This window comes from Pseudoduganella sp. jia 12, assembly GCF_055502675.1.
On record NZ_JBUXKP010000019.1, the window covers coordinates 1 to 57,671 of the forward strand.

The 57,671-nt window shown below is 66.6% G+C and carries 46 protein-coding genes and 1 rRNA gene (1 of these 47 running past the window's edge); 24 read left to right on the top strand and 23 right to left on the bottom strand.

Translation table 11 applies throughout. The annotated features are described in order from the left end of the window. The 9 genes from ACY65G_RS28735 to ACY65G_RS28775 all read right to left on the bottom strand — a co-directional run. A 16S ribosomal RNA gene (locus ACY65G_RS28735) occupies nt 1-180 on the bottom strand; the annotation flags it as partial. Nucleotides 181-588: 408 nt separating this feature from the next. Beyond that, nucleotides 589-1,326: a DNA-binding protein gene (locus tag ACY65G_RS28740; protein WP_465000702.1), complete on the bottom strand. Its 738-nt coding sequence runs from the start codon at nt 1,324-1,326 to the stop codon at nt 589-591. Between the two features lie 270 nt (nt 1,327-1,596). Next, nucleotides 1,597-2,184, bottom strand: coding sequence for a DUF2325 domain-containing protein (locus ACY65G_RS28745; protein WP_465000703.1), 588 nt, complete (start codon nt 2,182-2,184; stop codon nt 1,597-1,599). Between the two features lie 318 nt (nt 2,185-2,502). Continuing rightward, nucleotides 2,503-3,267, bottom strand: a complete 765-nt coding sequence (locus tag ACY65G_RS28750) for an SDR family NAD(P)-dependent oxidoreductase (RefSeq protein WP_465000704.1) — start codon at nt 3,265-3,267, stop codon at nt 2,503-2,505. Beyond that, nucleotides 3,260-4,564: an L-fucose:H+ symporter permease gene (gene fucP, locus ACY65G_RS28755; RefSeq protein ID WP_465000705.1), complete on the bottom strand. Its 1,305-nt coding sequence runs from the start codon at nt 4,562-4,564 to the stop codon at nt 3,260-3,262. Before fucP ends, ACY65G_RS28750 begins: the two co-directional genes overlap by 8 nt. A 110-nt stretch (nt 4,565-4,674) precedes the next feature. Then, nucleotides 4,675-5,553: a fumarylacetoacetate hydrolase family protein gene (locus ACY65G_RS28760; RefSeq protein ID WP_465000706.1), complete on the bottom strand. Its 879-nt coding sequence runs from the start codon at nt 5,551-5,553 to the stop codon at nt 4,675-4,677. 39 nt (nt 5,554-5,592) lie between these two features. Further along, the gene (locus tag ACY65G_RS28765; protein WP_465000707.1) at nt 5,593-6,618 is read right to left on the bottom strand and encodes an aldo/keto reductase; all 1,026 of its coding nucleotides are present in this window, start codon (nt 6,616-6,618) and stop codon (nt 5,593-5,595) included. Next, nucleotides 6,618-7,841 (bottom strand): UxaA family hydrolase, encoded by a 1,224-nt coding sequence (locus ACY65G_RS28770; RefSeq protein ID WP_465000708.1) that lies wholly within the window; start codon nt 7,839-7,841, stop codon nt 6,618-6,620. Before ACY65G_RS28770 ends, ACY65G_RS28765 begins: the two co-directional genes overlap by 1 nt. Nucleotide 7,842: 1 nt before the next feature. After that, nucleotides 7,843-8,178: a UxaA family hydrolase gene (locus tag ACY65G_RS28775; protein WP_465000709.1), complete on the bottom strand. Its 336-nt coding sequence runs from the start codon at nt 8,176-8,178 to the stop codon at nt 7,843-7,845. Between the two features lie 223 nt (nt 8,179-8,401). Between ACY65G_RS28775 and ACY65G_RS28780 the strand changes: the two genes are divergently transcribed. Then, nucleotides 8,402-9,406, top strand: coding sequence for a pectinesterase family protein (locus ACY65G_RS28780; protein ID WP_465000710.1), 1,005 nt, complete (start codon nt 8,402-8,404; stop codon nt 9,404-9,406). 143 nt (nt 9,407-9,549) lie between these two features. Next, on the top strand, nt 9,550-13,278 hold the full coding sequence (locus tag ACY65G_RS28785) for a TonB-dependent receptor (RefSeq protein WP_465000711.1): 3,729 nt from the start codon (nt 9,550-9,552) through the stop codon (nt 13,276-13,278). Nucleotides 13,279-13,539: 261 nt separating this feature from the next. Here the strand turns inward: ACY65G_RS28785 and ACY65G_RS28790 are convergent, their stop codons facing one another. After that, a complete protein-coding gene (locus ACY65G_RS28790) occupies nt 13,540-13,794 on the bottom strand; it encodes a hypothetical protein (RefSeq protein ID WP_465000712.1) in 255 nt (84 codons plus the stop codon). 25 nt (nt 13,795-13,819) lie between these two features. Here ACY65G_RS28790 and ACY65G_RS28795 point away from each other — a divergent pair, with 25 nt between their 5' ends. Further along, on the top strand, nt 13,820-14,914 hold the full coding sequence (locus ACY65G_RS28795) for a calcium:cation antiporter (protein ID WP_465000713.1): 1,095 nt from the start codon (nt 13,820-13,822) through the stop codon (nt 14,912-14,914). Here ACY65G_RS28795 and ACY65G_RS28800 read toward each other — a convergent pair. Further along, the gene (locus ACY65G_RS28800) at nt 14,887-15,315 is read right to left on the bottom strand and encodes a hypothetical protein (RefSeq protein WP_465000714.1); all 429 of its coding nucleotides are present in this window, start codon (nt 15,313-15,315) and stop codon (nt 14,887-14,889) included. The two genes, ACY65G_RS28795 and ACY65G_RS28800, sit on opposite strands and share 28 nt — an antisense overlap. 294 nt (nt 15,316-15,609) lie before the next feature. On the opposite strand from ACY65G_RS28800, the gene glf reads away from it, so the two are divergent. The 7 genes from glf to ACY65G_RS28835 all read left to right on the top strand — a co-directional run bounded on the left by glf (nt 15,610) and on the right by ACY65G_RS28835 (nt 24,094). Next, nucleotides 15,610-16,764 (top strand): UDP-galactopyranose mutase, encoded by a 1,155-nt coding sequence (glf, locus tag ACY65G_RS28805; protein WP_465000715.1) that lies wholly within the window; start codon nt 15,610-15,612, stop codon nt 16,762-16,764. A gap of 236 nt (nt 16,765-17,000) precedes the next feature. Then, on the top strand, nt 17,001-17,450 hold the full coding sequence (locus ACY65G_RS28810) for a MarR family winged helix-turn-helix transcriptional regulator (protein WP_465000716.1): 450 nt from the start codon (nt 17,001-17,003) through the stop codon (nt 17,448-17,450). Nucleotides 17,451-17,456: 6 nt separating this feature from the next. After that, the gene (locus tag ACY65G_RS28815; protein ID WP_465000717.1) at nt 17,457-19,487 is read left to right on the top strand and encodes an FUSC family protein; all 2,031 of its coding nucleotides are present in this window, start codon (nt 17,457-17,459) and stop codon (nt 19,485-19,487) included. Further along, nucleotides 19,484-19,693 (top strand): DUF1656 domain-containing protein, encoded by a 210-nt coding sequence (locus ACY65G_RS28820; RefSeq protein WP_465000718.1) that lies wholly within the window; start codon nt 19,484-19,486, stop codon nt 19,691-19,693. The genes ACY65G_RS28815 and ACY65G_RS28820 overlap by 4 nt, the downstream gene beginning before the upstream one ends. Further along, nucleotides 19,683-20,609, top strand: a complete 927-nt coding sequence (locus tag ACY65G_RS28825) for an efflux RND transporter periplasmic adaptor subunit (protein ID WP_465000719.1) — start codon at nt 19,683-19,685, stop codon at nt 20,607-20,609. The genes ACY65G_RS28820 and ACY65G_RS28825 overlap by 11 nt, the downstream gene beginning before the upstream one ends. A 10-nt stretch (nt 20,610-20,619) precedes the next feature. After that, complete coding sequence (locus ACY65G_RS28830; protein WP_465000720.1) at nt 20,620-22,056, top strand: efflux transporter outer membrane subunit; 1,437 nt, start codon at nt 20,620-20,622, stop codon at nt 22,054-22,056. A 613-nt stretch (nt 22,057-22,669) separates the two neighbouring features. Next, a complete protein-coding gene (locus tag ACY65G_RS28835; RefSeq protein WP_465000721.1) occupies nt 22,670-24,094 on the top strand; it encodes a hypothetical protein in 1,425 nt (474 codons plus the stop codon). 168 nt (nt 24,095-24,262) lie between these two features. On the opposite strand, the gene ACY65G_RS28840 is transcribed toward ACY65G_RS28835, so the two are convergent. The 5 genes from ACY65G_RS28840 to ACY65G_RS28860 all read right to left on the bottom strand — a co-directional run bounded on the left by ACY65G_RS28840 (nt 24,263) and on the right by ACY65G_RS28860 (nt 32,557). Continuing rightward, nucleotides 24,263-26,302 carry a PAS domain-containing sensor histidine kinase gene (locus tag ACY65G_RS28840; RefSeq protein ID WP_465000722.1) on the bottom strand — a complete coding sequence of 680 codons (2,040 nt, stop codon included), beginning with the start codon at nt 26,300-26,302 and terminating at the stop codon, nt 24,263-24,265. 290 nt (nt 26,303-26,592) lie between these two features. Continuing rightward, nucleotides 26,593-28,632: a TonB-dependent receptor domain-containing protein gene (locus tag ACY65G_RS28845; protein ID WP_465000723.1), complete on the bottom strand. Its 2,040-nt coding sequence runs from the start codon at nt 28,630-28,632 to the stop codon at nt 26,593-26,595. A 172-nt stretch (nt 28,633-28,804) separates the two neighbouring features. Then, complete coding sequence (locus ACY65G_RS28850; protein WP_465000724.1) at nt 28,805-30,451, bottom strand: amidohydrolase family protein; 1,647 nt, start codon at nt 30,449-30,451, stop codon at nt 28,805-28,807. A gap of 139 nt (nt 30,452-30,590) precedes the next feature. Then, nucleotides 30,591-31,430 (bottom strand): amidohydrolase family protein, encoded by an 840-nt coding sequence (locus ACY65G_RS28855; protein ID WP_465000725.1) that lies wholly within the window; start codon nt 31,428-31,430, stop codon nt 30,591-30,593. After that, nucleotides 31,427-32,557, bottom strand: a complete 1,131-nt coding sequence (locus tag ACY65G_RS28860; protein WP_465000726.1) for a mannitol dehydrogenase family protein — start codon at nt 32,555-32,557, stop codon at nt 31,427-31,429. The genes ACY65G_RS28855 and ACY65G_RS28860 overlap by 4 nt, the downstream gene beginning before the upstream one ends. Before the next feature lie 144 nt (nt 32,558-32,701). Here ACY65G_RS28860 and ACY65G_RS28865 point away from each other — a divergent pair, with 144 nt between their 5' ends. Genes ACY65G_RS28865 through ACY65G_RS28880 form a run of 4 tightly spaced genes read left to right on the top strand, consistent with a single transcriptional unit; the run spans nt 32,702 to nt 35,360 of the window. After that, on the top strand, nt 32,702-33,403 hold the full coding sequence (locus tag ACY65G_RS28865) for a dienelactone hydrolase family protein (protein ID WP_465000727.1): 702 nt from the start codon (nt 32,702-32,704) through the stop codon (nt 33,401-33,403). 46 nt (nt 33,404-33,449) lie between these two features. Continuing rightward, nucleotides 33,450-34,262, top strand: coding sequence for a hypothetical protein (locus tag ACY65G_RS28870; protein ID WP_465000728.1), 813 nt, complete (start codon nt 33,450-33,452; stop codon nt 34,260-34,262). Nucleotides 34,263-34,282: 20 nt separating this feature from the next. After that, entirely contained in the window at nt 34,283-34,837 is a 555-nt protein-coding gene (locus tag ACY65G_RS28875) for a cysteine hydrolase family protein (RefSeq protein ID WP_465000729.1), read from the top strand. A gap of 10 nt (nt 34,838-34,847) precedes the next feature. After that, nucleotides 34,848-35,360: a DUF2306 domain-containing protein gene (locus tag ACY65G_RS28880; protein WP_465000730.1), complete on the top strand. Its 513-nt coding sequence runs from the start codon at nt 34,848-34,850 to the stop codon at nt 35,358-35,360. Nucleotides 35,361-35,376: 16 nt separating this feature from the next. Here the strand turns inward: ACY65G_RS28880 and ACY65G_RS28885 are convergent, their stop codons facing one another. Both ACY65G_RS28885 and ACY65G_RS28890 read right to left on the bottom strand, forming a co-directional pair. Beyond that, on the bottom strand, nt 35,377-35,721 hold the full coding sequence (locus tag ACY65G_RS28885; RefSeq protein WP_465000731.1) for a winged helix-turn-helix domain-containing protein: 345 nt from the start codon (nt 35,719-35,721) through the stop codon (nt 35,377-35,379). 43 nt (nt 35,722-35,764) lie between these two features. Continuing rightward, complete coding sequence (locus ACY65G_RS28890; protein WP_465000732.1) at nt 35,765-37,207, bottom strand: catalase; 1,443 nt, start codon at nt 37,205-37,207, stop codon at nt 35,765-35,767. A gap of 228 nt (nt 37,208-37,435) precedes the next feature. On the opposite strand from ACY65G_RS28890, the gene ACY65G_RS28895 reads away from it, so the two are divergent. Continuing rightward, nucleotides 37,436-38,143 (top strand): SDR family oxidoreductase, encoded by a 708-nt coding sequence (locus tag ACY65G_RS28895; RefSeq protein WP_465000733.1) that lies wholly within the window; start codon nt 37,436-37,438, stop codon nt 38,141-38,143. A gap of 4 nt (nt 38,144-38,147) precedes the next feature. Here ACY65G_RS28895 and ACY65G_RS28900 read toward each other — a convergent pair whose 3' ends face one another. Next, the gene (locus ACY65G_RS28900) at nt 38,148-38,561 is read right to left on the bottom strand and encodes a winged helix-turn-helix domain-containing protein (RefSeq protein WP_465000734.1); all 414 of its coding nucleotides are present in this window, start codon (nt 38,559-38,561) and stop codon (nt 38,148-38,150) included. 204 nt (nt 38,562-38,765) lie between these two features. On the opposite strand from ACY65G_RS28900, the gene ACY65G_RS28905 reads away from it, so the two are divergent. Together ACY65G_RS28905 and ACY65G_RS28910 are read left to right on the top strand one after the other, a co-directional pair. Further along, nucleotides 38,766-41,855, top strand: a complete 3,090-nt coding sequence (locus tag ACY65G_RS28905; RefSeq protein WP_465000735.1) for a sensor histidine kinase — start codon at nt 38,766-38,768, stop codon at nt 41,853-41,855. Further along, the gene (locus ACY65G_RS28910; RefSeq protein ID WP_465000736.1) at nt 41,852-42,475 is read left to right on the top strand and encodes a response regulator; all 624 of its coding nucleotides are present in this window, start codon (nt 41,852-41,854) and stop codon (nt 42,473-42,475) included. Before ACY65G_RS28905 ends, ACY65G_RS28910 begins: the two co-directional genes overlap by 4 nt. A gap of 12 nt (nt 42,476-42,487) precedes the next feature. Here ACY65G_RS28910 and ACY65G_RS28915 read toward each other — a convergent pair whose 3' ends face one another. Then, nucleotides 42,488-43,663, bottom strand: a complete 1,176-nt coding sequence (locus ACY65G_RS28915) for a hypothetical protein (RefSeq protein WP_465000737.1) — start codon at nt 43,661-43,663, stop codon at nt 42,488-42,490. 244 nt (nt 43,664-43,907) lie between these two features. Between ACY65G_RS28915 and ACY65G_RS28920 the strand changes: the two genes are divergently transcribed. The 3 genes from ACY65G_RS28920 to ACY65G_RS28930 all read left to right on the top strand — a co-directional run bounded on the left by ACY65G_RS28920 (nt 43,908) and on the right by ACY65G_RS28930 (nt 47,193). After that, nucleotides 43,908-46,229, top strand: coding sequence for a DOMON domain-containing protein (locus tag ACY65G_RS28920; protein WP_465000738.1), 2,322 nt, complete (start codon nt 43,908-43,910; stop codon nt 46,227-46,229). Nucleotides 46,230-46,342: 113 nt separating this feature from the next. Further along, nucleotides 46,343-46,594: a hypothetical protein gene (locus ACY65G_RS28925; RefSeq protein WP_465000739.1), complete on the top strand. Its 252-nt coding sequence runs from the start codon at nt 46,343-46,345 to the stop codon at nt 46,592-46,594. A 101-nt stretch (nt 46,595-46,695) separates the two neighbouring features. Beyond that, nucleotides 46,696-47,193 (top strand): arsenate reductase ArsC, encoded by a 498-nt coding sequence (locus tag ACY65G_RS28930; RefSeq protein ID WP_465000740.1) that lies wholly within the window; start codon nt 46,696-46,698, stop codon nt 47,191-47,193. 125 nt (nt 47,194-47,318) lie between these two features. Here ACY65G_RS28930 and ACY65G_RS28935 read toward each other — a convergent pair whose 3' ends face one another. Beyond that, nucleotides 47,319-47,606: a hypothetical protein gene (locus ACY65G_RS28935; RefSeq protein WP_130184868.1), complete on the bottom strand. Its 288-nt coding sequence runs from the start codon at nt 47,604-47,606 to the stop codon at nt 47,319-47,321. A gap of 236 nt (nt 47,607-47,842) precedes the next feature. After that, nucleotides 47,843-48,811: a magnesium/cobalt transporter CorA gene (gene corA / locus ACY65G_RS28940; protein WP_465000741.1), complete on the bottom strand. Its 969-nt coding sequence runs from the start codon at nt 48,809-48,811 to the stop codon at nt 47,843-47,845. A 127-nt stretch (nt 48,812-48,938) separates the two neighbouring features. Between corA and ACY65G_RS28945 the strand changes: the two genes are divergently transcribed. The 4 genes from ACY65G_RS28945 (at nt 48,939) to ACY65G_RS28960 (ending at nt 56,366) form a co-directional block, all read left to right on the top strand. Then, nucleotides 48,939-49,907 (top strand): IS1595 family transposase, encoded by a 969-nt coding sequence (locus ACY65G_RS28945; RefSeq protein WP_465000742.1) that lies wholly within the window; start codon nt 48,939-48,941, stop codon nt 49,905-49,907. A gap of 468 nt (nt 49,908-50,375) precedes the next feature. After that, nucleotides 50,376-53,552 (top strand): TonB-dependent receptor, encoded by a 3,177-nt coding sequence (locus ACY65G_RS28950; RefSeq protein WP_465000743.1) that lies wholly within the window; start codon nt 50,376-50,378, stop codon nt 53,550-53,552. 102 nt (nt 53,553-53,654) lie between these two features. Then, entirely contained in the window at nt 53,655-55,322 is a 1,668-nt protein-coding gene (locus ACY65G_RS28955) for a glycoside hydrolase family 43 protein (RefSeq protein WP_465000744.1), read from the top strand. 12 nt (nt 55,323-55,334) lie between these two features. Then, nucleotides 55,335-56,366: a glycoside hydrolase family 43 protein gene (locus tag ACY65G_RS28960; RefSeq protein ID WP_465000745.1), complete on the top strand. Its 1,032-nt coding sequence runs from the start codon at nt 55,335-55,337 to the stop codon at nt 56,364-56,366. 16 nt (nt 56,367-56,382) lie between these two features. Here ACY65G_RS28960 and ACY65G_RS28965 read toward each other — a convergent pair whose 3' ends face one another. Beyond that, nucleotides 56,383-57,671 carry the 3' portion of a family 20 glycosylhydrolase gene (locus ACY65G_RS28965; protein ID WP_465000746.1) on the bottom strand. Its footprint extends 1,276 nt past the window's final position, so only the last 1,289 of its 2,565 coding nucleotides appear in the window; its start codon lies off the right edge, out of view; its stop codon occupies nt 56,383-56,385.

Sequence of the window (57,671 nt, forward strand, 5' to 3'; positions counted from 1 at the left end):
GATCGTATGCGGTATTAGCGTAACTTTCGCTACGTTATCCCCCACTCTTGGGCACGTTCCGATATATTACTCACCCGTTCGCCACTCGTCAGCGGAGCAAGCTCCCTGTTACCGTTCGACTTGCATGTGTAAAGCATGCCGCCAGCGTTCAATCTGAGCCAGGATCAAACTCTTCAGTTTAATCTCTGTTTTTCCGATACTGCTATCGGAGGTCACTCACTCAAATAACTGACGAATCATCCGAAGATGATTACGTTATTACTTGTGTAAGCGTTTGCTGCTATATTTTGAGCATTCCGGACCGAAATCCGGAGGCACATCGCATCAAACGCCCACACTTATCGACTGTTGATTGTTAAAGAATTCTTCGCTTTTTCAGCGGTGCTGCAACTCGGGATCAACCCGTAGACAAATCGTTGTGTTTGTCAGCAGCAGAGAGGCAAGATTATCGTTTGTTTCGTGCGAATCGTCAAGCTTCTTTTTGCTTCGCCTCAACTTGCTTGCTTCACTTTCGTGTCGGCGCGTTGCTGCGAGGGACAGGACTATAGCAAACGCCCTGCCCGTCGGCAAGCCTCTTTTTTGCGAATGTCAGGAACGGCGCGTGCGCAGGCCGTCGACCTCGGCGCGCAAGGCCGTGCGGTCGGCATTCAGCGACTCGAGCTGTGTCCGCAGCGCCTTCAGTTCGGAAGCATAGTTGTCGCGCGCCGTGACCGCGCCGACGAGCTCCATCTCGGCCGTGAGGCGGGCATCGGAGTCGGATGCGGCCGAGGCCACGCTGCGTTCCAGCTGGGCCCGCAAATCGACCAGTTGCCGGTCCTTGCCGTCGATTGCCAGCTGGTCCTTCGCCTTGCCGACCAGCGCATTGGTCGCCACTTCGCGTGCATCGCGTAATTCCACGGTCAGGCGTTCGATCTGTTCGGCGCGCTCGGCGGCCAATGCGTTCGCGGTCGAGAGCTGCGACAGCAACTCGTCCCGCTCCGCTTCCAGCATCTCTCCCGAGCGGGCCAATGCTTCCAGGTCGCTCTCGGCCTGCGCGAGCTTGTCCCGGTTGCCGGCGCCGGACTGCTCGGCGAATTGCCGCGCCCAGTCGGCCAGTGCGGCCACCAGCGGTTCGGGAATTTCGGCCTTTGGTGTTTCGGGTGACGGAATGTTGTCCGCACGCCATGCAGCAAGATGCTTGTGGATGGTGGATGGGGAGCCGCTACCCAGCGCGTCGCGTACGGCTTCGACCGTGACTGGGTTGCCATCGTCGTGCAGGGCACTGGCGGCCGCTGCGATCTCTTCGAATGTGGGTGTCTGGTCCTGCATGTCATCAGTCCGTTTCATGATGCGCGCAGCTTACTACAGATGCTTTTTTGCCGGCACGACCTTGGCTATACGGGGCCGCCGCTTACTCGCATGCGGATGGTGTTGTATTCACCATGCATGCTCTCAAGTGCTGATAAGTTGCGGGATACGCGCTGCTGGAATCGGCCGGAAAGCAACCGCCTTTCAATATTCATGGAGAACGAACCATGCGGCTCCGGCTTCTTGCCGTTGCTTTGTCGAGGTGACTGGCTGCCTCGCTCCGAAATCACCGGCATTGACCGGCTGACGTCAGCCCTGCTGCGACGCGACTAGCGCCGCTCCCTCGCCTTCCCCGGTCCGCTGGATGCGCACGATGTGCAGCGCATCGGCATTCTCGACCAGCACGCAGGCCTTGCCCGTGCGCTTGCAATGGTCCTGCACGCGCCAGTAGGCGCCGTGGCTCATGCAACCAGTCTGGCAGATCACCAGGTCGGCCGCGGCCAGATCGGCTTCGAGGGCGGCAAAGTCGTCGGCCATGGGCGCCGGCTGCTTGACCGGGCGTTCCAGCGCCATGCGCATGTCGCGCCACTGCAGTTCGTCCGAAAGTTCCCGCACGCGCGCCTGCAAGGCTGTCACCTGCTGCGCCAGTCTGTCACGCCGGGCAAGGCCCGGAATGGCCTGTTCCAGCGCGGCGCGATCCTCCTTCGCCCATGCGAGCGCGGTATCCCGCCGGATCAGCTCCCCGCGCAGCCGCATCGCCTCGGCATCGAGCCGCGCGATCTCGCGTGCTTGCTCCTGCAACAGTTCGGTGCAGCGCACCTGCACCGCGCCGTAGGCGCGCAGCAGTGCGGCATGCTCCTGAAGCAGCTGATCGAAATCTTCGGCGGTTATATACATCTGTGACCCTTTCTGAAACGCTGGCTTGAATGCCCCTACCATTTTAATTGCGAATGATTCTCATTACAATGATAGTCATTATGCAAGCAGTGTTTTAGGACACCCTTAACGCCGTCCTAGGGACCGCGCTCCACCAACGCCGTCATCGGATCGTGGTCATTCGACGTTGGCGCGCCAGCCGCGGGTTACGCAACGACCGGGGAAGAAGATTTCATAGGAGAATGAATTTATGGACGCCACATCGCGGCGACGGTTGCGCCAAGCGGATATGCACGCGAAAGAGGAGCGGCAGCGCAGCGGCGTACGGCCGCCACCCTGTCAGGAATTGAGCGTGATGAATCCGCCATCGATCGGATAATCCGTGCCGGTGATGAACGATGCCTCGTCGCTGCACAGGTACAGCGCCAGCGCCGCCACCTCGTCAGGCTGCGCCATCCGCCCGATCGGCTGCGTCTTCGACAGCTTGTCGAACATCTCCGCCTCGCGTCCCGGGTAGTTCCTGGCCAGGAAGCCATCGACGAACGGCGTATGCACGCGGCCCGGCGAGATCGAGTTGCAGCGGATGCCATCCTGGATGTAATCCTTCGCCACCGACAGCGTCATCGCCATCACCGCACCCTTGCCGGTCGAGTAGGCGAAACGGTCGGCCACGGCGACCCAGGCCGCGACGGACGCCATGTTCAGGATCACGCCGCCGCCGTTGGCGCGCAGTTGCGGGATGGCCGCGTGCAGGCAGTTGTAGACGCCTTTCACGTTCACGGCCATCACGCGGTCGAAATCGCCCTCCGCGGTGGTGTCGGCCTTGCCGACATGGGCGATGCCGGCATTGTTGACAAGGATGTCGAGCGGGCCGATGGCGGCAAAGGTGGCCAGCACGTCGGCCTGCGACGTCACGTTGCACGCGTGGACCGTGGCCGTGCCGCCGTCGCGGCGGATCTCGTGAGCCACCTCGCGGGCGGCATCCTCGCCGATGTCGAGCACGTGGACGGCGGCGCCGCGGGCGGCGAACATTTTCGCGATGGCCCGGCCGATGCCGCTGCCGGCACCGGTGATGACCGCCTTCTTGTCGTTCAGGTTAAACACGTTTCAGGGCTCCGTTCGTGAGGGGTGGGATGGGCGCCGCGCGCTCGGCCGATATTGCGGTGCGGGCAAACCAGGCGACGACGAGGAAGCACGCCAGCGGCACGCCGTACGCCAGCTGGAGGCTGTGCGTGACGTCGCTGACGAAGCCGAACGCCAGCGGCAGCAGTGCGCCGCCGACGATGGCCATGATGATCAGGCTGCTGCCCATTTCCGTGCTGCCGCCCGCGTCCTGGATGCCGAGTGCGAAAATGGTGGGGAACATGATCGACATGAAGAACACCATGCCGATGACGGCCGCCACGCAGGCCATGCCGCTGGCGAACATCGTCACCACCGACAGCAGCGAGCAAAGCAGCGCGTAGACAAGCAGCAGCCGGGCCGGCGCGACATATTTCATCGCGCACGTGCCGGCAAAGCGGCCCACCACGAACGCCACACCGCAGCCCCAGCCCAGGTAATCGGCCGCGGCGATCTGCGACAGGCCCGCCGCGCTGGCGGCAAACAGGATGAAGAAGCTGAACACGCACACCTGCGCGCCCACGTAGAAGAACTGGGCGATGACGGCGCGCCGGATCGGCCCCTGCCGCCAGGCGCGGGCGATGGCGCCGCCCACGCGTTCGCCGGGATCGGCCGCCTTGCGCTCCGGCTCGGGCAGGCGGATGAAATAGAACACGATGGCGATCGCGAAGATGACGAGACCGAGCACCATGTAGGGTCCCTTCACGCTGGCCGCTTCGGCCGCCAGCGCCGCCTGCCGGGCGCTTTCCGTCATCGCCTGCAGTTGCTGGTCGCTCGCGCCCTCGACGAGGATCAAACGCGCGCCGACGATCGGCGCGATCGCGGCGGCCAGGCCGTTGAACGACTGCGCCAGGTTCAGGCGCTGCGTGGCCCGTTCCGGCCTGCCCAGCAGCGATGCATACGGATTGGCCGCCGTTTCCAGCAACGTCAGGCCGCAGGCAATGATGAACAGCGCGGCCAGGAACACGGCGTAGCGGTGCGTATCGGCCGCCGGAATGAACAGCATCGAGCCGACACCGAACAGCAGCAGGCCGGCGATGATCGTGCAGCGGTAGCCTGCGCGGCGGATCAGCAGGCCGGCCGGCAGCGCCATCACGAAATAGGCGATGTAGACGGCCGAATCGACGAGCGCGGCCTGCAGCACCGTCAGGCTGAACGAGCGGCGCAGGTGCGGGATCAGGATCGGATCGAGGTTATGGACGAAGCCCCACAGGAAGAACAGCGTGGTGAGCATCACAAAGGCGAACTTGTAGGAACGCCGGGCGGTCGGTGCGGTCATGTCTGATGTCTCCAGTGCGGGCCGCGTACATTGCGCGGCCCTTGTATCGTTTGGTGTCAGGACAAGCTACCTGCAAAGCACAATCGGCGCGTGCCGATGTGCGCGGAACCTCAAGCGTCGATCAGCTCCTCGTTCCACGCATAAACGGTCTGCCGCTGTTCGCCGAGCCCGGCGATCCCCAGGCGCATCACGTCGCCCGCGCGCAGGTACACGGGATCGGGTTTCTGGCCCAGGCCCACGCCCGGCGGCGTGCCGGTGCTGATGATGTCGCCCGGGTGCAGCGTCATGAAACGGCTGATGTAGCTGACCAGCTGCGCCACCGTGAACACCATCGTGCGCGTGCTGCCCTGCTGGAAGCGCTTGCCGTTCACCTCGAGCCACATGTCGAGGTTCTGCGGGTCCGGCACCTCGTCGGCCGTCACGAGCCATGGGCCGACGGGGCCGAACGTGTCGCAACCTTTACCCTTGTCCCATTGGCCGCCCCGCTCCAGCTGGTATTCGCGCTCGGACAGGTCGTTGACCACGCAGTAGCCGGCCACGTAGTCGAGCGCCTTGTCCTCGTCCACATAGCGCGCGCGGGTGCCGATGACGACGCCCAGCTCCACTTCCCAATCGCTCTTGACGGAATCGCGCGGCAGCACCACGGCGTCGTTGGCGCCGACGATGGCGCTGGTGGCCTTCATGAACAGCACGGGTTCGCTCGGCACGGCCATGCCCGATTCGGCCGCGTGGTCCGAGTAGTTCAGGCCCACGCAAATGAGCTTGCCGGTATCGGCGACGATGGGGGCCAGCCGCGTTGCCGATGCCGATGCCGACGCCGCGGCAGGCAACGCGCGCCAGTCGAGCGCCTTCAGGCGTGCCAGCGATTCCCTGCCCAGGTAGGCCGATTCCACGTCCGGAATGTAGCCGGACAGGTCGCGGATCCGTCCTTCGGGGTCCAGCAGGCCGGGTTTTTCGTCGCCCTTCGGGCCGTAGCGCAGCAATTTCATGGGGTTCCTTTGCTTTCCATTTCAAGTCACATCGAATAATCAGAATGCCGGTACCGGGGCGTGCGGATCGACCAGGCCATCGCGGGCCAGCGCGCCCCACAGCGCGGCGGGGATCGGCTGCGCGAACCAGTCGGCGTTCTGGCGCAATTGCGCCACGCTTTGCGCACCGGGAATGCACGACACCACGGCCGGGTGGGCCATCGGGAACTGCAGCGCCGCCGCCTGCACGGGCACGCCGGCCTGGCGGCACGTGGCGCCGATCGCCTCGACGCGCGCGACGATCTCGGCCGGCGCGTCTTCGTAGTTGAACTTTCGGGTGCCCGCCAGGATGCCGGAGTTGAACGGCCCGCCGATCACGATGCCGATGCCCCGTTCGGCACAGCGGTCCATCAGCGGCACGCGCGACGCCTGTTCCAGCAGCGTATAGCGGCCCGCCAGCAAGGCGCAGTCGAGGTCGCACGCATCCATCGCGTCGGCCACCGCTTGCCACTCGTTGACACCGAGCCCGAAGGCGCGAATGCTGCCTTCGTCGCGCAATTGCGTGAGCGCGCGAAAGCCGCCGCCACCGGTCAGCTGGTGCCAGTAATGCTCGTGGCGCCCGCCATGGCCGCCGTGTGTCATGCGGCCGATATCGTGCACATACAGCATGTCCACGCGGTCCATGCCCAGGCGCTGCAGGCTGTCCTCGTGCGAGCGGCGGATGCCGTCGTACGTGTAGTCGAACACGGGACGGAACGGCAGCGGCGCGCCCCAGCCGCAGTCGCCCGCCTTCACCGTGGGATCCGGCCGCATCAAGCGGCCCACCTTCGTGCTGACCACGTAGTCGCCGCGCGGCCGGTTGCGCAATGCCGCGCCGAGCCGGTGCTCGGACAGCGTGAAGCCATAGTAGGGCGCCGTGTCGAAGTAGCGGATGCCGAGATCCCAGGCCGCGTCGACGATCGCCTGCGCATCGGCGTCATCCATCGGCTCGTACAGGCCGCCGAGCTGGGCGCAGCCCAGGCCCATGCAGGTCAGCGGCAGGCGCCCGGCACTGCGCCCGACATCGCGTGTCTCGTGAACCTTCATCAGGCGGCCTTCAGCGGATAACAACCCGGGCCGGACGGCTCGAACTGTTTATAGGTGAGGATGAATTCCTGGTGGCCCAGCGCCTCCGAGCAGGTCTGCTCGCCGTTCGCCACGCGCGCCACCAGGGCCACGATCTCGTCGCCCACCTGCTGCAGCGATGCCTGGCCGGTGAGGATGCGGCCGGCATTGACGTCCATGTCCTCGGCCAGCCGTTCGTAGGTGGCGGGATTGGCGCACACCTTGATGACTGGGGCAATGGCCGAACCGACGACCGAGCCGCGCCCGGTGGTGAACAGCGTGATATGGGCGCCGCACGACAGCAGCTCCACGATCTCGGCATTGTCCGAGATGTTCGGGAAGCCGAAACGCACTTCGCCGTCGGGCACCACGTCCAGCAGGTACAGGCCGCCCACCTCGGGCTGGTCGCCCGGCTTCAGGATGCCGGAGATCGGCGACGCCCCGCTCTTCGCATACGCGCCCAGCGATTTTTCTTCCTGCGTCGTCAGCCCGCCATCGGCATTGCCGGGCGCGAAACTGCCGTGGCCCAGCACCGTGTAGTAGCGCGCCGCCTTGTCCACGCAGCGCACGATCGCGTCGCCCAGTTCCGGCGTGGCGGCGCGCCGCTTCATGTGGAATTCGCAGCCCACCAGTTCGCCCGTTTCCTCGAAAATGCACGTGGCGCCGGCGCCCACGAGCTGGTCGAACGCCACGCCCACGGCGGGGTTGGCCGTGATGCCGCTCGTGCTGTCGGAGCCGCCGCAGATGGTGGCCACCACCAGTTCATCCATCCCCATCGGCACGCGCGGCTGCACGGCCAGCGCGTCGAGCGCCCAGCGCACCCATTCCACCCCGTCGGCCACGCTGGTGCGGGTGCCGCGGTTTTCCTGGATCGTGATCGTATGCACGGGCCGGCCGCTGGCCGCCACGGTCTCTTCCAGGCCGCGCCGGTTGAAGCTTTCGCAGCCCAGCGACACGATCAGTGCCGCGCCCACATTCGGGTGCGTGACGAGCCGCTTCATCATGCGGTCGGCGTAATCGTTCGGATAGCAGCCGGGAAAGCCGATCAGGTGCACCGGCTGACCGTGGAACGCGTTCACGACGAGACGGGCCACGTGGTGCGCGCATTCGACGGTGTAGACAACGACCACGACATTGCGGATGCCCTTGCGGCCATCGTCGCGCAGGTAGCCGGCCAGTGCCGGCGGAGAAAGGCGATCGTTCATGTCAGTGCGTGCTCCCGATGAAGGACTTGCTGTCGTCGTCCAGGGTATAGGTAGGAATGTAGTCGCTGGCGAGGTTGTGCGTGTGCAGGATGGCGCCCTGCGGCACCGGCGCCGTGACGGAGCCGATCAGCGCGCCGTAGCGCAACACCTTGTCGCCCGGCTGCAGCGGCACGCGGGCCACCTTGTAACCCAGCGGCACGGCTTCCGGCAGGATCACGCGGGTGCCGTCGATCTCCACCGCGTCGCCGGCGGCAAGCTGCAGCCGCGCGATCAGGCAATTGTCCTCGGGGGCCATCAACAGCAACTGGGGCGCCGCCGGCGCCGGGTCTGGATACATCGCAGCATCTCCTCTGGATTCGAACCCCATTAAATGTATTAAATATATTCAATACCGTCAACGGGTTTCTGCGCTGATGGTTACAGCGATCATTTCCGTGATTGATTGCGCAAACATTTTTACGACACTGTTGCGTGCCGCGACAGAAAACGTTTTACTTCAGCGGGACATCTTCCTAGAATAAATAAAACAAACACAACGAACCATCCCCTTCGGAGGAGACATGAATATCGCAACCACGCGCGCCTTCGCCGGCGCTTCCCTGCTGCTGTTCGCCTGCCTCGACGCTCTCGCCGCGGACCGCACGATCGTGGTCGCCGCGGACGGCAGCGGCGACGTGCGCACGGTGCAGGAAGCGTTCGCCGCGGTGCGCGACAACAGCAGCGAGCGCACCGTGATCCTCGTGAAGCCCGGCGTGTACGACGGCCAGAAGATCCTGCGCAAGGAAAAGAAGAACGTCACCCTGCAGGGCGAGGTGGCGGAGTCCACGATTCTCACGTGGCACATCAACACGAACGAGGAACAACCCGCCGGCACGGATCTGCGCCACAAGGGCACTGCGCTGGTGGTGCTGGCCGACGGCTTCCGCGCCGACAAGCTGACGTTCCGGAACACGTCCGGCGACCATGGCCAGGCGCTGGCGCTGCGCATCGACGGCGACCGCGCCGTGGTCACCAATAGCCGCCTGCTGGGCTGGCAGGACACGGTCATGCTGAACCATGGCCGCCACTACTTCCGCGACACGTACATCGAAGGCCGCGTCGACTTCATCTACGGCAGCGCCACGGCGGTGTTCGACCGCTGCGAGATCCGCAGCAAGAACGGCGGCTACGTCACGGCCGCCAGCACGCCGCCCGAGCGACCCTATGGTTTCGTGTTCATCGACAGCAAGCTGACGAGCGATCCGGCGCCCTGGGTCGACCCCACCGGCAGGATCGAAGCGAAGGCCCCCACGCCGCTGGCCTACCTGGGCCGCCCATGGCGGCCGCACGGCGCCGTCGCGTTCATCAACACCGAGATGGGGGCGCACGTCCGGCCCGAGGGCTGGAACAACTGGGGCAAGCCGGACAACGAAAAAACCGCCCGCTACGTGGAATACAACAGCCGCGGCGACGGCGCCAATCCCGGCAAGCGGGCCGGCTGGTCGCGCCAGCTGACGGATGCCGAAGCGCGCGAGTACACCGTGGCGAACATCCTCGGCGGCAGCGACGGCTGGCGGCCGCTGTGATCCGCCCGGCGCCGCCACGAGCGGCGCCCTGACCTGCCCGGCCGCCCACCCGCGGCCAAACCGGAATTCGTGTCATCGACAAGCCAGGCGTGGCCGGTATTGCCACGCCTGCACAAAACATCAATAAAACACCGGAGGAGATCATGAACCAACGCATCAGCCGCAATTTGAGGGTTAAACGTTTAACGCATTCCGTATCGATGGCGCTCGTATCGCTCGTCGCCAGCCAGGCTGCCGTGGCCCAGCAGACCTCCGCCGCATCGGGCGCGTCCGCCGGGAACGGACCGATCCAGAGAGTGGAAGTGGTGGCCACGCGGGCCTCGCAGCAGTCGGGCATCGAGCGCAAGAAGAATGCCGCCACCGCCATGGATTCCATCGTGGCCGAGGACGTGGGCTCGCTGCCGGACCGGAACGTGGGTGAAGCCATCTCGCGCATGGCCGGCATCGTGCTCGACCGCGGCGACTATGGCGAAGGCGTCACGGTGTCGGTGCGCGGCAACGGCGCCGACCTGACCCGCGTGGAACTCGATGGCCAGAGCGTGCAGTCGGCCGGCGGCACCGATGCCGGTGGCACGGGCGGCGCGAACAGCCGCGGCACGGAATTCCGCCAGCTGTCCGCCGACCTGATCAAGAGCGTCGACGTCGTGAAAGGATCGACGGCCGACATGACCGAGGGCGCACTGGGCGGCGGCATCGTCATCAAGACCCGCACCGGCCTGGACTTCAAGAAGCCGTTCGCCTCGCTGCGCCTGGGCGGCAGCCAGAATTCGCTGGACAAGAAATGGAAGCCGGACGCCAACCTGATCCTGGCGAACAAGTACCTGGACGGGCGGCTGGGCCTGATTCTGAACGCCTCGCACAGCACGCTGAACAACGAAGCGCATTCGATGCAGGTGTCGCAGACGGCGCAGCAGGGTTACTATCGCCTGCTGGACTTCGACGGGTCGCCGGAAAAGACCTACAGCTTCCTGCCCAGCACCGTGGCCAGCGACGACAGCACGGCCACCACGCCGATCCTGCGCACGCCGATGGGCGGCACGAACTTCCTGAATTCGGAATCGCCGCTGTCGCTGATCACCAAGTCGGCGGGCGCGCAGACGAAGCAGGATTGCCACAACCTGTTCCCTGACCTGTCGGCCGCGCAGCTGGCAGGGATTCCCACGAACAGCCAGGGCCCGGCGCGGGCGCAGCGGGGCAACGAGCTGCTCACCTGCCTGAACCAGTGGAACGACTACACGCCGTCGAACGTGCGCTACTTCATGAAGAAGGAACACGACCGCAAGGACAACCTGGACCTGCGCGGCGACTTCAAGGTGAACAACCGGCTGACCGTGTACGCCAAGGGCAGCTTCAACCGCCGCGAAACACGCATCGAGCAGATGACCTACCAGCTGGGCCTCGTGAAGAACCCGAACCAGCTTCCCAACCCGCTCGTCACCCCGGGCTATACCGGCGCCGTGTTCGCCGACAATGCCGCCACCGGCGTGCGCGCCGCGACACCAGGCTCGGGCTTCTTCACGTATCCGGGCGGCTTCTCGACACGGTCGAACAACTATGTCATCCCCGGTGCCGTCACCAACATCGACCCGGCCTCGGTGCTGGTCGACCCGAGCCACCACCTGACCCGCTTCACGGTCTCCGACGGCCAGGCGATCCCGGACCAGACGCTGGAATTCGCCCGCACGATCAGCCGCTACCTGCAGACGGGCGGCACTTACCGGAACGATGGCCTGACCGCCGAATTCTTCTTTGCCGATGCGCGCTCCGACTTCCGCCGCGTGCAGCAGCGCATGAGCTACACGCTGAACACGGGCCCGACGACCTTCGAACTGGACCCGAGCGGCCTGTGGGGCTTCAATTTCCCCGCCGGCGTCAACCAGGCCGACCCGGCCGGCTACGCGGCACTGTTCCCGCGCACCGTGGGCGGTGCGACGCTGGGCAACACCAATACCATTTTCCGGCCGAACTACCCGGCCGCCGTGCAGCCGCTGCGCACGATGGCCACCGGCATCCTGTGGCTGCCGCAGATCCGCGAAACGGGCGAGCGCACCGCGAAGCTGGACGTGACCTACATGACGCCGGAAAGCGTTCCGTTCTTCAAGCGCCTGAAGGCCGGCTTCAACCTGCGCGACAGCTACAGCAACTCGTGGGAAGGCGGCGCCGGCGACCGCATGGTCAAGGCGCCGGTCGGCACCTACGGCCAGGCGGGCTACGTGCCCGGCGTCTACCTGCCGCAGGCGCGCGTCGACAACCGCTTCGAAGGCTGCCAGAACACTCCGGCTTCGCTGGCGCCGGGCGGCGACGCCTGCCAGTACGGCATGAATCCGCCGGGCGATCCGCGCAGCGGCCGCGACGGCACGCTCGTGCTGTCGCAGCAGGACTTCCTCAATATCATCCAGCAGACGCTGACCAAGCCGGCCACCGGCACGTCGTACTTCCACGGCGCCAAGGACCGGCCGGCGATCCTGCCGCAGAACTGGATGGGCATCGACATCGCGCGGGCCGTCGAACTGACCAACTTTGCCAACCGCAACTGGGATTGCGTGCAGACCTGCACGGCCACCGACGGCAAAGTCTACGACCAGCCCGTGAACAAGCTGCAGGAACGCATCGATGCGTTCTACCTGATGACCGATTTCGGCCTCGACCATGTGCCGTTCACGAACCGCGCGCTGCCGTTCGGCCTCGAATTCGACGGCAACGTGGGCGTGCGCTACGTGCGCAGCCGCGTCAGCGGCACCGGCACGATGACGTTCACGTCGTATTCGAAGACGGCGCTGTACGACGCGGAAGACCCGACCAACTCGGCCGGCTACGTGCAATCGTCGATCGTGCAGAACACGGCGGTGGATGCCACCACGACGGACGTGCTGCCCAGCCTGAACCTGGCCACGTGGCTGCGCCCGGACGAACTGGTACTGCGCTACAGCGTGGCGAAGACCGTGGCGCGGCCGCCGATCCAGCAGCTGCTGCCGGCCAGTACCTGCATTTACGACGAACGCGCCGCCGACCTCGATGCCGACGGCACGCAGCGCTGCAACGGCGTCATCGGCAACCCCGCCCTGCAGGCGCGCAAGAACGTCAACCAGAACGTGTCGCTGGAGTGGTATCCGAACCGCGACACGATGTTCAGCCTGGCGTACTTCAACCAGAAGGGCAAGGTCGGCCAGTTCATCACCGAAGGCGTGAGCGGCGGCCAGCTGTTCGCCGGGTCCGACCTGGTGGATCCGCAGACCGGCGTGAAACTGTCCGACCTGCCGTTCAACTATTCCACCTATGTGAACGGCCCGGTCTCCACCCGCAATGGCGCCGAGTTCTCCACGAAGACGGCCTTCACGTTCCTGCCCGGCCTGCTGAGCTTCACCGGTTTCGATGCCAACTACACGAAGGTGAAATCGAAGCACGTGACGGCTTCCATCGTCGACCTGCTGACCGGCACGGCGCTGCCGCCGGCGCGCGAATCGGAATCGCAGTACAACGTGGCGCTGTGGTACGACGATGGCCGGCTGTCGGCGCGCGTGGCACTGCAGGGCGCCGCCGCCTGGTTCACCTGCATCTCGCCGTGCACGCAGGCGCCGCGCGAGCTGATCAACTATCCGGCGCAGGGCGTGACCGCCAACAATTCCACGCCGAAGATCTATTCGCCCGGGTCGCCGAACTTCAAGGACGCCACGCGCTTCGTCGACGCGAAGATCGCTTACAAATGGCGGCCGGACGTGGAATTCTTCCTGGAGGGCCGCAACATCGGCAACGCCACCACGTCGAACAGCCAGGCCGGGTTCGCGCCGCTCAGCAACGGCGTGCCGAACCTGCTCGACTACGCGTACGCCGGCCGCCGCATCATGGTGGGCGTGTCGTTCCGCACGCTGTAAGGTTATGCAGGTGGTCTGGCTCGATTGCATCAACCGGTAGCCGTTGGCTGCCGAACACCAGTGTCAGACACCCCAACAGCGAAGGGCTGGGGTCAGACCCGCCGGGGCTTTGCCGGGATTTCAAGGAGCACCGTTCCTTGCCGGCAAAGCGGCGCTGGCCTGCAGGCCAGCGCTCCTCCCTGACCCCGGAATCTGCTTCTGGGCTCGGCTTATCTGAACGGCATGAGTCCGACACTGCTTTCCCCCATGCCGCCGGCCTCTTCAGGCGCATGTATCGATCACGCTGCCCAGCGCCCCCTTCCCGCGGCTCTGCTTCTGCTCCACCTGCTTCCGATCCTGCTGCGCCTTTTGTGCCTGCGCCGCCGCCCGCTCGGCCGCCTCGGCCTGCAATTGCGCGATGCGCTGCTGCAGTGCCTGGATCTGCTGCTGGATCTGCCCGGCCTCCTTCGGCCCCGACTCCGGCACGGCGTCCCGTGTACACTGCGGCCGTGCCGCCGTGCGTTGCCAGGGCGGCATCAACGTCAACAATCATCAAAATGCCATGAAAATCTCGAATTCCCTGCCCGCGTGGACCATCGCGGCACCCATCGCCGCCTGGCTGCTGCTGGCCGGCAAAGCCGCCGGCCTCGGCGACATGTTCGGCGGCGTGTATATCGCGCTGCTGGCCGCCGGCCTGTTCGCCGGCGTACTGGCCGCCGTGTTCCATGCCGAAGTGGTGGCGCACCGGATCGGCGAACCGTATGGCACGCTGGTGCTCGCGGTGGCGGTCACGTCGATCGAAGTGGCGCTGATCGTGTCGCTGATGATCGCCGGCGGCGAGTCCACCACGGGGCTGGCCCGCGATACCGTGTATGCCGCCGTGATGCTGATCCTGAACGGCATGGTCGGCATCTGCCTGCTGGCCGGCGCGCGGCGCCATGGCGAGCAGCGTTTTACGCAGACGGGCGTTTCCGCCGCGCTGGCCACGCTGTCGGCGATCGCCGTGCTGACGATGGTGCTGCCGAACTACACCACCACGACGCCGGGGCCCTTCTACAGCAGCAGCCAGCTGGTGTTCATCGCCGTGATCTCGCTGGTGCTGTACGGTACCTTCGTGCTCGTGCAGACCGTGCGGCACCGCGATTACTTCCTGCCCGAGGTGGCTACCGCGGACGAGGCCGTGCACGCGCCGCCGCCGCCCCGGAAGATCATGTGGTGGAGCAGCGCGCTGCTGCTGGTCTGCCTGGGCAGCGTGGTGCTGCTGGCCAAGTCGCTGTCGCCGCCGCTGGAAGCGGCCGTGGTGGCGCTCGGCGCGCCGAAGGCGCTGGTGGGCATCATCATCGCGGCCGTCGTGCTGCTGCCCGAAGGGATCGCCGCGTTCCAGGCGGCCCGCGCGAACCGGCTGCAGACGAGCCTGAACCTGGCGCTCGGTTCCGCGCTGGCCAGCATCGGCCTGACGATTCCGGCCGTGGCCATCGTGTCGCTGGCGAACGGCTGGACGCTGTCGCTGGGCATCGACGTGAAGTCCACGGTGCTGCTGCTGCTGTCGATCATCGTGGCCACGCTCTCGCTGGGCAATGGCCGCACGACGATCATGCAGGGCATGGTGCACGTGGTGATCTTCGCCGTCTACCTGTTCGTCACGATCGTGCCTTGACCTCGGGGCCCGCCGGCTTGCCGGCGAGCTTGCGCACGAGCCATGTCATCGCTCATGTGATGGGCGCGATGGCTGTAGATGATGTTCGAGCACACCACCGTCGCCCTGTCCTGCCGGCCGGTACGGATCTGGCGCAGGTCGTAGAAATCGTCGTTGAGGCGTTCCGGCGAGTACGGGTGCGCCCAGAAGCGCTCGATCGAAAACGCGCGGTCGAACCACAGGTATACGCACAGGTAGGGGCTCGGTTTAAATGAAGGCAGTTGCCGGAACGGGGCCATCGCGCGCCAAGCCGGCGGCACGATCCCGTTCAGCGCCGTTGGCGGCAGCGCGCTGACGACCTCGCCGCCGAGCCGCGTGCCGTCGGCCAGCACGCCACCGACGATCAGGACGTCTCCATCCACCCCCATGCCTCGCTTGTCGACATGCCAAATGGCGGGCCGATCTTGGGCGAGAGCCGGGAGCGACGAGGTGCGGCCGCGAACGCAACGGCACAACTTGCAGGCATTTGTGAATTCGCCACGGTAACGTGCAACGCTTGTTTTTTTTACATGGTAATCTTGCCACGTCGTCCGGCATCCGGAGCCGCAAAGGCGACATGTATTGAAGACACTTATTGAAGACACTTATTTAAGACACGTATTCAGGCACAGCATTCAATTGCGCATTTCAACCACCCTAAAAACCAAGTGAGCGTGATGACAAAGAACGTAGCTATTATCGGGGCAGGCTTCTCCGGCGCAGTAATCGCGCACCAGCTCGCGAAAGCGGGCTACCAAGTCGAAGTGTTCGAATCACGGTCGCATATCGCGGGCAATTGCCATTCCGAGCGCGATGCCGAAACCAATGTGATGGTCCACATCTATGGCCCGCACATCTTCCATACCGATAACGAGCGGGTATGGAAGTTCGTAAACGAGTTTTCCGAATTCAAGCCTTACGTGAACCGCGTGAAGGCGATCACGAACAACCGCGTGTACACGCTGCCGATCAACCTGCTGACGATCAACCAGTTCTTCAACAAGACCTTGCGGCCGGCCGAGGCGCAGGAATTCCTCGCCGAGCAGGGCGACAAGACGATCGAGAACCCGGTCACGTTCGAAGACCAGGCACTGCGCTTCGTCGGCCGCGACCTGTACGAAGCGTTCTTCAAGACGTATACCGTGAAGCAGTGGGGCCTCGATCCCACCGAGCTGCCGGCCAGCATCCTGAAGCGGCTGCCCGTGCGCTTCAACTACGACGACAATTATTTCAGCCACAAGTACCAGGGCATGCCGAAGGACGGCTACACGGCGATCGTGGAAAAGATCCTCGACGTGCCGGGCATTACCGTGTACCTGAACACGCCGTTCAAGCCGGAACAGAAGTCCGACTACGCCCACGTGTTCTACAGCGGCCCGATCGATGCCTGGTTCGGCCACCGCGAAGGCCGCCTGCCTTACCGCACGCTGGACTTCGAAGTGCACCGCGACCAGGGCGATTACCAGGGCAATGCCGTGATCAACTATTGCGACAACGCCCAGCGCTATACGCGCATCACCGAGCACAAGCACTTCTCGCCGTGGGAACAGCATGAAGGCACCGTCTGCTACTTCGAGTACAGCCGGCAGTGCGAGGAAGGCGACACGCCGTACTACCCGATCCGCCTGGCGCGCGACAAGGTGCAGCTGGAAAAATACGTGAACCTGGCGAACGACGAACCCAACGTGACCTTCATCGGCCGCCTGGGCACCTACCGTTACCTCGACATGGACGTGACCATCGACGAGGCGCTGAAAACGGCGGACAAGTTCCTCGAATGCGCGAACGAGAAGGCACAGATGCCGGCGTTCGTCATCAATCCGCTGGGCTGATCCAGTCCCGTTGCGGCCGGTCTTCCCGACCGGCCGGCTACAACCGGGCGCCTGCATCGCCGCGCGCCTGCGTTTCCCTGCTGCATTTCCCCTGCATTTCCCCTGCATTTCCCCTGCGCTTCCCCTGCGTTTCCATCTTTCATCGTCCCTGCCGATTGCCGCAGCACCGGCCCTGGCGAGTTGCGCCGATTTACTTAGGATGCTAAACTTTCGCATCCTAATCTAAAACCGACGCCATGACCGACCTCGACAAGACGCTGATGTCACTCACGCACTCGCTGATCCACTCGGCGCGGGCCTACAAGGCGGCGGCGGACCGGGTGGCCGGCACGTTCGCGCTGTCGCACGCCAGTGGCTGGCCGGTCGTGATGATTGCCCGCCTCGGCGATGGCGTGCGGCCGGGCACGGTGGCCGAGGCGCTCGGCGTCGAGCCGCCGTCGCTCGTGCGCATCATCGACCAGCTCGTGACGGCCGGCCTCGTGACGCGGCAGGACGATCCGGCCGACCGGCGTGCGAAGACACTGCACCTGACGGCCGAGGGCCGCCACTGTGCCGCCCAGCTGGAAGAGTTGCTGCTGCCGTTCCGGCGCGAGCTGTTCGCCGGGCTGCCGCAGGCCGACATCGAAGCCTGCGTGCGCGTGCTCACGCAGCTCGACGCGGCGTTGGCGGGCCGGGCGAAAGGCTGAGCGGCGATGCTGTTGAAACCCCCGCACCCGCGCGAACTGCTGTTCTCGGCCAAGTGTTTCACGGCGTCGATGCTGGCGCTGTACGTGTCGATGGCGGCCGGACTGCCGCGCCCGTTCTGGGCGATGATGACCGCGTACATCGTGGCCAGTCCGCTGGCGGGCGCGGTGCGTTCGAAGGCGCTGTTCCGCGTGTGCGGCACGCTCGTCGGCTCGGCGGCCACGGTGGCGCTGGTGCCGAACCTGGCCAATGCCCCCGAATTGCTGTCGCTGGCCCTGGCGTGCTGGGTCGCCGTGTGCCTGTACGTGTCGCTGCTCGACCGCACGCCCCGTTCCTATATCTTCATGCTGGCCGGGTATACGGCCGGCCTGATCGGCTTTCCGTCGGTGGCCGATCCGGCCACCGTGTTCGATACGGCGCTGGCCCGCGTCGAGGAAATCGGCGTCGGCATCCTGTCCGCCACGCTGGTGCATTCGCTGGTCTTCCCGCAGGGTGTCGGACCGGCGCTGCTGGGCCGGCTGGACCGCGCGATCGGCGACGCGCGCGGCTGGATGCTGCAGGTCCTGCGCCCCGCCGGCAAGGAAACCGATACCCACGTGCGCCTGGCGCTGGCCGCCGAGATCAGCGACATGCGCGTGATGTCCACGCACCTGCCGTTCGACACGTCGCACCTGCGCTGGACCGGCGCGATGGTGCACGCGCTGCATGACCGCCTGGCCGTGATGGTGCCGCTGCTCCTGGCCGTCGAAGACCGGCTGCAGGCGCTGGCGCAGACCGGCCCCGTGGAAGCCCACTGGCAGGCGATGCTGGACGACGTGGCGCAATGGATCGCGGAAGGCCGCGCCGCCGATCCCGCCCGCGCGGCGGCATTGCGCGCGCGGCTCGAAGCGCTGACGCCTGAACTGGCGCCCGATGCGACGTGGCGCACGATCCTGCTGGTGAACCTGGCGCAGCGGCTCGCGGCGCTGGTCGCGGCCTGCGAGGAAAGCCTGGAACTGCGCGACAGCATCGATGCCGTGATGCACGGCGCGCCGCCGGCCGCTCCGCCCCACCTCACGCCGGCGGTACTGCACCGCGACCACGGCATGGCGCTGCGCTCCGCCCTGGCGGCGGCGATCGCGATCCTGGCCTGCTGCGCGTTCTGGATCCTGACCGGCTGGCCGGCCGGTGCCGCCGCGCCGATGCTGGCCGGCGTGGCGTGCTGCTTCTTCGCCACGATGGACGATCCCGTTCCGGCGATCACGGGCTTCGTCAAGTTCACGCTATGGTCGGTGCCGGTCTCCGTGTTCTACATCCTCGTGGTGCTGCCGGCGGTGCACAGCTACGAGATGCTGGTGCTCACGCTGGCGCCCGTCTTCCTGCTGCTGGGCGTGTACATGGCGCGTCCGGCCACTTACGGCAACGCGCTGACGTTCGTGATCGGTATCGCCAGCACGCTGGCGTTGCAGGATACGAACCAGCTCGACATGGCTTCGTTCGTCAACGGCCTGCTGGCGCAGATGCTCGGCTACATCGCCGCCGCTGTTGTTACGCGCATGATGCGCACAGTCGATGCGCCCTGGATGGCGCGCCGCATGCTGGCCCGCGCCCGCGCGGAGCTGGTGCAGATGGCACGCGCCTCCCGGCCCCCCGCGTTGCTGGAAGTGTCGGCGCGCGTGGTGGACCGCGTGGCCCTGCTGATGCCGCGCCTGGCGCTGGCCAAGGCGGCGCCCGACGTACGCGCCGCGGCGCTGGAAAACATGCGCGAACTGCGCGTGGGCCTGCACATTGCCCAGCTGCGCGGTCTCGACACGCGGCTGGAACCGGCCGGTGTGCCGCTGCGCGCCTTGCTCGACCGCCTGGCGTCGCATTTCGGCGTTACGCGCGCGACGCCCGGCCGCGACGACCTGCTGGCCCAGCTCGACGACACATTGCGTGCCGTCTGTCACGCGACGGAAGCGGATGTGCGCGAAACGGCCGCGGCGGCGCTGGCCAGCATGCGGCGCGACCTCTTTCCGCATGCCGCTCCCTATGCCCCCCTGCCCATGGAGTCCCGATGATCGCCGAAGTCAGCCTGCACGGCCTCTACGTACCCACCTTGCTGCTGCTCGCGGTGGCCGCCCTGGTGTGCACCCGCGCGCTCGGCAAATTGCTGCTGCGAGTCGGCTTCTACCGGTTCGTGTGGCACCCCGCCCTCTTTGAATTCGCGCTGTTCGGCATTTTGCTGGGCGGCTTCTCTCTGTTGACGACCCGTTATGGCTATTGAAACCAACCTGAAGACTTCCACGCTGGCGCTGATGCGCTTTGTCGTGACGATGGCCGCGCTGGCGGCGGCCGGCCTCCTCGCCTGGCGCCTGTGGCAGCACTATGAAGTGGAACCCTGGACGCGCGACGGTCGCGTGAAGGCCGACGTGGTGCAGGTGGCGCCGGATGTGACCGGACAGGTCACGAAAGTGCTGGTCCACGACAACCAGCAGGTGAAGGCCGGCGACGTGCTGTTCGAGATCGATGCATCGCGCTTCGCGCTGTCCCTGCGACAGGCCGAGGCGGCGGTGGCGGCGCAGCGCGTGGCACTCGGCCAGGCCGAGAAGGATGCGCGCCGCAACGCCGAACTGCGCGACCTGGTGGCGCAGGAAGTGCGCGAGCAGTCGTCCGCGAAGGTGGACGAGCTGCGCGCCGCGCTGGCGCAGGCGATCGTCGGCCGCGATGTGGCAAGGCTGAACCTGGAGCGCACGCGCGTCGTCTCCACCGTCAACGGCACCGTCACGAACCTGGACCTGCGGGCGGGCGGCTACGTGACGGCCGGCCACGCGGTAATGGCGCTGATCGACCGCGATTCGTATTACGTCGAAGGCTATTTCGAGGAAACCAAGCTGGCCGCGATCGGCATCGGCGACCCGGTGCTGGTGACGCCGATGGGCGCCTCCGCGACGCTGCATGGCCATGTCGAGAGCTTCGCGGGCGGCATCGCCGACCGCGATCGCAGCACGTCGTCGAACCTGCTGTCGAACGTGAATCCCACGTTCAACTGGGTACGGCTGGCGCAGCGCATTCCGGTGCGCGTGAAGCTCGACGCGCTGCCGTCGGGCACGCGCCTCGTTGCCGGACAGACGGTAACGGTCGACGTGAAGCATGCCGCTCCGGCCGCCGTGGCCGGTACCGCGCATGCCACGCGTTCGTGAGGAGGACACCATGCGCAACCTGAAGCAACTGCCCTTGTTCGCATCGCTGGCCGTGCTGGCGGCCTGCGGCACGGTCGGCCCCGACTACAGGCTGCCCGCCAGGGCCGTGGTCGAACGCCCGGCCGCCGCCGCGCCGTTCGCCAGCGCCGCAGGCGACGACAAGGCCGCGTTCCGCAGCGAACCGTTGCCGCCGGCGTGGTGGCGGCTGTACCGGGATCCGGCGCTCGATGCGCTGGTCGGCAAGGCGTTCGCCGCCAATACCGACCTGCGCGTGGCCGCCGCGAACCTGGCCCGGGCCCGCGCCGTGCAGCGCGAAGTGGCCGGTGCCGCCGATCCCGTCATCGGCGCTTCCGGCGGACCGGCGTACGGGCGCGCCTCGGCCGCCGCGAAGGGCTTGCCCGAACCGCTGGCGGATGGCTACAGCCATGATGCGGGCGTCACCGTGTCGTACCAGCTCGACCTGTTCGGCAAGATCCGCCGCGGCGTGGAAGCCGCCGGCGCCGACCGCGAGGCCGCCGAGGCGGCGCTCGACCTGGCGCGCGTGACCGTGGCCGCCGACACGGCCCGTGCCTATGTGGACGCGTGCGGCGCCCGCCACCAGCTGGACGTGGCGCGCCGGTCGGTCGACCTGCAGGCGCGCTTCGTGGAACTGACCGGGCGGCGCATCCGTGCCGGCCGTGGTACCGCGCTCGAGGACACCCGTGCCCGCGCCCAGCTCGAACAGTTGCGCGCCGCGCTCCCGCCGCTGCTGGCGCAAACCCGCACCGCGCAGTTCCGGCTCGCCGCGCTGACCGGCCGGGCACCCGCGGAGATGGCGGACAGCGAGATCGCCTGCACCGCCGTGCCGCGGCTGGCGCAGCCGGTGCCCGTGGGCGATGGCGCCGCGCTGCTGAAGCGCCGGCCCGACATCCGCGGCGCCGAACGCAGCCTGGCCGCCGCCACGGCCCGCATCGGCGTCGCCACCAGCGACCTGTATCCCAGCGTGAGCCTGGGCCTGTCGGCGGGCAGCACGGGCGCGCTCGACCGCTTCGGCGCCGGCAATGCGCTGCGCTGGAGCCTGGGGCCGCTGATCTCGTGGACACTGCCCACGAATGCCGGCCATGCCCGCGTGGCGGAAGCGGAAAGCGCCACGGCCGCCGCGCTGGCCCGATTCGACGGCATCGTGCTGAACGCCCTCCGGGAAACGGAAACGGCGATGACCGTCTATGCGCGCGAACTTGATCGCAATACCGCGTTGCGGGCCGCGCGCGAGCAGAGCGCACTGGCCGCCAGCCAGTCCCACCGACTGTACGACGCCGGCAAGATCGATTTCCTGTCGGTGCTCGATGCCGACCGCACGCTGGCCACCGGCGACAGCGCGCTGGCCGCATCCGATGCGCAGGTGGCCGCCGACCAGGTGGTCCTGTTTCTTGCGTTGGGCGGCGGCTGGGAAGGCTCCGGCCGATGAGGGGCGGGTAACCGGGGGCCGTCCGCGAGCCCGTCATGCCCTGCCCTGGTGCAGTGGGACTGGCGCACTTCGCAAAAGCAAGCGAAAATGCGGTTCGCGCAGTGTTTCGGGGTCGGCATCGCAGCCGGCTTGCAGCGCCCAAAAAAAAAGCGGCGGCCGGGAAACCGGACCACCGCGAAGGGAAGCGCGCCATGGGGCAGGCGCTGTCGAAACACTGTGCGAGCTGTATCGCCAGGGCTAGTGTAGGGCTTCCCGGCGGATTAAATAAGGCGCACTAATTTGAACGTTGGTTCGGAAAATACGAACCATTCGCATCTGCGGCACCGACAGCCGTACTCCCCGCTCATCCATTCGTTGCACCGGCACGCCACACGGCGGCATCCCTGCCTGCGTGCGCAGGAATGAATTGCCCTTTCATTATCCCGCTGGTAGGCTTTCATTCGGCTGTCACGTGGCGGGACATCTGATCCCGACTCGTGGCGCCACAGCGCCGGCGTTGGACGCACCTGCACTTTGGGTAGTGCATCGGCAATCGGGTTCGATTCCCGAACATGGCTCTGCCTCCCCCCCTGGCGCTCGCCGCCGGGGGCCCCCGACCTTCAGGAAGTCCCGCATGTTCGTGGTGTTCCAGTTTCCCTTTGCCGACGTGCGCGACTTCGTGCCCGGCCATGGCGGCCGGCTGCAGGTTCCCGCCTGGCCGATCGCCAGCCCCGGGCGGGACTTCATCCGCTCTTCCGGGCTCGTCAACTCGCGCCGCTCGGGTGGCGTGAGCGAATGGGCGGGCGAAGACGTGTACGGCGACGCCAGCTCGGCCATCAGATTCGGCGACCGGATGCGCCACCTCGAAGCGGCCGCGCCGGCGGCGCCGCCAATGCCCGTCCGGGTGCTGCATCGCCGCTTTTATTCCGACGGCGTCGTGTCGCGGATGGAGCTGGCCGTCAAGGTGAGCCACACCGTGCCGCAACCGGTGGCGCTGGTGTCCGTCATGCAGAAGCTGAGCCAGCTCGACGTGCGCATCCGCCGGGGCGGCACCGCCGTCGCATCGAAACTGATCGAAGCGGGCGACCTGCTGGCGGACCATTTCCTGCATGCCACCACGGAACACGCCATGGCCCAGCCGGCGGACTTGCCGCGCTGGTGGCTGTCCCCAGGCCTGCCGTCCATGATCGTGGAGCACGACAGCATGGCAGCCGGCCCCACGCATGTGCGCAAGGTACTGGAGATTCCGGAGGCCGGTGCCACGCTGTCCCACGCATGGCTGCAGTTCGGCAAGCAGCGATGCAGTGCATGGCTGATCCGCACGCAGGCGGGCGACCCGGATGCGTTGCGGCGCCTGCGGATCCACCTGGTGCGCCTGCATACGGAGCGGGAGTGCCTGAAATGCGTGCTGGTCAACCTGCAACGCACCGACCGTCTGAAACTGGAACCGGGTTCGCCCGTGTCGGAGGCGATCCAGGAGTACCTGAACGAGTCGCTGCGGCTGCTGAACAAGGCGCAGCGATTCGGGCTCGACCAGACCGCCATGCTCGATGCCGCCAGGCAGGCGTTCGGTGCCGCGTTCGAAGGCGAAACGGCAAGCCTGGACAAGATGCGCCGCCAGGTGGCGCTGAAGGTGGACCACTTCATCCGTGCGGCAAGCAGGTCGATGGTCACGAATATCATTGAGGGAGACTATATGAATACCAGCATCCAGATGGGGAACGTCAGCGTCACGGGCGATTTCAACCTTGTCACCGCGGCCAATATCGAAAACAGCTTCAACAAGGCCGCGAGCGCGAACGTGGACGATGCGCTGAAACAGGAACTGAAGAACCTGACGGCCCGCGTGGCCGATCTGGCAAAGCGGCTGCCAGCGGAGGAAGCCGAACAGGTGACGCGCGATCTCGTGACGCTGACGTCGGAGGCCACCGCGGCCAAGCCGCGCAAGGCGCTCTACGATGTTACCGCCAGCGGCCTGCTCGAAGCGGCCAAGACGGTGGCCGAAATGGCCGCGCCGGTCACGACCGCCGTCAAGGCGGTCCTTGCCCTGCTGCCGTAATACGGCGCGCCGAAGCGCCGGGCAAAAAAAAGCCGGCGCTGAGGCCGGCAAATTCCAATTCTTGGGAAATTGGAGGAGACAGGTGCATCATGCCACCTGCACACCGGTCAGGCCAATTTATTGTGGCCATACCAATCATCACCCAAAACGATAACTGCCCCCCTGCCCTCATGCCGCTGCCGCCGGCAGCGTCACCGTGAACGTACTTCCCTGCCCCAGGCCCGCGCTGGCGGCAGCCACGCTGCCGCCATGCAGTTGCACGAGGCTCTGCACCAGCGCGAGGCCGATGCCCAGGCCACCCTGGGAGCGGTCGGGCGTGCGCTCGGCCTGCGTGAACAGTTCGAACACGTGGGGCAGCACGTGGGCGGCGATGCCGACACCGTTGTCGCGCACGGCGATGACCACGCTGCCCGCGGCGGCCGTCACCGACACGGCGATGCGCCCGCCCGGCGGCGTGTACTTGGCCGCGTTGTTCAGCAGGTTGGTGACAACCTGCACGAGGCGCACGCGGTCGCCGCGCACCGGCGGCAGCCCGCCCGCCGCATGCACTACTGTTTCCACGGCCATTGCATGGCCGCGCGCGTCGACCAGCGGGCGCACCTGTTCGATGGCGCTGGCCAGCACGGCAGGCAGGTCGACCGCTTCGCAGTCCAGTTCGACCAGCCCGCGCGTGACGCGCGACACGTCGAGCAGGTCGTCGACGAGGCTTGTCATGTGCCGCACCTGCCGCACGATCACTTCGCTGGACCGGCGCGCCTGCTCCGCATCGAGGCGCCCCAGCGCCAGCATGTGGGCGGCGGTGCTGATTGGCGCCAGCGGGTTGCGCAGCTCGTGCGCCAGCATGGCCAGGAATTCGTCCTTGCGGCGCGACTGCGTGCGCAACTCTTCCTCGCCGGTCTTCTTGTCGTGGATGTCGGTCAGCGTGCCGAGCCAGCGGGTGTCCGGCCCTATCGCATCCGTCGTCGGCACGGCACGGTTCAGCACCCAGCGGAACTGGCCAGTGTGGTGCCATAGCCGGTGCTCGATCTCGAAGCGGCGGCCGGTGGCGAGGCTGGCGCGCCAGGTTTCTTCCAGCACCGCCAGGTCGTCCGGGTGGATCATCGGCCGCCAGTCCCAGTCCGGCGGGCGAGGCAGCGGCTCGCCCGTGTACTCGAACCAGCGGGTATTCACGTAATCGTTGACACCGGCGGTGTTGGCGCCCCAGACGATCTGCGGAATGTCGTCGGCCATCAGGCGGAAGCGCGTTTCGCTGTCTTCCATCATCCGCAAGCTCGCGGCGGCCCGCGCGGACGCTTCGGCCGCCGCCTGCTCGCTCTCGATGCGGCGCCGCTCCGCCAGCCTGCGTTCGGTGACGTCGATGGCGATGCCGGCGAATTGGCGCCGGCCCGTTTCGATGCTGGTGAATACCTTGCCGCGTGCATTGATCCACACGTCGATTCCCGAGCGCTGCGGAATGCGGTATTCGGTGTCGTACAGTGTTTCGTCGCGGATCGCCCGGTCGATCGCGGCCAGCACGTGCGGCCGGTCTTCGGCGTGGATCATGTCGGTGAAACGCGCCAGCTCAGTGCCCGCCATCGCCACGGTGGCATCGACCTGGAACAGGCGCGCGAAGCGTTCGTCGACATGCGTGGACGAGGTCTCGAGGTCCACGGACCAGGTGCCGATATTGCCGGATGCCTCCAGCGACAACGCCAGCCGCTCCTCGGCCTCCTTGTGCCGGGCCAGCGCCAGCACCTTGTCGGTAACTTCGATCACGGTGCACAGCATGCCGCGCACGAGTCCCGCCTCGTCGCGCACGGGGCTGAACGAGAACGTGAACCACGTCTGTTCCGGCGCGCCGTTGCGGTACAGCGTGGTGGCGTAATTCTCGAAGAAAAACGATTCGCCGTCCTTTACGCGGGCCACGTAGGGCCCGAGATCCGCCCACACTTCGCTCCACACCTGCTCGTACGGCAGGCCGAGCGTACCGTCCGCCCTCTTGCCGAGCATGGGCACGTAGGCGTCGTTATGGAACAGGTGGTTCGCTTCGCCCCACGTGAGGAAGGTGGGGAACGACGAGCCGAGCACGATGCCCAGCGTGGTACGCAGCGCCGACGGCCATTGCTGCATGGCACCGAGCGGGTGATCGGACCAGTCGCGTGCGCGCATCCGCGCGCCGGTAGCGCCACCGTTGAGGGTAAAGGCGAGAAGCTGGTCCTGGTGTGTCACGAAAGTGGCCGGTTGCGGGGAAGGCCAGATTCTACTGGATCGGACGAGGCGGCCGCGACAGCGGTGCTTTGCCCCGCTGGAGGGCCGGCCGGTACGTTCGATTTCGATACTTGATCTTCACCAGCGACACCGGCTGGATGTTCACGTGAACGATGCGATCGACGATGGTGCAGTCATACCCCCTGTCGCGCCTACGCCACGAAAACTGTTGGAAAGCAGCCAGGGCCGGTCCCTCCTGCGGGAACTGTCTTCTCCGGAGGGACTGTCCCGGGATTCTTACAACACCGCGGTCAGAAGCGCGACGTCACCCCCGCGAACATGCGCCGGCCCGGCACGTAATAATCAACCACCCCATCGGCCGTCGGCCCCTTCCTGAACAGGTTTTCGACGCCGCCGCGCACCGTCCACCCGGGCATGAGCTTGTACGACACGACCGCGTCGACGATCGTGTAGGCGTGGTTGGCCGCCACGCCGGCATTGAGTTCGCGACCGGTGTATTGGGCCGACAGCTCGCCGAACAGGCGGTCGGTGGCTTGCCAGCCCAGGGCCGAGTACCACGACAGCCGCGGCGTGGACAGCAGGTTGGCGCCGGTGGTGAGGTTCTTCGCCTCGCGCATCCACGTGACGTTGTTGCGCCAGTTCAGCGACTTCGTGAGCGGCACCGTCAGCGTACCTTCCAGCCCGCTGGTACGGGCCTTCTGAATGTTGGTCATCTTCGTCCACCAGCGCCCCTGGAAGAAACCGAGCGGCGCGTAGTCGATCTTGTTCTTGAAGTCCGTATGGAAGTACGTGAGGCCGGCATCCCAGCCATCCTTTTCGTAGGCCACGGCAAGTTCGGCGGCGGTGCTGGTCTCCGGCACCAGGTCCGCGTTTCCCGCCATGTAGCAGCCGCCCCGCACGTAGCCGAGCGGGCGCAGCGAACCGCAGCCGCCGCCGCCCGATTGCGTGGCGGCGGACGGCGAGTTTTCCTTCAGGCTGGGGGCGCGGAAGCCGCGCGATACGCCGCCCTTGATCGTCCACGCCGGCAGCGGATGGTGCACCAGGTACAGGCGCGGGCTGGTGTGGTTGCCGAACCGGCCGTGGTGGTCGAGGCGCAGGCCCAGCGTGGCCGTCAGGTCGTCGCGCAGGAAGACCTGGTCTTCCGCGAAGAGGGCCGACGTGTGGCCGGACAGCGTGGCGCCGCCAACCGGATTGCCCAGGTAATCGGTGGGGATCGTGCCGATCGTGTCGGTATTGGTCAGTTCCTGGTCCTTCCACTGCCCACCCAGCACCAGCAGGTGCTCCACGAGCAGGTGGCGGCGCATCTCGAACGTGCCGTCCAGGATCGTGTCCTTCGACCTGGCGACGGCATCCGCGATGCGGTTGTCGAAATCGTTGTGGTACAGGTTGACCCTGGCCGTGCCGGCGCCGAAGCGGCCCTCATAGCCCAGCCCCGCGCTCTTGCGTATGAGCTTGTTCGCGCCCCAGGCGGAGAACAGCGGATCGCCGTCCGGATCCACCGTGGGCGAATCGCTCGCTTCCTGGCGGCCGTAGCTGGCATCGAGCACGAGGCTGTGCCGCTTGTCCAGCGCCCAGCTGAGCTGCCCGGTCACGGACTGGTTGCGCACCCCGCCGATGCCGCCCGCATTGCCGCGCACCGCCTCGTCGGCCTCCTGCTTCGTCTGGCCTACGCCCAGGCGCATGCCCACCGTGTCCGACAGCGGGCCGGCGATGTTCGCGCCCAGCTGGTGGGCGGCGCCGCGCCCGCTGTCCTGCGGCTTCGTGTAGTTCGCCGTGGCCGAACCGTTCCACTTGCCGGGGACCTTGCGGGTGATGATGTTGATGACGCCACCCATCGCGTCCGATCCGTACAGCGACGACATCGGGCCGCGCACCACTTCGATCCGTTCGATCATCTCGGGCGAGATCCAGTTCAGGTCCTGGCGGCCCAGGTCGGGCCGGTAGGCTGTGTCGGCCGAGCTGCCGACCCGCTTGCCGTCCACCAGGATCAGCGTGTACTTGTCGGGCAAGCCGCGCAGCTTGATCTTTGATTCCTCGCCGACGGGGCTGGTGCCGCCGGTCACGCCGGGAATGCGGCGCAGCAGCGTGTTCAGGTCGATGACGGGCTGGCGTTCGATTTCCTCGCGCGTGATGACGCTGATGCTGGCCGGCGCGTCGTGGATATCGGTCGCGGTGCCGGAGGCGGTGACGACCACCGTGGGCATGGCCGCCCCGGCGGCGGCCGCGGCATGGGTCATCGTGCTGGCCGCGGCCAGCGCGAATGCGGACGACAGGATGGCGGGAACGGCACGCAGGCGTGTCGACAGGGCGGGAACGGCAATGTGGGTCATGGCGATCTTCCGGAAGGTGGTGGATACCTCGCTGCCTTCCGGGTCGCTGGGTAATGATGGTCATGCGGTCTGCGCCGCAATGAGAATGCTTATCATTACGATTGTAGCAACTACATGACTAAAATAAAACCCTTTCGTGGCCGGTGTCTTTCCTGCCCTGGCCGTCGCCCCCTTACTGCCGCAGGCTTTTCCGCACATACGCCGGCAAGTTGGGATTGCCGAGAAGGCGGTCGATGAACAGGTTGTCGTCCACCGCGGTGATCGGGTCGAGGGCCATGGGGCGCACCGGCGTTTCGGCCGTCGCACGCAAGGCGATCCCCGCCGCCGCGCGCGCGTGCGCAGGCGGGCCGGCGTGCGCGTGATCGTCGTGATCTTCCATCTCGAGTTCCAGCCGCCATGCCGGGGCCGCGCCGCGCGCCATCGACATCGCCATCGCAGGTGCCGGCCGTGCCGCCTCTTCGGCGAGTTCCGGCAGGTGTTCCAGGCCGTAGGCCAGCTTGTCCACGGCTGCCGCCAGCGTCATGCCGCCCATCGCGTCGTCGCCCTCTTCCACCAGGTCGATGTGGTATTCCTTGCCGCCGATGGAAAACGACTCGCTCGTCAGCGGATCGCCGACGGTGAACGCGGCCGCCTCGCCCACGCGGATACGGCCATCGATGAGGATGGCGCGGATCGCCGTCTCGCCGGCGTCGATCAGTGCCGTGTACGGGTCGGCATGCGTGCCGTCGATGATCAGCAGGTCGGCGCGCAGGCCCGCCGCGATCGAGCCCACGTGGCTCGCCCACCCCAGCATGGTCGCCGGCACCGACGTGACCATCGCCACCAGTTCGCGCGGGGTGAACAGGCCGCCCCCGGTCGTGCTTCGTTTCGCGCTCACTGCCCGCGCCACTTTCAGTTCGCCGAGCAGGTTCTTGCAGCCGCTCGGGCTCCAGTCCGCGCCGAGGGCGATCGGCACGCCGCGCTTCTTCGCGGCCGCGACATCGGCTGTCCTGCCATACAGCAGCAGGTTGCTGGTGGGCGACCAGACTATGCCAGCGGTGCGCGCCATCACGTTGAAGTCGCGCGACTTCAGGGCCACGCAATGGATGCAGATCATCGACTTGCCCACGGCCCACCTGCCATCTTCCAGCAGCAGGTCGCGAAAACGCTGGCGCGCGCCGCGGTCCGTGCCCTCGCTCAGGTGGTAGAAGAACGGCATGCCGGTCGCCAGCGCCGGCACCAGCTTGCTCCTGATTTCCCCGGGATGGTAGTCCAGCGTCTGGCACCCTGCGATCGGCCAGTCCTGTTCGAGCGGCTGCTCGACGTTGCGCACCAGCCCCTCGAACAGCTTGCGCGTGCCGTTCGTCGACGACAGCGACATGCCCTGCGCCGTCGTCACCCCGCCGAACAGGCTGCGGCACTCGGCATAGCGGATGATCGCCTGCGTGTAGCCGGCATCGGGATGGCGCGCCAGCAGGCTGGCCGGCCGGGCCACGTCGGACTGGTAGCTCGTCTCCTGCGTGCGCCACTGGTTGCGGTTCGTGTAGCGCTTCTGTACCTGCCACAGGGGCAGCATGTTGTAGGTGAGGTGGTTGTGCAGGTCGACCAGGCCGGGGAAGATGGTGCCCGCCGTCTCGGTGACCTCGACATCGGCGAAACCGGCCGGCAGCGGCTCGCCCGGCGCGAGGATCGCCGCGATCGCGGCGCCGTCGATGCACAGGCGGCCCTGCCGCACGATCCTGTGCCCCGCATCCATCGTGACCACGTCGCCGGCCAGGATCTTCCTGCGCCCCCGGTGCCGCGCACCGCCCTGCCGTTGACTGCCATTGAACTGGATCATGGTGCCCTCCATCGCGCTGTTGGCCGCCGTTTGCCGGCGAATGCGGGCGAGGATGGCACGGGATGGCGGATCGAAGTTCAGGTAAATTGTATTTTGATTGTCACTAGAAGAATGCAATAAGGATCAGCAGCGCGGCCATTCACCCGTCGATCCGGTAGAACCGGCGGGCATTTTCCCCGAATACGGCCGCGCGCGCCGGCGCGTCCAGGTGCGCCAGCAGCGCCTCGCTGGCGGCGATCCAGCGGCCGTAGTCGGCCGCCAGGTCGAGCACCGGCCAGTCGCTGCCCCACAGCACGCGACCCGCGCCGAATGTTTCCAGCACATGGCTCGCGCAGGGCCGCAGCCGCTCCACCGTCCAGCCCTGCCCCGCCTCCGTGACAAGGCCGGACAGCTTGCAGTGCACATGCGGCAGCGCGGCCAGCGTGGCGATAGCGTCGCGCCAGCGTGCCATGGCTTTACCGGCACTGGTGGCAATGGCCGGCTTGGCCAGGTGATCGATGACGATGGGCAGCGCCGGATGGCGATGCGCGAAGGCGAGCAACGCGGGCAGGTGCCGCGGCAGCACCAGGGCGTCGAAGGCCAGTCCATGGCGCAGCATCGCCTCCACGGCCGCGTCGAGCGCGGGATCGTCGATCCACCTGTCGTCGTCCATGTCCTGCAGCATCGGCCGCAAGCCGCGCAGCTTCGTGTGCGCCGCCAGCGCGGCGATCCGCTCAGGCGCATCGAGTGCCTTCAGGTCCGTCCATCCCACCACGGCGCCGATGAACGGGAACCGGTCCGCGAGATCGAGCATGAAGCACGTATCGGCTTCCTCCGGCAGCGACTGCACCAGCACCGTCGCGCCGATACCGTGTTCGCGCAGCAGCGGCGCCAGGTCGAGCGGCGCGAAATCGCGGTGGATGGCGGCCAGTTCCGGTGGCGGCCAGCCGCCATGGCGCGCGGCCAGTTGCCAGAAGTGCTGGTGGGCGTCGATCCTCATGCGGCCTCCATGTGCAGCGCGGCGGACAGGCGCGGCTGCGGCAGGCCCAGTGCCAGCTCGCTGGCCAGCACGACGATCGGCAGCAGCCGCCGGCGCTTTTTCTCGCCATGGTTCTGGGCGATATCGGCCAGGCAGTGCGCAAGAAAGGGATTGGCGAACCGGTCGCGCACTTCGGCCACGTAGGCGCGCGCTGCCGGCCCCTCGTTCATTGCATCGAATACGGGCAGGATCTCGTCTTCCCACAGCGCTTCCAGGTCGCGCCGCAGCAACGGATCGGCGATCGCCTGCCCCACCGTTTCATCGGCCGCGCGGCGTTCGACCAGCCAGCGTTCGGCGAGGAATGTGTGCGCGGCATTGAGCAGGAACAGCTTGCGGCGTTCGTACGGTGCCAGCCGGTCCGTCACCACGATGCGCGAATGGCGGCATGGCAGCACCATGCCAGGCTGCGCCTGCATGACCCAGATCGCATAGGGTTCGGCCACGGCGCCGGCCGGTTCGATCGCCTCGGAAACGATGCGGTCCACCAGGGAATCGACCCAGATGCAGCGGCCCTGCAGCCAGCCGATGAACGCTTCGTCCAGGCGCCATGCGCGCGCCAGGTTCGCCACCACGTCGCGCAGCACGCTGCCGTTGTTGGCGACCAGCTCGCACGGATACAGCGTGACGGCCGCGCCGCCGGCGCGCCAGCGCCCGTGCAGCAGCACCAGCAGCTTGGCCGGGAAGCCGCGCGGCGGCGCATCGCCATCGAGCAGGTGCGGCCCGTCGCCGGCCGCCGGTTCATAACCGCGATCGCCCGTGTTCGACACGATCACCCGCACCGTCGTCGCCACCAGCGAGCGGAGCGCGGCCCAGTCGCGCGCGGCATCGAATCCCGCCGCGATCGCGGTGACTTGCCGCTCGTCCGCGACCACCTGGCCCCGCTCGCGGCCGCGGATACGCACCGGGAAGCCGCCCGGCGCGGCCAGCGCGGCGATCCGGCGCAGGCTCTGCGGGTTGCCGGTGGTCTGCACCACCGCGATGCGCCCCAACGCTTCATGCCGTTCCAGCGCTTCGTCGACGAACAGGTCGACGTGCGCCTGCAGGAAGCGGCTGGTGCCGAATTGCAGGATGGGGGTTTCGGTTGTCATCCGCGGAAGTCTCCATGTCGTTTGTATTAAATATATACCATACCAAGACGACCGGTGTCATCACAAGTTTTAACGCCCGCATGTGCGCCATCCGCCTATGCTTTCCCTGCACGCTTCGAGGCGGCACAGACGAAAGGGAACGGCATGGACAGCGAAACCCTGCAGGTGGCGGTGGAAGACGGCATGTTCGACTGCCTGCTGGCGCGCCCCGCGTCGCAAGGGCCTGCGCCGGTCGTCATCGTGCTGCAGGAAATCTTCGGCGTGAACCCGGGCATCCGCAGCATTGCGGAGCATTACGCCGGCAACGGCTACCTCGCGCTGTGCCCGGACCTGTTCTGGCGCCGCGAGCGCAACCTGTCGATGTCCGAGGCGAACCCCGATCATGCGGAGCGCGGCTTTGCGCTGTACAACGCCTACGACTTCGACCGCGGCGTGGACGATATCGCGGCTGCCATCGCGCTGGCGCGCATGCTGCCCGGCAGTTCCGGCAAGGTGGGCATTAGTGGCTACTGCCTTGGCGGCCTGCTGACGTTCCTGGCCGCCGCGCGCACCGATGCCGATGCCTTCGCCGCCTACTACGGCGGCGGCACGGAGCGCTTCGTGGAACGGGCCGCCACGATCCGCGCACCGCTGCTGTACCACCTTGCGGAAGAAGACGAATACATCGGCCCCAATGCCCGGCGCGCCATCGTGGCCGCGCTGGAGCACGTGCCCTCGGCCACCGTGTTCACGTACCCCGGCTGCCATCACGCATTCGCGCGGCCCGGCGGCACCCACTACGACGCGGCCAGCGCCACGATGGCCAACGATCGCACCGACCGTTTTTTCGCGCAGACGCTGCGCTGAACCATCGCCGCAAAACTTTTCCCATCCCCGAAAAAAAGGAACCAGCATGAAGACACGCATCCGCAAGCCCCTCCTTCCCGCCGCGGCCATCGCGCTGGCCCTGTGCTGCGCCACGCCCGCCGGCGCCCACGAGGGCAAGGCGCACGGCGGCAAGGACGCGGCCGGCAAGGAAACCGCCACCAAGGAACACAAGGGCGGCATCCGCACCGCGCCGGCCAAGGCCGTGAAGGCGGATTTCGACATCTTCCACACGAAGATCTCCACCGAGGGCAACGTGGCGGTGTTCCACATCGCCGTTTCCGGCAAGGCCGGCAAATCCTATCCCAGCAAGGTGGGCAAGCTGGCGGGCAGCTCGGTGTTCTCGTATGTGTGGCCGACCACGATCGATCCGTCGGCGATCGGCTTCGAGGAAAAGGCCGGCATCCTGGCCTTTGCCGTCACGTCGCACCCCGATTTCGACGACACGCCGCTGTACGATGAAAACGGCGACGGCAACCTGGCCAACGACGGCGACCTGTGGCATTCGCACTGGGTGGTGCTGCAGCCGGACGATGCCTGCGGCAAGGGCGCTTTGAAAGTGGTGGATATCCCCGAGGGGACGAAGCCGAAAGTGCCGAAGACGTGGCCGAACCTGCCGATCCTGATCGACAGCCCGGGCTGGAGTCCCGTGTTCAGGGGCACGGACCTGACGGTGCGTGTTCCGTTCGACGACATCGGCGTCGTGGAAAGCGCCGGCTTCGACGGCGTCAGCGCCGCGCTGCGCGTCAACGCCAGCGTGCACAGTCCGCTGCTGTGCGTGGCCGACGTGTTCAAGGTCGCTTCCGGCAAGCTGACCCTGCCCGGCAAGGTCAACCAGTAACCCGCATAAAGGAGAACACCATGGCAACCCAGGCATTGATCGTCATCGACGTGCAAAACGACTATTTCCCGGGCGGGAAGTGGGAACTGGCGGGCATGGAGGCCGCGGCCGGCAACGTGGCCGCGCTGCTGGACCATTTCCGGGCCCGGCAGGCACCGGTCGTGCACATCCGCCACGAGTTCCCCACGGCCGATGCGCCGTTCTTCGCCCCCGGTTCGCCGGGGGCCGCGATCCACCCGCGGGCGGCGCCCGCGGCGGGGGAGCCGGTGCTGCTGAAGCATCACATCAATTCGTTCCGCGATACGCCGCTGCTCGATACGCTGAAGGCATCCGGCGTGGAGGAAGTGGTGATCTGCGGGGCGATGAGCCACATGTGCGTGGATGCGTGCACGCGCGCGGCAAACGATTTCGGCTACGCCGTCACCGTCGTGCACGATGCCTGCGCGTCGCGCGACCTGGAGTTCGACGGCGTCAAGGTGCCGGCGGCGCACGCCCACGCGGCCTTCATGGCGGCACTGGGCTTTGCCTACGCGCGCATGCGCAGCACCGGGCAATTCATCGATACGATTTCCTGAAGGAGGTACCATGTTCGGACTCACATCGCTCGGCACGATCCACACGGCCATCAGCCTGGTCGCGCTGGCCGCCGGCTTCGGTTCGCTGGCACGCAGCGGCCTGATCGCGTGGCACACCCGGCTCGGCCGGGTGTACGTCATCGCCACGCTGCTGACCTGCCTGACCGGCTTCGGCATTTTTACGCGCGGCGGTTTCAACGAGGCGCACATGCTCGGCGTGGTCACGTTGCTGACGCTCGGCGTGGCGTGGCTGGCGGCGCGCCGGTGGCTAGGCGCCCGCTCCCTGTATGTCGAAACCGTTGCCCTGTCGCTGACGCTGTTTTTCCACTTCATCCCGGGCATCACGGAAACGTCGCTGCGCTTTCCGCTTGGCGCGCCGCTCGCGGCCAGCACGGAAGAGCCGTGGCTGAAGGCGGTCGTCGGCGCGCTGTTCATCGTGTTCCTGGTCGGCGCATGGTGGCAGGTGCGGTACCTGCGCGCACGAAACGGCACGCCGCCGCTCGCGCAACCGAGCACCGTGTGAGCATGGCCCCCAGGGATCAGCCCTGGCGCGCCACGCTGCCCACGAAGCTGTAGCCGCGCCCCGGCACGTTGGCGATGTAGCGCTCCTTGCCCAGCGTGCGGCGCAGCGCTGCCACGTGCACGCGCAAGCTGCTGTCCTCGACGATGGCGTCGGGCCAGATGCGTGCCTCCAGTTCGCCGTGGCTGAGCACTTCGCCGGGCCGCTCCGCGAGCGTCACCAACAGCTCCAGCGCCCGGCCGCCGAGCGCCAGGGCGGCGCCGTTGCGGTACAACCGGCGCTGGCCCGTATCGAGGCGGAATTCACCGAACAACAATACCGGCCACTGCCCGCCCCGGACTACCTGCTCGTCATCCGGCTTCATATCGATCTCCCCTTGCAAGGCGGCGCCAGGCGCCGCCGTCTGGTCAGCGCAATTCGCCCAGCTGAGCGATCGCGCGCGCCACGCCATCGCCATATGCCTGATCGCAGCGCGTGCAGTTGTCGATATGGCGCGCCTTGACCGGCGCGGAAGCGCCGGCGATCGAGCGTGCGGTGTTCTCGAACAGGGCCTGCTGCTGGGCCGGCGACATCTTGCGGAACAACGCGCGCGGCTGGCTGAAGTAATCGTCGTCGACACGATGGTTCCAGCGGTCGGCCGCGCCTTCGAGCGACAGCGGCGGTTCGCTGAAATCGGGCTGCTCGACCCATTCGCCGCGGCTGTTCGGCTCATACGACGTGGCGCCGCCCATGTTGCCGTCCGTGCGCATCTTCCCGTCGCGGTGGTAGCTGTGCACCGGGCAGCGCGGCGCGTTCACGGGAATGAGGTGGTGGTTGACGCCCAGGCGGTAGCGCGCCGCGTCGCCATACGAGAACAGCCGGCCCTGCAGCATCTTGTCCGGCGAGAAGCCGATACCGGGCACCACGTGCGCCGGATTGAACGACGCCTGCTCCACTTCGGCGAAGTGATTGTCCGGATTGCGGTTCAGTTCCAGCACGCCCACTTCGTGCAGCGGGTAGTCGGCATGCGGCCACACCTTGGTCAGGTCGAACGGGTTGTAGGGACAGGTGGCGGCGTCGCGTTCGGGCATCAGCTGCACGTACAGCGTCCAGCGGGGAAACTCGCCTCCTTCGATGCTGTCGTACAGGTCGCGCATGTGGCTTTCGCGATCGCCGCCGATGAGCGCGCCGGCTTCGGGATCGGACAGGTTCTCGATGCCCTGCTGCGTACGGAACGTGAACTTCACCCAGTGCCGTTCGTTGGCGGCGTTGATGAAGCTGAACGTGTGGCTGCCGAAGCCGTGCATGTGGCGGTAGCTGCGCGGAATGCCGCGGTCGCTCATCACGATCGTCACCTGGTGCAGCGCTTCGGGCAGCAGCGTCCAGAAATCCCAGTTGTTGTCGGCGCTGCGCATGCCGGTGCGCGGGTCGCGTTTCACGGCGTGGTTCAGGTCGGGGAATTTCAGCGGGTCGCGCAGGAAGAACACAGGGGTGTTGTTGCCCACCAGGTCCCAGTTGCCCTCTTCCGTATAGAACTTGACGGCGAAGCCGCGGATATCGCGCTCCGCGTCGGCCGCGCCCCGCTCGCCGGCCACGGTCGAGAAGCGCATGAACACGCCGGTGGTCTTGCCCACTGCGGCGAACAGGCGCGCACGGGTAAACGGCGTGATGTCGTGTGTGACGGTGAACGTGCCGTGGGCCCCCGCGCCTTTCGCGTGCATGCGGCGCTCGGGAATGACTTCGCGGTCGAAGTGGGCGAGCTTTTCCAGAAACCACACATCCTGCAGCAGCGCCGGGCCGCGCGGGCCCGCGGTCTGCGTGTTCTGGTTATCGGCGACCGGTGCACCGGCTGCGGTGGTGAGATGCTTCATGATGGCTCCTCAAAGGATGAGTGGCGGCGGGCTCGGTGGCCACGCGCCGTATCGATCATGAAATACCGGTCCGACCTGAACAAGTTAAACCGTGTTAATCCCGCTGCTGGCGTCAGCTCTGCGAGCCGGTATTCACGACTCGCTTTCACGACTCGCTTTCACTCCTTTTAACTGGCGGTCCCACGCCGCCGCGCCTACGATGGACGCATTCCCTTCCATGGAGCGCGTATGAAAGTCAACGATTCGATCGCCCTCGTCACGGGCGCCAACCGGGGCCTGGGCCGGGCCTGGGCCACCGCGCTGCTGCAGGGTGGCGCGCGTAAGGTGTATGCCGCCGCCCGCGATCCGGCCACCGTCGACCTGCCCGGCGTGATTCCGGTCCGGCTCGACATCACCGATGCGGCACAAGTCGCCGCGGCGGCCCGCGAATGCGCCGACGTGACGCTGCTCACCAACAATGCCGGCATTGCCCGGGGCGGCGAGCTGCTGGCCGGCGATGGCGCCGACGTGCTGCGCCATGAGCTGGATACGAACCTGTTCGGCACGCTCGCCATGTGCCGGGCGTTCGGCCCGGTGCTCGGCGCCAACGGCGGCGGCGCGCTGCTCAATGTCCTGTCCGTGCTCAGCTGGATCAGCCTGCCCGGCGCCGGCCCTTATTGCGTGGCCAAGGCCGCCGCCTGGTCGATGACGAACGGCGTGCGCCATGCGCTACGGGCACAGGGCACGCAGGTGGCCGGCCTGCACGTGGCCTTCATGGACACCGACATGACGGCCCATCTCGGCGGCCCGAAAGCGGCGCCGGCCGACGTGGTGCGCAGGGCGCTGGCGGCCCTGGAAGCGGGTGCCGAGGAGATCCTGGCGGACGACACCACGCGGCAGGTCAAGCAGGGATTGTCGGCTGAGCCGGGTGTCTACCTGCTGCCGCCAGCGGGATAACTCGTCAGGTCAGGGACACCGCTTGCAGGAGGGCGGTGAGCCTGGTCGCACTGTCCGGGACCGCCGCCGGCCGGCCAGGCGGGGCCATGCGCGCCACGGGCACGGTGAAGCAATAGCCGCGCCCGGCATGGTTGATGATGATGGAGCAATGTCCATCCCTGCCGAGCAGCTTGCGCAGCGCCGCGATCTGTACGCGCAGGTTGACCTCTTCCACGACCGTGCGCGGCCAGACGGTGCGAATCAGCAGGCGATTGTCCAGCACTTCGCCGGCACGGCCCGCCAGCAGTGCCAGCAGGTCGAGGGCGCGCCCCCCGATGACGACCGGCGCACCGCCGCGCAACAGCTGGCGACGCGCCAGGGTCAGCTCGAAATCCAGGAATGCCAGTGTTTCAAAGGTAGGCCGCTCACTCTCCATCATCGTTCTCCCAAACAAAGTTCGTTACCTTGGCTGTGACATCGTTTGCACGCCCCGAAACAAGCTACCCATGCCGATGTTGATTTGGCACCGGGAATCGGCATAATGGCTAGCATAACGGGCGCGGCCGTTCCCCCGACAGGCTCGATCGGGGGTGACAGGCAGCCCGGACGACGAAAATGCGACAACGATCGCTGGGGGATGTCCATGAAGCAGTTGCTAGCTGCCGTGACCGGATTGTTCCTGCTCGCGCCCGCGCCGTCACATGCCGCTTCGCCAGCGGTCCCGCCCGCCGAGGCGCTGCTCGCCAACTTGCCCGCCGAGGCACTGCCCGCCGAGCTGCCCGCGATCCCGCTGCTGCATGCCCGCTGGCTGACGCGGGATGGCGCGCCGCCGAATATCCAGGCCATGGCGCAAACGCCGGACGGCTGGCTCTGGCTGGCCAGCCCGACCGGGCTGTACCGTTTCGATGGCGTGACCTTCCATCCCTACCGCGCGCCGCCGGGCGTGGACATGCCGGTCAACATCCGCCGCATGGGCACGCTGCCCGATGGCCGGCTGTGGGTCGCGCCCTACTTCGGCGACCTGTATTTCGTCCAGGGCGACACGGTGCGGGCGTTCCTGCAGAAGGATGGCTTCCCGGGCGGCCTTGCGAACGACGTGGTCGGCACGCGCGACGGCCGCCTGTGGCTGGCGTCAGGGCACGGCCTGCACGTGCTCGACAAGGGTGCCCGCGCATGGAAAAAGGTCAACCGGCCCGGCTCGGTGCGCGGGGGCATCTTCGCCGTCCACGTCGATGGCGACGACACCGTGTGGGCGCAGGGTTCGCGCGGCAATTTCCGCATGCGGCAGGGCGAAACGCACTTCACGCCGGTCGCGCCGCAAAAAGTGCCGGGCGCGCTGGTGCGGGCACCGGATGGCACGGTATGGGCTTCCGACAGCGCGGAGCGCGGCCTGCGCCGCATCAATGTCGCTACGCCGCCGGACGCGCCGCACGACGCGCTCGAGGACCTGCTGCGCCGTATCGCTCCCGGTGAGCGCTTCAGCATCGACCGGGAAGGCAATTTCTGGTTTCCCCTGACCACCGGCGTGCTGCGCGTCGGCCGCGAAGGCGGCCAGCCGCGCCTGCAGGGCTTCACCGCGCGCCAGGGCCTGAGTGGTGACCGCGCCGTCGTGTCCTTCCAGGATCGCGAAGGCAGCGTATGGATCGCCACGCAAAATGGCCTGGACCAGTTCCGCCCCAGCCGCATGCGTGAAATCACATTGCCCGCCTACAAGGGCGAAGCACGGCCCCTGGCGGCGGGCGCGGACGGCAGCCTGTGGATCGACAGGTTCCGGCTGAGCGACATGGATGCCGCACCCGAACTGGTGGGCCCGGAGGCCAGCGAGGAAAACCTCGTCACGCAGCTGTACCGCGACCGCCATGGCACCGTATGGGGCGGTTCGTATGGCGCGATCTGGAAAACGGATAGTACGCGGCATGTTCCGATAGCGGTACCAGAGGCGGTGCGGCGGCCGAAATGGCTGGGTGTCTTCGCCCTGGCGATGGGTGTGGACGACGCACTGTGGGTATCGTTCGGACCGCAGGGAACGTTTCGGGACGATGGCGGCACCTGGGTGCCGCACGGCGGGCATGCGGCGCTGAAGGATTTCGCGGTCACCACGATGGCGACCGGGCCGGGCGATGCCATCTGGTTCGGCTCGATCGGCAACGCGATGGCGATCCTGCGCGGCGGCCAGGTACACAAATTCGGCCCGCCGGCCGGCCTCGATATCGGCGGCCTGCTGCAGATCGTGCCCGACGCCGCCGGCGCATGGCTGGGCGGCGACGAGGGACTGGCCCGCTTCGATGGGCGCCGTGCCTGGCGCCTGCGCGGCGAAGGCGGCGAACTGTTCGCGGGAGCCTCCGGCGTGGTGCCGGCGCCGGACGGCACCCTGTGGGCCAATACCGCGCGCGGCCTGTTCAGCATCGCCAGGGACGAATGGCAGCGCGCAGTGGCCGATGGCACGTACCGCGTGCGCTACCGTCGCTACGACGAGAACGATGGCCTGTTCGGCAGCGCCGCGCCGATGCTGCCCGCGCCATCGATGGTGCGCACGGCGGCCGGCGAACTGGTCATGTCCACCACCAGCGGCGTGTATCGCTTCGATCCGGCCCGTGCGCCGCGCAACGGCCTCGCGCCGCCGGTGCATGTCACGAGCATTACCGCCGCCGGCAAGACCTGGCCGACGGCGGCGCAGGTGCGGCTGCCTGGTGGCGCCGGCAATCTCCGCATCGACTACACGGCCCTGAGCCTGGCGGTACCGCACCGCGTGCGCTTCCAGTACCAGCTCGAAGGTGTCGATGCGGGCTGGCAGGATGCCGGCGAGCGCCGCGCCGCATTCTATACGCGGCTCGATCCGGGCAGCTACACGTTTCGCGTGAAGGCCGCCAACGACGATGGCCTGTGGAACGAGGAAGGTGCACGGGTCCGGTTCGAGATTGCGCCCATGCCTGCGCAAACATGGTGGTTCAAGCTGGCATGCGCGCTGCTGCTGGCGCTGGCCGCGTTCGGCCTGTACCGCCTGCGCCTGCGCATGGCGCTGCGCCGCGTCACCCGCGCGTTCGAGGCGCGCGTGGCCGAGCGCGAACGCATCGCGCGCGACTTGCACGATACGCTGCTGCAATCGGTGCAGGGCCTGATCATGCATTTCCGCCGCATCGCGCTGCGCACGCCGGACGACGCGCCGACCCGGCCGATGATGCAGGAAGCGCTGTCGCTGGCCACCGAGGTGCTCGAGGAAGGCCGCAACATGGTGGGCGAGCTGCGCGTGGCCGAACCGCACGCTGTTCACGAGGGCGACCTGGCGACGCTGCTCGAGGGGCACGGTGCGCGCCTTGCCACGCAGGGCGCGGCCACCTTCACGGTTACCCGCGAGGGAATGGCGAAGCGCCTGCACCCGCCCGTGTTCGATGAAGTGCTGGCGATCGGCCGCGAGGCGATCCGCAACGCCTTCCTGCACGCGCAAGCGGCCCGCATCGATGTCGCGCTGTCCTATGGCGAGCATGAGTTTTCGCTGGCCGTGCGCGATGACGGCACGGGTATCGATATCGCCGGGCGCGATGGGCGGGCCGGGCATTGGGGCATTCCGGGCATGCGCGAACGCGCAGCCGAGATGGGCGCCGTGCTGGAGCTGGCCGGCCCATCGGGCAATGGCACGTGCTGGCGCCTGCGCCTGCCTGCACGGCTGGCCTATGCGGGCGATGCCGGGCACGATGCCGGCACCCACGCTGCGCGCGAAGGAGAATTGCAATGAACGTGGCGACACTGCTGCGGGTGCTGGTGGTGGACGACCATCCGCTGATGCGGCGCGGCATCGTCGGCGTGCTGGCCGAGGCGGAGGACATCGTCGTGGTGGCCGAAGCGGCCGATGGCCTCGCCGCCCAGGACTGCTACCGCGAGCACCGGCCGGACGTGACGCTGATGGACCTGTCGATGCCGCGCTGCCATGGTGTCGACGCCATCCGCGCGATCCGCCACGACGACCCGCACGCCTGCATCCTGGCCATCAGTACCTACGCCGGCGACGGCCAGGTGCACCGCGCGCTCGATGCCGGGGCAGCCGGCTACGTACTGAAGAGCGAGCTGTGCACCGGCGTGGCCGAACTGGTGCGTTCGGCGCACGCCGGCCGGCGCGTGCTGGGCCCGGAACTCACCCGCCGCCTCGCCGCGGGCAAGCCGGAACAGTTGACCGCGCGCGAGCACGACGTGCTGGCGCTGGTGGCCCAGGGGCTCGGCAACCGCGACGTGGCGCGCCGGCTCGGCATCGCCGAGGAAACCGTCAAGAGCTATCTCAGCAACGTGCTGCAGAAACTGCAGGCCAGCGACCGCACGCATGCGGTGGTGATCGCGCTGCGCCGGGGCATGCTGGACTGAAGCCCGGAGATCTCAGGCATTGACCTTGTTCATCGCCGCCGTGATGGCGCGGCTCAGGTCGGGCCTGAAGTCGCCGTTGGCATTGATCGCTTCCGTGACGGATCGGCTGAAACCGCCCTTCGTGATGAAGTCCCCCGCCGTTTCGGCGATCGTGCCCACCGCATTGGCGCCGTGGATGCTGGAATCGTGGATGCGCGCATCGACGACGGTCACCACCACGGGCGGGCTGCCGCCCTGCTGGTAGGCGATCTCCAGGTTCACCAGCATCCTGAAGCCGACACGGAAGCTGGGGTCGCCGTAGGAACCGAACACCGTAGGCGTGGTCAGGTCGAACTTGATGTTGTTGCCCGGCGCCGCCAGCCCGACCGCATACCGGTCCGGGGCCACTTGCCGGACGGTGGACGTGATGCCGCCGAGGTTGACGTGGGGATCCTTGATGTTGACGCCATCCGCCAGGCCACGGTTGCGGATCGCCTTGTCGATGTGCTCCGTCAGCAGCGCCTTGCCGCGCCGCTCCCACATGATCTGCAGCATTTCCTGCATGCGTGCCGGCTGCTGCGCCAGGTTCTGCAGCTTTTCGCGGTAATTCGTCGCATGGGCCAGCACGAACACCAGCCCGGCCGCCGCATGCCCGCCGCCGGCATTGCACACGCCCTTGGCGGGAAAGCCGTCGTAGAACATCAGCATGCACTTGTGGCAGAAACGCCAGCTGGCCTGCGCCACCGGGGTTTCGGCGGCGCTGTGCGGCAGCGTGAAGGTAAAGCCCGCCGCAACGTGCGGGCCGCCATCGGCTGCGCAGACGCCTTTGCCGGGGAAGCCGTTGAAGAACAGCGCCTGGCACTTGCCGCAGTAGCGCCAGTTGCTTTGGGCGGTGGCCGTTTCCGGCACGCCGTGCGGCAGCACGAAGTTGAAGCCGGCCGCCTCGTGCGCGCCGCCGGCCTTGCACACGCCCTTCGCGGGAAAGCCGTTGAAGAACATCGCGTGGCACTTGTGGCAGTAGCGCCAGTCGCGCTGCTTCGGCGTTTGCGCGAACGCGGGCCCGATACTCAGCGGCGACAGCAGCCACGCCGACGCGGCCAGCCAGCGCGCGCCCGTCATGAAGGAGCTGCGCCGCGACAGGTTGATGGAATGTGCGCCGTGTTGTGTCACTGCGCTCGACCGGTAGGCGATCATGATCGGTACCTCCATGGATCGCGGCGGTATCGGATGATACCGCCGCATGCACTCGAAGATCTCCATGCTGCGCCGGATCGGACGACGCGTCTGTCGCCGGATGTCGTGATTGTGTCGGCGCGGCGTGCCGCAATGTCTCCGAATGTCACGCCTCATCACGAGGGCCAAGGAAGCCTGGAATTATCAGAAAGTTAATGCTAGACTGCCGCCCCGCCCCGGCTCGACCGTTTTTTGTTCCGCATCGACTTCGCTGACCTCCATGGACTTCATCAAGAAAGCTTCCCGCATCGCCTGCCTGCTTGCCGCAACGTTCGCCGCGCCGTTCGCCAGCGCGGCCGATGAAGGCGCCGTGCTGGCATCGATGCCCGCCCTGCTGCTCGACCGGCACCAGCTCGTCACGGTGGACGGCGACCTGCGGGAAGAACCCTGGCGGGCCGCGCCCGAATTCGCCACGTTCCACCAGTTCCTGCCGGAGAACGGCAAGCCGCTGCCGGCCGGCCTGCGCACCAGCGTGCGCCTGCTGATCGACGGCGATGCACTGATCTTCGGCATCCGCGCGTGGGATGGCGCGCCGGCCAACATGCGCAGCTCGCTGGCGCGGCGCGACAAGGTGGCGAACGACCAGGACTTCATCGGCATCTGGCTCGACCCCACCGGCCATGGCCGCGCCGCGCAGTTCGTGCGCGTGAACATCGACGGCGTGCTGACCGACGGCATGTACCGCGCCGACGAGGACGAGGACGACCTGGGCCCGGACTTTCCGATCGATGCGGCCGTGCGCCGCCTGCCCGACGGCTACAGCATGGAGATCCGCTGGCCGATGTCGAACCTGCGCTTCCCCTACGAGGACGGCAAGACGTGGCGCCTGATGGTGGAACGCAGCGTGCCGCATGCGGGCGGGCTGCGGCTCACGAGCACGCCACTGAAGACGGGGTCGCTCAGCTACATCGACGCGCTGCAGGAGATCGGCGGCATGGGCGGCACCGTGCAGGCCGTGCGCGACCGCACGTTCATCGACCTGAAGCCGGAACTCACGGTCCGCTCCACCCGCGACCGCGACGATGCCGGCCGCAGGCGCGGCAATGAAGCCAGCGTGGGCCTGGACATCAATGCGCGCCCGCGCGCCGACTGGGTGTTCAACGCCACCCTCAATCCCGATTTCTCGCAAGTGGAAATCGACGAGCCCATGCCCACTGGCGCCAGCCGCATCGCGCTGTCGCTGCCGGAGAAGCGCGGCTTCTTCCTGGAGAGTTCCGACGTGCTGGGCCTGCCGCTGTCGGCCGTCTATTCGCGCACGGTCGCCAGCCCGCAGTGGGGCTTGCGCGCCACGTGGCGCAATGCGCAGGCCGATGCCACCGCGATGAGCCTGCGCGACGAGGAAGGCGGCGTGGTGCTGCGCGGCAGCGTGTACGAAACGGCGCAGCATGCGCAAACGCGCCGCACGCTGGCGAGCCTCGGCCGCGCGCGCTGGCATCGCGACGGCATGCTGCTCGGTGCCTTCGTGTCGCAACGCGACTACGGCGATGGCGGCAGCAACGAGGTTGCCGGCTTCGACGGCCAGTGGCGCGGCGGCGGCAAGCAGGCATCGTGGCTGCTGATGCACTCGCAGAACAGCGCCGGCTTCATCGAGGAGCCACGCCAGGCCACGGTGAAAGTCCCTTCGCGCAGCGGCAGCTACGGGCAAGGCCGGTACGTGCACATCAGCGACGACTGGTGGAACGAAGTGAAGGTGGAAGCGATCGGCCCCGGCTTCGTCAACGACAACGGCTTCGTGCCGCAGGCCGGCGTGGTGAAGACGGACATCAACCTGAACCGCCGCCTGGGCGAGCACGACGTGCCCGCATCGGCGTTCGGCGCCGCATCGCTGAAACTGTACGAACTCGAAGCCCACCTCGGCCTGCACGAGATCCGCACGCTGTCCGATGCCGCGCTGGGCCAGCAGGCCAACCAGGTGGTGGAGCGCAAGGTGCAGCCGGGGATCTGGTTCCGCGCGGGCCGCCAGACGGACCTGTGGGCCAACCTCGGCTTCGACCGGCAGCGCGCGCATCGCGCCGGCCGGCTGCACGATACGCCGGCCCTGCACTTCGGCTTCGCCTCGTCGCCGCTGCCGTGGATGCCCGTGCTGAAGGCCGAGGTCACGCTGGGCCGGCAGCTCGACGTGGATGCCGACCGGGTCGGCCGCGGCGGCAATGTCGTCATCGATGCCGGGTTCCGGTTTCCACTGGGCGCGTTCGGCCGCGGCTGGGCGATGGAGTCGGATGTACGCGTGAACCGGGCATGGATCCAGGGCACGCTGGGCCGCCCGGCCTTTGCCGACAACGGCTGGCGCTGGCTCGGCATGCTGCATTTCACGGCCAGCGATTCGCTGCGGCTGCTGGCGCAGAACACCTCGTCGTCGCGCCGCGACGATGGCGTGTCCGGCCTGGCGCCGTGGGCCGAACGGGGCTCGCACCGCTCGCTGCTGTACCGGCGCCTGTGGCGGCATGGCCGCTCGATGTCGGTCGGCTATGCGCGCGACCGGGCCAGCGCGGCGAACACGGTCAACAAGGCACTGACCATCAAGATGCAGTGGGAGGTGTAGCGCTGCCGGGCGGCTCGATGTCATCGTGCCGTCATACGTCTCCCCTACGCTGTGCGGATCGCAGGCACGCCGGATGAAAGCGCCGGCGCCTGCTCATCAGGAGGCGGCCCACCATGCATCCAATCGCTTACGTATTTACCGGCGCCGGTGACACCGCGGCATGGATCGCGCTCGGCGTCATCTCGGCCGTGGCGGCCTGGCTGCTGCGCGACGGGCTCCGGCTGGTGGTGCACCTGCGCGCCGCGGACAGCCTGATCGCGGCGGGCATGTCGGAACCGGAGGCGCTGCGCGCCGCGGGCTGCCTGTTCTGGCAACTGCCCTGGTACCGGCGCATCTTCAGGCCCTATCCCGAACTGGAGAGCTGAGCCGCTTGCTCCGTGCCTGTCATCAGGCGGTCAAGATCCGGGGTTACCCTTGGAAACCCTGTGCCGGCGCTCCGGGCACGGTTCATTTCCAAGGAGTTCCGATGAAAGACAAGGTTTACAACGTGCTGTTCCTTTGCACCGGCAACGCGGTGCGCAGCATCATGGCGGAAGCGCTGGCCACGACGATGGGCAGCGGCAGGTTCCGCGGCTTTTCCGCGGGCAGCCGCCCTGCCGGCAGGGTCGATCCGCTGGCGCTCGAACAGGTCGCGCCGACCGGCTACCCGCCGGAGCTCCTGCGCAGCAAGAGCTGGGACGAATTCGCGGCGCCCGGCGCGCCGCAGATGGATTTCATTATTACCGTTTGCGACGACGCCGCCGGCGAACCGTGCCCGTTCTGGCCCGGCCATCCGATCACCGCGCACTGGAGCGTGGAAGATCCCGCTGCCGTGGAAGGCGCCGATGAACACCGGCGCGCCGCGTATCACCAGGCATTTCACCAGATCCGCGCGCGCATGAGCATTTTCGTGGCGCTGCCGCTGCATGCGCTGGAAAAGCATGCGATTCACCAGGAGGTGGCGGAGCTCGGCCGCGCGGCCTGAGGCATCAGGAATCGGCGCATCCGGGCGGATGCCGCCCGGACCAGCGCATTTCAGGCCAGCGCATCTCAGACCAGCGCATCTCAGACCAGCGCATCTCGGATCAACGCATTTCAGACCAACGCATTTCAGACAAGATTGACGGCCAGCACAAAGGAAATCTTGCCGACGTCCGCGCCCTTCTTCTCGACGCTGACCGAGCGCAGCACGGGCATCACGAGCGAGGTGCCAGGTTCGTAGACCTCGCCGTGGTGCAGCAGGTAGCGCAAATCCGTTTCCGCCACCTGGAAGGGTTCCACCGAATAAGGCATGTCGGCCACCACGCAACCCGCCGACACCAGTTTTTGCATCACACGCCGGCACGCCTCATCCACCGGCGCGTCCGTTACCGCCACATCAAGTACCGTTGTTCTCATATTCGACCTCCTCAGCGAGCGCCCGGGCGCGACCACGTTGCGTGGATAGTTCGCGCCTGAAGGGATCTTCCGAATGGCTAAGTGCTCCGTTGACCGGTGCTGCTAGCGATATCAGTGCTGCGTCTGGAGCATTACTTGGAGGACTCGGAGTATGACGGATTTATGACAAATAGTAAATATTTCCTTATATCATGAAGGGGTATTCACGTACCGTCCGGTACGCAATAATGTCCCCGTCAAAGCCAGCCTGATTTCTTGAATCGCCGGTACAGATAACCGCACACGGCCGCCATCGTACACAGCGCGAACGGATAGCCGTATTTCCACTTCAGCTCGGGCATGTACTCGAAATTCATGCCCCAGATGCCGGCAAACGCGGTGAACACCGCAAAGATCGCCGCATACGAGGCGAGCTTCTTGCTGATGTCGTTTTCCTCGATCGCCACCATCGACAGCGTGACCTGGATCGCCGTATTGATCGTGTCGCGCACCGCGTCGAGCCGGCCCGCGATGCGGAACAGGTGGTCGTGCACGTCGCGGAAGTAATCCTGCGTTTCCGCCACCACGGCGGGTACCCGGCCGCCATGCAGGCGGCTCATCGCGTCCATCAGCGGCATCACCGCGTGGCGCAGCACCAGGGCCTTGCGTTTCAGCGCATACAGCCGTTCCACGTTGGCGCGCTGTTCGTCCTTCTGGCTGAAGATATGGTCTTCGATCGATTCGAGTTCCGATTCCAGCATGTCGACGATGGGGAAATAGCGGTCGACCACGGCATCGACCAGCGCATACAGCACGAAGCCGGCGCCCTTGCCCAGCTGGTGCGGTTCCCGTTCGGCGCGGGCGCGCACGCCGAGGAAATCGTGGTGCGAATCGCGCCGCACCGACAGCACATAGTTCGGCCCCGCGAACACGGCAAGCTGGCCGACCTTCAGCTCGTCCCCTTCCATTTCCACGATGTGCACGACGACGAAGACGCTGTTGCCGTACTCCTCCATCTTGGGCCGCTGGTGGCCACGGGCCGCATCCTCGATGGCCAGTTCGTGCAGGCTGAATTCATCCTGCATGACGGCGATTTCGTCCACGCCCGGATCGCGCAGCGCGACCCATACGAAGGTTTCGGGTTCTTTCAGGTATTCGCTGATGTCCACGACGGGCACATCGAGCAGTTTCTTGCCTTCCTGGTAGGCGACGCAGTTGATCAGCATGTTGACTTGCAGTGTGGATGACGCAAATGCGTGAGCTTACAGCATGGCGCTGTCACCCGAGCCTGTGGAGTGAACTGAACCATTCGCCGAAATCGCTGTCTCAACAGTACTGACGACGGAGGCGGCGATGCATGACGGACTGTTCGATAACTTGCTGGAAAGGCTGCGCGGGCAAGTCGCTGAATGCTCAAGTGCGCAACTGGCGGCGTTGCGCGCTTTGCTCGGGTCGGCCTCGTCACTGGCGACCTGCCTCGAACTGATCGAACGATTCGGGCGCCCTTGCAGCAGTTGCCCGCATTGCGCGGCGACGCGCATCCATCGTCACGGCTTCTCGTATGGCCTGCAACGCTATCGCTGCCTGGCTTGCGGCCGAACCTTCAATGCCTTGACCGGCACACCGCTCGCGTTCCTGCGCCTGCGTCACAAATGGCTGCCATTCCTGGAGACAGTGCTCGATTCGCGGACGGTGCGCGCCGCCGCCGAAAAAACCGGCATCCATCGCAACACCAGCTTTCGCTGGCGCCATCGCTTCATGGCCGGAGCGCAGCACGACCGCCCGCCACAGTTGCAAGGAATCGTCGAGGCGGACGAAAGCTATTTGCTGGAATCACAAAAAGGCAGCAGGCACCTGGACAGGCCGGCGCGCAAGCGTGGCGGCAAGGCCAGCCGGCGCGGCATTTCGAGGGAACTCGATTGCATCCTCGTGGCCCGCGACCGCGATGGCAAGACGAGGGATTTTGTCTGCGGCCGCGGTCCGGTCACGGCGCGCCAGCTGGAACATCACCTGCCGCCGGTACTGGCCGCAGAGGTGCTGCTGGTGTCGGACAGCGCCGCGGCCTACCGCACGTTCGCGCGCCGCAACGGCGTCCAGCATGAAGCAGTGAATGTCAGCGCAGGGATGCGCGCACGCAGTGCGCTCCACTTGCAGCATGTGAACGGGTACCACAGCCGCTTCCATGGCTGGCTGGCGCGTTTCAATGGGGTGGCGAGCCGGTACCTGACGAACTACCTGGGCTGGCGCCATGGCCTCGATGGACAGCGCTGGCGAGCGCCGGCAGATTGCTTGATTGCAGCACTGCAGGGCAGCATTCTTTGATGACCTGGCGAAACTTCCACAGATTCGGGTGACAGCGCCTACAGCATTGACGGTGTTGCAAAAAACACATCAGGCCAGACGACCACGCCACAGCGATATTGGAAGCGCTCCCATAGATGATGTTTGCGCTATTCATTTAAAACCGCACCACCACTAGGAATGCCTCATTTATCAGGCTCGCTGATACCGCTTTTCATATCGATCGTGGCATAAAAGTTATTGGATTACCGGTAGGCTAAGGGCTAGATTCGCATACAACACAGCAAATATTTTAGCTGGCGCACGGTTGATCAGATCGATGATCGATGGTTGCGCATATCATTTACCGCTACCAAACAGGAGGCGTAGACGCACCAAGGCTGTACGATGCTGTTGTTTCTTCCAGTAATACATTGATCCAGTAAAAACGCGCGGCACGGGTGAAACCCGGCCGACCAAGGCCTCGAGCCAACAATAACGGAGACATGGATGAACAAAAAGTATGCAGGCGCGCCGCTGCGCCGGATGGGCCGCGGGCGCGATGCGCTCGTGATGAGCGTGATGTCGGCACTCGTCGGCAGTGCCTGTGCGCAGGCGCAGGCCGATGCGCCCCCGGGGCCCGTCCCCGCCGCAACAAGCGCCGCCGCCGCGGCCCAGGCATCCCCGGTTGTGCCCACGGTGACCGTCAGCGGCTTTCGCAGCTCGCTCGGCCTGTCGGCCGCGGAAAAGCGCGACAACATCGGCCTGTCCGATACCGTGTTCTCGGAGGACATGGGCAAGTTCCCCGATCCGAACATCGCCGATGCGCTGTCGCGCGTACCGGGCGTGCAGGTGACCCGCGCCTCGATCGACGGCGAAGGCATGAACATCTCGATCCGCGGCATGGGGCCGGCCTTTACGCGCGTACTGCTGAACGGCGCGCCGATGGCTTCCGCGTCGGCGGGCAGCTGGGGCGGCAACATCAGCGCCAACCGCGAAGTGGACATGGACTTCCTGCCGTCCGAACTGTTCCGCAGCGCCAGCGTGTACAAGAGCCAGCAGGCCAGCGTGATCGAAGGCGGCATCGCCGGCACCGTCAACATGCGCAGCGTGCGCCCGTTCGACAAGCAGGGCCTGCGCTCGGCCTTCACGCTGTCCGGCAACTACCGCGACCGCGACGGCAAATGGGGCAATACGGGATCGGCCCTGATCAGCAACACGTGGAACAGCAGCACCTTCGGCCGCTTCGGCATCCTCGGCGGCGTGGCCTGGGGGAACACGAAGTACAAGACCGACGCGTTCCAGACCGTGGACATGCGCAACCTGCAGCTGAAATCGTTCCAGGCCAACCCGGCGGACAAGCCGAACAGCACCGGCGGCGGCTCGCAGTCGACGCCGGACACCGTGCCTTCCGGCCTGCCGCTGGCCTCCCTGCCCGCGTATGCGCAATCGGTGCTCGTGCCCGGCAGGCAGATCGATCGCAACATGCTGCTGGCGCTGAACCCCGGCGCGACGATCCAGCAGATCGACAATGGCCTGATGGGCCGCCTGGGCCGCCACATCATCTACCAAGGCGAACGCAAACGCGCGGGTGAAGTGATCAGCGTGCAGTGGCAGCCGAACGACCAGTGGGACATCTACCTCGACACGCTGTTCGCGCAAAAGGAAAACAGCATGCTGTCCGAAGGCATGAACGTGGGCACCCGCGCCAACACGCCGATCCCGATCGGGCTGGAATTCGACCGCAGCGACTGCACCGTCGGCTGCGTGATTACCAAGGGCACCTTCGCCAATACGTTCTGGTCGCTCGAATTCCGGCCGATGCAGGAAAAGACCGTGTTCCGCAGCTTCAATCCGGGCTTCGAATGGCGCCCGGCGGACAAATGGACGGTCGACGGCCACGTGAACTACACGAAGAGCACCTTCTGGCGCGACATGCCGACCGTGCTGCTGGCCACCCGGTCCGCGAACTCGGTCATCGACTACGACAACACCACGCCCGGCCAGACGCCCACCTATACGGGCAACCTGGACGTCAACGACCCGGCCAACTTCGGCTGGTACCAGGCGGGCCAGAACCTGTCCGGCCTGCGCATGGACCTGTACGAGCGCACCAATACCACCAAGGGCTCGCGCCTCAACGTGGCCTGGGGCGACAGCGACCTGTCGCTGAAGGTGGGCGCGGCGTGGGACGATATCGAACGGCGCTACCGTGGCTACAGCACGGCCGATGCGTGGATGAACGTCGCCTGCGGCAACAACGTCAATGCGCGGCTGTTCGGGCCGAACCCGCAACTGCGCTCGCCCGGTTGCGACGGGCGCAGCACACCGGGTCCCATCGCCGATGCCGCCACCGCCTATCCCGGCTACGGCACCGGTTACACGGCCGGCGGCGCGCCGCTGGCTTACCTGGGTTCCGTGGTCCCGAATGCGGCGGTGCCGAACTATGCCCACGCCAGCAACCACGGCTTCATCACGGTGGACTGGCCGAAGTTCGCGAAGGATACGGATTACCAGTACTTCCGCGACAATATCTACCAGGGCTTCAACAGCGGTAGCGGCGGCTACATCCGCGAAGTGGTGTCGTCCGCCTATGCGGAAATCAATGGTCGCGCCGAGGTCTTCGGCCGCACGCTGCGCTACAACGCCGGCCTGCGCCATGCGCGCACCAAACAGACGATCGGTGACCTGTCGTCCGTGGCCGATCCGCGCAACGCCGGGCTGCAGAACGGTGGGCTGTATCCGAACCTCTCGTCGTGGGCCTACGAGACGGTTCACTACAGCAATACGCTGCCGTCGGCCACGCTGGCCTACAACATCACGCCCGACACGATCTTCCGGCTGTCCGGCTCGAAATCGCTGACACGCGCCAACCCGGCCGACCTGCGCCAGACGCGTGTGTCGATCGGCGACCAGGGCGCCCGGCAGGGCAACCTCACGAACCCGAACCTGAAGCCTTTTGCCGCCAACAACTACGATGCCGGCATCGAGTACTACTTCAGCCGCGAAGCCTATGTGGCGGGCAGCGTGTTCGCCAAGGACATCACCAGCCGCCCCGGCCTGCGCGTGCTGCAGTACACGCTGGCCGAACTCGATGCGCTGTACGGCGAGATCGGCCTGACCGATGCGCAGCAGGTCGCCGTTACCGCCAGCGGCGGCCGGGCCAACCACCTGGTCGAGATCACCGCGCCGTACAACATCGACACCAAGCTGAAGGTGCGCGGCGTGGAACTGACGTGGCAGCAGCCGCTCGACATGCTGCCAGTGAAAGGCTTCGGCTTTACCGGCAACTTCACGTACACGAAGCAGACGGATGAAGCGGTCAATGCGCCCCCCGTTGCCGGCGTGCCACCCCGCACCAACAACTTCACGCTGTACTACGAGCGCAACGGCCTGTCGGCCCGCGTGTCGCGCCAGTACACCGCGTCGCATGTGGTGAACTCGAGCACCGGCCTGTCGGTCGAGGGCGGCGCCTATGCGTACACGACGGAACGCAAGCAGGTGGACCTGTCGCTGAGCATGAACCTGAAGCGCATGTTCAATTTCGCCTACAACACCGATGTGACGCTGTCGGCCTGGAACCTGAACAACGCGATCAGCCAGACTTATACGCAGTTCAGCAACGCGATCTACGACGAGTACAAGCCGGGCCGCAGCTACACGATGTCGCTGCGCACGGCGTTCTGATGGGCTGAATTGCAATCTTCACGTTTCATGGTCTCGCTCCGGCGAGTTGGCGGCCCTGCTTGCGGGGTCGCGTTTTTTTTGGTTCATTTTTCAGGTTCTTTCATGCGACAGCCAACAGCTTTGCTTGCAGCACTCCTTCTCGCCACCGCGGCGCAGGGCGCGGACAACCCCGCCGCCAACGCGCGCTTCGAGCGTTTCAGCTACGCCGGCCAGGCGCCCGAACGGACGACAGCGCGGGCGGGCGAGTATGCCAACCCGGTCCTCGCCGGCTACTATCCCGATCCCTCGATCGCCCGCGCGGGCAACGATTATTACGTGGTGGCGTCCTCGTTCACGAACTTCCCCGGCCTGCCGATCATGCACTCGAAGGACCTCGTCACGTGGACGCAGATCGGCAACGCGCTGGACCGGCCGGGGCAGATCGACTTCACCGGCGTGCGCGGCTCGCAGGGCATCTTCGCGCCGGACATCTCCTACCACGACGGCCGGTTCTACATCATCACCACCTGCGCCAGCTGCCCCGGCGGCGTCGGGAACTTCATCGTCACAGCCACCAACCCGGCAGGGCCATGGTCCGATCCCGTCACCGTGCAGGGCCTGAACGGCATCGATCCGTCAATCTTCCGCGATGGCGAAAAGATGTACGTGGTCCACAACGATGCGCCCGAAGGCACGCCGCGCTACGACGGCCACCGCGCCATCTGGATCACGCAGCTCGATCCGGTGTCGCTGCAGCGTATCGGCAAGCCGAAGGTGCTGGTCGACGGCGGCGTCGATCCGTCGAAAAAGCCGATCTGGATCGAGGCGCCGCATATTTTGAAGAAGGATGGCTGGTATTACCTCATCTGCGCGGAGGGCGGCACCGCCGACAACCACTCCGAAGTGGTATTCCGCTCGAAGGAAGTGATGGGACCTTACCTGCCGGGCCCCGTCAATCCGATCCTCACGCAGCGCGACCTCGATCCGCAACGCCCGAACCCCGTGACGACGGCCGGCCACGCCAAGTTCGTGCACACGCAGAACGGCGAGTGGTGGGCCGTGTTCCTGGCCACGCGCCCCTACCCCGGCAACTTCTACAATATCGGCCGCGACACCTTCCTGTTGCCGGTGACGTGGAAGGACGGCTGGCCGATGATCCTCGAACAGGGCAAGACGGTTCCCTATACCCACCGCAAGCCCGACCTGCCCGCGCAACCCGCGCCGGCGGTGCCGATGAATGGCGACTTTTCCTATGTCGACGAGTTCGATGCCCCGCTGGCGCCGGCATGGATGGGCATCCGCACGCCACGCGAGCGCGTGTATGAGCTGAAGAACGGCAAACTCGTGCTGCATGCAGGCCGGCCGCTGGGCGACCTGGCCGGCGTGCCGGGCTTCGTCGGCCGCCGCCAGCAGCACCACGATGCGACCGTGTCGACGGTCGTCGACTACACGCCCCGGCGCGACGGCGACCGCGCCGGCCTGCTGGCGATGCAGAACGATGGCGCGTGGATGTTCCTGGGGCTCGCATGGGTGGACGGCAAGCGCGTCGTGGCGCTGGTCAAGTCCGAGGGAGGCAAGGAGACACTGCTCGCGACGGCGCCGGCGCCGAAAGGAAACGTCGAGCTGGCCATGGACATGCGCGGCGGCCAGTCGGAATACCGCTACCGCAGCGGCGGACAACTGAAGACATTGAAGGCGGGCGTGGACGTGACGTTCCTGTCCACGCAGAAGGCAAAGGGCTTCGTCGGCGTCGTGATCGGGCCTTACGTGCAGTCGAACACCCACCAATAACAAGGAGATCCCATGAAAGCATCCATGAAACAGCAAGGAAACCGGGCGATGCGCCTGGCCGTCACGGCGCTGTGCGCGGCCGCACTGGCCGCGCCGGCGGCCGCGCAGGTCGGGATGGGCAAGGCGCCCGGTTCGAACCCGATCATCCGCGACAAGTTCACGGCCGATCCCGCCCCGCTCGTCGTCGGCGACACGCTGTACCTGTACGTGGGCCACGACCAGGCGCAGCGCGACGAGATGTTCAATATGCGCGAATGGCTCGTCTACTCGACGAAGGACATGAAGACGTGGCAGGACCACGGCCCGATCATGCACGTGAAGGATTTCAAGTGGGCCAAGGCGGACGCGTGGGCGTCGCAAACGATCGAGAAGAACGGCAAGTTCTACTTTTATGCCGCCGTCGAACACGATGCCACGCACCCCGGCAAGGCCATCGCCGTGGCGGTGTCCGACAAGCCGACCGGCCCGTTCCGCGATGCGCGCGGATCGGCGCTCGTCACCAACGCCATGACGCCGAAGGGCACGCACAGCTGGGAAGACATCGATCCCACCGTGTTCACCGACGACGATGGCACCACGTGGCTGGCCTGGGGCAACCGCCAGTGCTATATCGCGAAGCTGAAACCCAACATGACGGAGATCGATGGCCCGATCCGCGAGATCACGCCGCCGCACTTCGAGGAAGGCCCGTGGCTGCACAAGCGCGGCAAGCTGTACTACCTCACCTACGCTTCGCTGGACCGCACCACGCAGCGCGACGAGCACGTGTCGTATTCGACCGCGACGAGCATCGATGGCCCGTGGACCTATCGCGGCCTGCTCACGGGTTCGGGCAAGTACAGCTTCACCATCCACCCGGGCATCGTGCAGTTCAAGGACAACTGGTACCTGTTCCTGCACAACGCCACGCTGGCTGTCGGCGACATGAACGGCGCGATCGGCCGCCGCGCCGTGACCGTCGAACACCTGCAATACAACCCGGATGGCACGATGAAACCGGTGGTGCAGACCGAGGCCGGGGTGACGGTGCCGCCACCCCGCTGATCCTGCACCAAACCCGCTAGCGGGTGTCCACGCTGGCGACCAGCCCTGGCCGGCCGTTGCGGTCGAACGCGGCAACCTTGATGACACCGCGTTCCGCGATCGGCCCGCTCACCAGCGGGCTGGCCGCGGTGGGCGCGCTGCCATCGCTCGTGTAGCGCAGCGCCAGGCCGGGCAGCACGTGGTTGGCCAGCACCTTTCCGCCTTCGACGAGCAGGCCCGGCGGCGCGATGCGGTAATCGACGCCGGCGCGCTCCAGGTCGAGGCGCGGCAGCACGCGCTGCCCCAGCGCATTGACGAAACCGGACCACGCGGTGCGGTGCAGCACCGCCGCCTTGCCGGCATCGGCCTCCGTGGCCCATGCGGGATCCGGCGCCCATGCCCGCTCGGCCACCGCCAGCAGTCGCGGCATCACGAGGTAGTCGATGCGCTGGGCGTCGCGCACCGTTTCCGTGAACAGCGTGGCTTCCAGCCCGCGGATGCGGCGCTTGCCGTAGTCCGTGAGGCCATCCTTGCCGATGCGCGCCTCGCCGGGGGCGTTCTTCAGGTAGTCGAACGGGATGAAGTCGTAGACGTCGTCCAGCTCCACGTACGCGCCCCAGTTGACGCCCGGCTCTTCCGGATTCTGGTTGTGCGACATGTCCATGTACATCTTCGTGACCGGCGCCAGCACGATGTCGTAGCCGGCGTTGGCCAGGCGGTAGGCCAGGTCCTCGGCGCCCACCGTGTTGTTCCACACCCAGGCGGAGAAGCCGCGCTGCGTGAAGCGCGGATTCGGGATCAGCTTGTGGCGCCCGTGCAGCTGCGTCTTGCGCGAGGCCATTTCTTCCCAGCCGGATGCGAACAGGCCATGCCTCTTGACGATCGCATCGACGCGGTCGTAGAAGTAATCCCACAGGTCGGCCGTGGTTTCCAGCTTTTCCTTCTGCATGCGGGCGCGGCTCGCGGGCGACTGTTCCCACGCCCCGTCCGGGAGTTCGTCGCCGCCCATGTGGATCGTGCGCATCGGCACCCCGGCGGCCTTGTGCAGCTTGACGATCTCCGCCACCACGTGGTCGATGAAGGTAAAACTCGATTCCAGGCCCGGGTTGACGACATGGTCGTTGAACATCTGCGGCGATTTGTACACGGAGCGGTCGTCGAAGTCGTTCAGCAGGTATTTCGCGGCATCCTTGCTGCCCGCCGCCTTGAGCCGGTGGTAGCGCGCTTCCATCGCCTGCACGGCGGCGCGCGCATGGCCGGGCATTTCGATTTCCGGAATCACTTCGATGTGGCGGGCCGCCGCGTAGCGCAGGATCTCGATATAGT

What these genes read in the sequence shown, in the direction of transcription:
- ACY65G_RS28740 (WP_465000702.1), bottom strand. Translation starts at nt 1,326, where the DNA reads ATGAAACGGACTGATGACATGCAGGACCAGACACCCACATTCGAAGAG.
- ACY65G_RS28745 (WP_465000703.1), bottom strand. Translation starts at nt 2,184, where the DNA reads ATGTATATAACCGCCGAAGATTTCGATCAGCTGCTTCAGGAGCATGCC.
- fucP (WP_465000705.1), bottom strand. Translation starts at nt 4,564, where the DNA reads ATGACCGCACCGACCGCCCGGCGTTCCTACAAGTTCGCCTTTGTGATG.
- ACY65G_RS28760 (WP_465000706.1), bottom strand. Translation starts at nt 5,553, where the DNA reads ATGAAATTGCTGCGCTACGGCCCGAAGGGCGACGAAAAACCCGGCCTG.
- ACY65G_RS28765 (WP_465000707.1), bottom strand. Translation starts at nt 6,618, where the DNA reads ATGAAGGTTCACGAGACACGCGATGTCGGGCGCAGTGCCGGGCGCCTG.
- ACY65G_RS28770 (WP_465000708.1), bottom strand. Translation starts at nt 7,841, where the DNA reads ATGAACGATCGCCTTTCTCCGCCGGCACTGGCCGGCTACCTGCGCGAC.
- ACY65G_RS28775 (WP_465000709.1), bottom strand. Translation starts at nt 8,178, where the DNA reads ATGTATCCAGACCCGGCGCCGGCGGCGCCCCAGTTGCTGTTGATGGCC.
- ACY65G_RS28780 (WP_465000710.1), top strand. Translation starts at nt 8,402, where the DNA reads ATGAATATCGCAACCACGCGCGCCTTCGCCGGCGCTTCCCTGCTGCTG.
- ACY65G_RS28785 (WP_465000711.1), top strand. Translation starts at nt 9,550, where the DNA reads ATGAACCAACGCATCAGCCGCAATTTGAGGGTTAAACGTTTAACGCAT.
- ACY65G_RS28790 (WP_465000712.1), bottom strand. Translation starts at nt 13,794, where the DNA reads ATGCCGCCCTGGCAACGCACGGCGGCACGGCCGCAGTGTACACGGGAC.
- ACY65G_RS28795 (WP_465000713.1), top strand. Translation starts at nt 13,820, where the DNA reads ATGAAAATCTCGAATTCCCTGCCCGCGTGGACCATCGCGGCACCCATC.
- glf (WP_465000715.1), top strand. Translation starts at nt 15,610, where the DNA reads ATGACAAAGAACGTAGCTATTATCGGGGCAGGCTTCTCCGGCGCAGTA.
- ACY65G_RS28810 (WP_465000716.1), top strand. Translation starts at nt 17,001, where the DNA reads ATGACCGACCTCGACAAGACGCTGATGTCACTCACGCACTCGCTGATC.
- ACY65G_RS28815 (WP_465000717.1), top strand. Translation starts at nt 17,457, where the DNA reads ATGCTGTTGAAACCCCCGCACCCGCGCGAACTGCTGTTCTCGGCCAAG.
- ACY65G_RS28820 (WP_465000718.1), top strand. Translation starts at nt 19,484, where the DNA reads ATGATCGCCGAAGTCAGCCTGCACGGCCTCTACGTACCCACCTTGCTG.
- ACY65G_RS28825 (WP_465000719.1), top strand. Translation starts at nt 19,683, where the DNA reads ATGGCTATTGAAACCAACCTGAAGACTTCCACGCTGGCGCTGATGCGC.
- ACY65G_RS28830 (WP_465000720.1), top strand. Translation starts at nt 20,620, where the DNA reads ATGCGCAACCTGAAGCAACTGCCCTTGTTCGCATCGCTGGCCGTGCTG.
- ACY65G_RS28835 (WP_465000721.1), top strand. Translation starts at nt 22,670, where the DNA reads ATGTTCGTGGTGTTCCAGTTTCCCTTTGCCGACGTGCGCGACTTCGTG.
- ACY65G_RS28845 (WP_465000723.1), bottom strand. Translation starts at nt 28,632, where the DNA reads ATGACCCACATTGCCGTTCCCGCCCTGTCGACACGCCTGCGTGCCGTT.
- ACY65G_RS28850 (WP_465000724.1), bottom strand. Translation starts at nt 30,451, where the DNA reads ATGATCCAGTTCAATGGCAGTCAACGGCAGGGCGGTGCGCGGCACCGG.
- ACY65G_RS28855 (WP_465000725.1), bottom strand. Translation starts at nt 31,430, where the DNA reads ATGAGGATCGACGCCCACCAGCACTTCTGGCAACTGGCCGCGCGCCAT.
- ACY65G_RS28860 (WP_465000726.1), bottom strand. Translation starts at nt 32,557, where the DNA reads ATGACAACCGAAACCCCCATCCTGCAATTCGGCACCAGCCGCTTCCTG.
- ACY65G_RS28865 (WP_465000727.1), top strand. Translation starts at nt 32,702, where the DNA reads ATGGACAGCGAAACCCTGCAGGTGGCGGTGGAAGACGGCATGTTCGAC.
- ACY65G_RS28870 (WP_465000728.1), top strand. Translation starts at nt 33,450, where the DNA reads ATGAAGACACGCATCCGCAAGCCCCTCCTTCCCGCCGCGGCCATCGCG.
- ACY65G_RS28875 (WP_465000729.1), top strand. Translation starts at nt 34,283, where the DNA reads ATGGCAACCCAGGCATTGATCGTCATCGACGTGCAAAACGACTATTTC.
- ACY65G_RS28880 (WP_465000730.1), top strand. Translation starts at nt 34,848, where the DNA reads ATGTTCGGACTCACATCGCTCGGCACGATCCACACGGCCATCAGCCTG.
- ACY65G_RS28885 (WP_465000731.1), bottom strand. Translation starts at nt 35,721, where the DNA reads ATGAAGCCGGATGACGAGCAGGTAGTCCGGGGCGGGCAGTGGCCGGTA.
- ACY65G_RS28890 (WP_465000732.1), bottom strand. Translation starts at nt 37,207, where the DNA reads ATGAAGCATCTCACCACCGCAGCCGGTGCACCGGTCGCCGATAACCAG.
- ACY65G_RS28895 (WP_465000733.1), top strand. Translation starts at nt 37,436, where the DNA reads ATGAAAGTCAACGATTCGATCGCCCTCGTCACGGGCGCCAACCGGGGC.
- ACY65G_RS28900 (WP_465000734.1), bottom strand. Translation starts at nt 38,561, where the DNA reads ATGATGGAGAGTGAGCGGCCTACCTTTGAAACACTGGCATTCCTGGAT.
- ACY65G_RS28905 (WP_465000735.1), top strand. Translation starts at nt 38,766, where the DNA reads ATGAAGCAGTTGCTAGCTGCCGTGACCGGATTGTTCCTGCTCGCGCCC.
- ACY65G_RS28910 (WP_465000736.1), top strand. Translation starts at nt 41,852, where the DNA reads ATGAACGTGGCGACACTGCTGCGGGTGCTGGTGGTGGACGACCATCCG.
- ACY65G_RS28915 (WP_465000737.1), bottom strand. Translation starts at nt 43,663, where the DNA reads ATGGAGGTACCGATCATGATCGCCTACCGGTCGAGCGCAGTGACACAA.
- ACY65G_RS28920 (WP_465000738.1), top strand. Translation starts at nt 43,908, where the DNA reads ATGGACTTCATCAAGAAAGCTTCCCGCATCGCCTGCCTGCTTGCCGCA.
- ACY65G_RS28925 (WP_465000739.1), top strand. Translation starts at nt 46,343, where the DNA reads ATGCATCCAATCGCTTACGTATTTACCGGCGCCGGTGACACCGCGGCA.
- ACY65G_RS28930 (WP_465000740.1), top strand. Translation starts at nt 46,696, where the DNA reads ATGAAAGACAAGGTTTACAACGTGCTGTTCCTTTGCACCGGCAACGCG.
- ACY65G_RS28935 (WP_130184868.1), bottom strand. Translation starts at nt 47,606, where the DNA reads ATGAGAACAACGGTACTTGATGTGGCGGTAACGGACGCGCCGGTGGAT.
- corA (WP_465000741.1), bottom strand. Translation starts at nt 48,811, where the DNA reads ATGCTGATCAACTGCGTCGCCTACCAGGAAGGCAAGAAACTGCTCGAT.
- ACY65G_RS28945 (WP_465000742.1), top strand. Translation starts at nt 48,939, where the DNA reads ATGCATGACGGACTGTTCGATAACTTGCTGGAAAGGCTGCGCGGGCAA.
- ACY65G_RS28950 (WP_465000743.1), top strand. Translation starts at nt 50,376, where the DNA reads ATGAACAAAAAGTATGCAGGCGCGCCGCTGCGCCGGATGGGCCGCGGG.
- ACY65G_RS28955 (WP_465000744.1), top strand. Translation starts at nt 53,655, where the DNA reads ATGCGACAGCCAACAGCTTTGCTTGCAGCACTCCTTCTCGCCACCGCG.
- ACY65G_RS28960 (WP_465000745.1), top strand. Translation starts at nt 55,335, where the DNA reads ATGAAAGCATCCATGAAACAGCAAGGAAACCGGGCGATGCGCCTGGCC.